The sequence below is a fragment of the Vreelandella sulfidaeris genome, from assembly GCF_042429665.1.
Lineage (GTDB): Bacteria > Pseudomonadota > Gammaproteobacteria > Pseudomonadales > Halomonadaceae > Vreelandella.
The window spans coordinates 1-56,312 of the sequence record NZ_JBHMAC010000010.1 but is presented as its reverse complement, the minus strand read 5'-3'; the positions used below and the strand labels follow the sequence as shown (position 1 = coordinate 56,312).

Annotated in this window: 55 protein-coding genes and 1 tRNA gene; 21 read left to right on the top strand and 35 right to left on the bottom strand. The window is 55.5% G+C overall.

Annotation, left to right across the window (positions count from 1 at the left end; all coding sequences use genetic code 11):
* Positions 1-21 precede the first annotated feature (21 nt).
* Genes ftsX through ftsY form a run of 3 tightly spaced genes read right to left on the bottom strand, consistent with a single transcriptional unit; the run spans position 22 to position 3,151 of the window.
* Entirely contained in the window at positions 22-1,074 is a 1,053-nt protein-coding gene (ftsX, locus tag ACFFLD_RS05195; RefSeq protein ID WP_386037579.1) for a permease-like cell division protein FtsX, read from the bottom strand.
* Positions 1,071-1,739: a cell division ATP-binding protein FtsE gene (gene ftsE / locus ACFFLD_RS05190; RefSeq protein ID WP_022520212.1), complete on the bottom strand. Its 669-nt coding sequence runs from the start codon at positions 1,737-1,739 to the stop codon at positions 1,071-1,073. The genes ftsX and ftsE overlap by 4 nt, the downstream gene beginning before the upstream one ends.
* On the bottom strand, positions 1,736-3,151 hold the full coding sequence (ftsY, locus tag ACFFLD_RS05185; RefSeq protein ID WP_386037575.1) for a signal recognition particle-docking protein FtsY: 1,416 nt from the start codon (positions 3,149-3,151) through the stop codon (positions 1,736-1,738). The genes ftsE and ftsY overlap by 4 nt, the downstream gene beginning before the upstream one ends.
* An 89-nt stretch (positions 3,152-3,240) precedes the next feature.
* Here ftsY and rsmD point away from each other — a divergent pair, with 89 nt between their 5' ends.
* Together rsmD and zapB are read left to right on the top strand one after the other, a co-directional pair.
* Positions 3,241-3,861, top strand: coding sequence for a 16S rRNA (guanine(966)-N(2))-methyltransferase RsmD (gene rsmD, locus ACFFLD_RS05180; protein WP_386037572.1), 621 nt, complete (start codon positions 3,241-3,243; stop codon positions 3,859-3,861).
* 120 nt (positions 3,862-3,981) lie between these two features.
* Complete coding sequence (zapB, locus tag ACFFLD_RS05175) at positions 3,982-4,176, top strand: cell division protein ZapB (protein WP_386037569.1); 195 nt, start codon at positions 3,982-3,984, stop codon at positions 4,174-4,176.
* 6 nt (positions 4,177-4,182) lie between these two features.
* On the opposite strand, the gene ACFFLD_RS05170 is transcribed toward zapB, so the two are convergent.
* The 8 genes from ACFFLD_RS05170 to ACFFLD_RS05135 form a co-directional block, all read right to left on the bottom strand.
* On the bottom strand, positions 4,183-4,686 hold the full coding sequence (locus ACFFLD_RS05170; RefSeq protein WP_386037566.1) for a GNAT family N-acetyltransferase: 504 nt from the start codon (positions 4,684-4,686) through the stop codon (positions 4,183-4,185).
* A complete protein-coding gene (locus ACFFLD_RS05165; protein WP_386037563.1) occupies positions 4,670-5,521 on the bottom strand; it encodes a hypothetical protein in 852 nt (283 codons plus the stop codon). Before ACFFLD_RS05165 ends, ACFFLD_RS05170 begins: the two co-directional genes overlap by 17 nt.
* Positions 5,518-5,826: a BolA family protein gene (locus ACFFLD_RS05160; protein ID WP_386037560.1), complete on the bottom strand. Its 309-nt coding sequence runs from the start codon at positions 5,824-5,826 to the stop codon at positions 5,518-5,520. The genes ACFFLD_RS05165 and ACFFLD_RS05160 overlap by 4 nt, the downstream gene beginning before the upstream one ends.
* Positions 5,827-5,867: 41 nt before the next feature.
* Complete coding sequence (locus ACFFLD_RS05155; RefSeq protein WP_386037557.1) at positions 5,868-7,271, bottom strand: MFS transporter; 1,404 nt, start codon at positions 7,269-7,271, stop codon at positions 5,868-5,870.
* Between the two features lie 154 nt (positions 7,272-7,425).
* A complete protein-coding gene (locus ACFFLD_RS05150) occupies positions 7,426-7,812 on the bottom strand; it encodes a hypothetical protein (RefSeq protein ID WP_386037554.1) in 387 nt (128 codons plus the stop codon).
* A gap of 93 nt (positions 7,813-7,905) precedes the next feature.
* Positions 7,906-9,429 (bottom strand): lysine--tRNA ligase, encoded by a 1,524-nt coding sequence (gene lysS / locus ACFFLD_RS05145; protein WP_386037551.1) that lies wholly within the window; start codon positions 9,427-9,429, stop codon positions 7,906-7,908.
* A gap of 33 nt (positions 9,430-9,462) precedes the next feature.
* A protein-coding gene (prfB, locus tag ACFFLD_RS05140) for a peptide chain release factor 2 (protein ID WP_386037548.1) occupies positions 9,463-10,561 on the bottom strand; the annotation gives its coding sequence in 2 pieces (ribosomal slippage) (positions 9,463-10,485 and positions 10,487-10,561; 1,098 coding nt in all).
* Positions 10,562-10,723: 162 nt separating this feature from the next.
* Positions 10,724-12,097 carry an OmpP1/FadL family transporter gene (locus ACFFLD_RS05135; RefSeq protein ID WP_386037545.1) on the bottom strand — a complete coding sequence of 458 codons (1,374 nt, stop codon included), beginning with the start codon at positions 12,095-12,097 and terminating at the stop codon, positions 10,724-10,726.
* A gap of 283 nt (positions 12,098-12,380) precedes the next feature.
* Between ACFFLD_RS05135 and ACFFLD_RS05130 the strand changes: the two genes are divergently transcribed.
* Entirely contained in the window at positions 12,381-12,809 is a 429-nt protein-coding gene (locus tag ACFFLD_RS05130) for a MerR family transcriptional regulator (protein ID WP_386037542.1), read from the top strand.
* An 86-nt stretch (positions 12,810-12,895) separates the two neighbouring features.
* Positions 12,896-15,370: a heavy metal translocating P-type ATPase gene (locus tag ACFFLD_RS05125; RefSeq protein ID WP_386040381.1), complete on the top strand. Its 2,475-nt coding sequence runs from the start codon at positions 12,896-12,898 to the stop codon at positions 15,368-15,370.
* Positions 15,371-15,582: 212 nt separating this feature from the next.
* Here the strand turns inward: ACFFLD_RS05125 and ACFFLD_RS05120 are convergent, their stop codons facing one another.
* The 11 genes from ACFFLD_RS05120 to ffh form a co-directional block, all read right to left on the bottom strand.
* Positions 15,583-16,200 (bottom strand): YitT family protein, encoded by a 618-nt coding sequence (locus ACFFLD_RS05120; RefSeq protein WP_386037539.1) that lies wholly within the window; start codon positions 16,198-16,200, stop codon positions 15,583-15,585.
* Between the two features lie 44 nt (positions 16,201-16,244).
* Positions 16,245-18,041, bottom strand: coding sequence for a single-stranded-DNA-specific exonuclease RecJ (locus tag ACFFLD_RS05115; protein WP_386037536.1), 1,797 nt, complete (start codon positions 18,039-18,041; stop codon positions 16,245-16,247).
* Positions 18,042-18,056: 15 nt separating this feature from the next.
* On the bottom strand, positions 18,057-19,451 hold the full coding sequence (gene thrC, locus ACFFLD_RS05110; RefSeq protein ID WP_386037532.1) for a threonine synthase: 1,395 nt from the start codon (positions 19,449-19,451) through the stop codon (positions 18,057-18,059).
* Between the two features lie 6 nt (positions 19,452-19,457).
* Positions 19,458-20,774: a homoserine dehydrogenase gene (locus tag ACFFLD_RS05105; RefSeq protein ID WP_386037529.1), complete on the bottom strand. Its 1,317-nt coding sequence runs from the start codon at positions 20,772-20,774 to the stop codon at positions 19,458-19,460.
* Between the two features lie 142 nt (positions 20,775-20,916).
* The gene (locus ACFFLD_RS05100; protein WP_386037526.1) at positions 20,917-21,669 is read right to left on the bottom strand and encodes a DsbC family protein; all 753 of its coding nucleotides are present in this window, start codon (positions 21,667-21,669) and stop codon (positions 20,917-20,919) included.
* 4 nt (positions 21,670-21,673) lie between these two features.
* Complete coding sequence (gene xerD, locus ACFFLD_RS05095) at positions 21,674-22,555, bottom strand: site-specific tyrosine recombinase XerD (protein WP_386037523.1); 882 nt, start codon at positions 22,553-22,555, stop codon at positions 21,674-21,676.
* Positions 22,556-22,739: 184 nt separating this feature from the next.
* Positions 22,740-23,096, bottom strand: coding sequence for a 50S ribosomal protein L19 (rplS, locus tag ACFFLD_RS05090; RefSeq protein ID WP_027957738.1), 357 nt, complete (start codon positions 23,094-23,096; stop codon positions 22,740-22,742).
* Positions 23,097-23,280: 184 nt separating this feature from the next.
* The gene (trmD, locus tag ACFFLD_RS05085) at positions 23,281-24,057 is read right to left on the bottom strand and encodes a tRNA (guanosine(37)-N1)-methyltransferase TrmD (RefSeq protein ID WP_386040379.1); all 777 of its coding nucleotides are present in this window, start codon (positions 24,055-24,057) and stop codon (positions 23,281-23,283) included.
* A gap of 80 nt (positions 24,058-24,137) precedes the next feature.
* Entirely contained in the window at positions 24,138-24,683 is a 546-nt protein-coding gene (gene rimM / locus ACFFLD_RS05080) for a ribosome maturation factor RimM (protein ID WP_386037519.1), read from the bottom strand.
* 45 nt (positions 24,684-24,728) lie between these two features.
* Positions 24,729-24,977 carry a 30S ribosomal protein S16 gene (gene rpsP / locus ACFFLD_RS05075; RefSeq protein ID WP_386037516.1) on the bottom strand — a complete coding sequence of 83 codons (249 nt, stop codon included), beginning with the start codon at positions 24,975-24,977 and terminating at the stop codon, positions 24,729-24,731.
* 239 nt (positions 24,978-25,216) lie between these two features.
* Entirely contained in the window at positions 25,217-26,650 is a 1,434-nt protein-coding gene (gene ffh / locus ACFFLD_RS05070) for a signal recognition particle protein (RefSeq protein WP_386037513.1), read from the bottom strand.
* Positions 26,651-26,926: 276 nt separating this feature from the next.
* Between ffh and ACFFLD_RS05065 the strand changes: the two genes are divergently transcribed.
* On the top strand, positions 26,927-27,724 hold the full coding sequence (locus tag ACFFLD_RS05065) for a cytochrome C assembly family protein (RefSeq protein WP_386037510.1): 798 nt from the start codon (positions 26,927-26,929) through the stop codon (positions 27,722-27,724).
* A gap of 124 nt (positions 27,725-27,848) precedes the next feature.
* A complete protein-coding gene (locus tag ACFFLD_RS05060; RefSeq protein ID WP_386037507.1) occupies positions 27,849-29,123 on the top strand; it encodes an HlyC/CorC family transporter in 1,275 nt (424 codons plus the stop codon).
* Positions 29,124-29,161: 38 nt separating this feature from the next.
* On the opposite strand, the gene ACFFLD_RS05055 is transcribed toward ACFFLD_RS05060, so the two are convergent.
* A complete protein-coding gene (locus ACFFLD_RS05055; protein ID WP_386040377.1) occupies positions 29,162-29,770 on the bottom strand; it encodes a 1-acyl-sn-glycerol-3-phosphate acyltransferase in 609 nt (202 codons plus the stop codon).
* 53 nt (positions 29,771-29,823) lie between these two features.
* On the bottom strand, positions 29,824-30,438 hold the full coding sequence (locus ACFFLD_RS05050; protein WP_386037504.1) for a TetR/AcrR family transcriptional regulator: 615 nt from the start codon (positions 30,436-30,438) through the stop codon (positions 29,824-29,826).
* 192 nt (positions 30,439-30,630) lie between these two features.
* Here ACFFLD_RS05050 and ACFFLD_RS05045 point away from each other — a divergent pair, with 192 nt between their 5' ends.
* Both ACFFLD_RS05045 and ACFFLD_RS05040 read left to right on the top strand, forming a co-directional pair.
* Positions 30,631-31,317: an SOS response-associated peptidase gene (locus tag ACFFLD_RS05045; protein ID WP_386037501.1), complete on the top strand. Its 687-nt coding sequence runs from the start codon at positions 30,631-30,633 to the stop codon at positions 31,315-31,317.
* Complete coding sequence (locus tag ACFFLD_RS05040) at positions 31,317-34,175, top strand: insulinase family protein (protein WP_386037499.1); 2,859 nt, start codon at positions 31,317-31,319, stop codon at positions 34,173-34,175. The genes ACFFLD_RS05045 and ACFFLD_RS05040 overlap by 1 nt, the downstream gene beginning before the upstream one ends.
* A gap of 30 nt (positions 34,176-34,205) precedes the next feature.
* Here the strand turns inward: ACFFLD_RS05040 and sbcB are convergent, their stop codons facing one another.
* From sbcB to minC, 4 genes are all read right to left on the bottom strand, one after another.
* Positions 34,206-35,699, bottom strand: coding sequence for an exodeoxyribonuclease I (gene sbcB, locus ACFFLD_RS05035; protein WP_386037496.1), 1,494 nt, complete (start codon positions 35,697-35,699; stop codon positions 34,206-34,208).
* Positions 35,700-35,792: 93 nt separating this feature from the next.
* Positions 35,793-36,044, bottom strand: coding sequence for a cell division topological specificity factor MinE (minE, locus tag ACFFLD_RS05030; protein WP_035564989.1), 252 nt, complete (start codon positions 36,042-36,044; stop codon positions 35,793-35,795).
* Entirely contained in the window at positions 36,041-36,859 is an 819-nt protein-coding gene (gene minD, locus ACFFLD_RS05025; RefSeq protein ID WP_386037492.1) for a septum site-determining protein MinD, read from the bottom strand. The genes minE and minD overlap by 4 nt, the downstream gene beginning before the upstream one ends.
* 155 nt (positions 36,860-37,014) lie before the next feature.
* Positions 37,015-37,764, bottom strand: a complete 750-nt coding sequence (gene minC, locus ACFFLD_RS05020) for a septum site-determining protein MinC (protein ID WP_386037489.1) — start codon at positions 37,762-37,764, stop codon at positions 37,015-37,017.
* A gap of 199 nt (positions 37,765-37,963) precedes the next feature.
* On the opposite strand from minC, the gene ACFFLD_RS05015 reads away from it, so the two are divergent.
* Positions 37,964-40,780: a DUF349 domain-containing protein gene (locus tag ACFFLD_RS05015; protein WP_386037487.1), complete on the top strand. Its 2,817-nt coding sequence runs from the start codon at positions 37,964-37,966 to the stop codon at positions 40,778-40,780.
* Positions 40,781-40,903: 123 nt separating this feature from the next.
* Here ACFFLD_RS05015 and phbB read toward each other — a convergent pair whose 3' ends face one another.
* Positions 40,904-41,650: an acetoacetyl-CoA reductase gene (gene phbB, locus ACFFLD_RS05010; protein WP_386037484.1), complete on the bottom strand. Its 747-nt coding sequence runs from the start codon at positions 41,648-41,650 to the stop codon at positions 40,904-40,906.
* 290 nt (positions 41,651-41,940) lie between these two features.
* On the opposite strand from phbB, the gene ACFFLD_RS05005 reads away from it, so the two are divergent.
* Positions 41,941-42,017, top strand: a tRNA-Met gene (locus ACFFLD_RS05005).
* An 863-nt stretch (positions 42,018-42,880) separates the two neighbouring features.
* Here ACFFLD_RS05005 and ACFFLD_RS05000 read toward each other — a convergent pair.
* The gene (locus ACFFLD_RS05000; protein WP_386037481.1) at positions 42,881-43,819 is read right to left on the bottom strand and encodes a LysR family transcriptional regulator; all 939 of its coding nucleotides are present in this window, start codon (positions 43,817-43,819) and stop codon (positions 42,881-42,883) included.
* A gap of 139 nt (positions 43,820-43,958) precedes the next feature.
* Between ACFFLD_RS05000 and ACFFLD_RS04995 the strand changes: the two genes are divergently transcribed.
* Both ACFFLD_RS04995 and ACFFLD_RS04990 read left to right on the top strand, forming a co-directional pair.
* The gene (locus tag ACFFLD_RS04995; RefSeq protein WP_386037479.1) at positions 43,959-45,017 is read left to right on the top strand and encodes an SDR family oxidoreductase; all 1,059 of its coding nucleotides are present in this window, start codon (positions 43,959-43,961) and stop codon (positions 45,015-45,017) included.
* 179 nt (positions 45,018-45,196) lie between these two features.
* Positions 45,197-46,141 (top strand): co-chaperone YbbN, encoded by a 945-nt coding sequence (locus ACFFLD_RS04990; RefSeq protein ID WP_386037476.1) that lies wholly within the window; start codon positions 45,197-45,199, stop codon positions 46,139-46,141.
* A gap of 19 nt (positions 46,142-46,160) precedes the next feature.
* Here the strand turns inward: ACFFLD_RS04990 and ACFFLD_RS04985 are convergent, their stop codons facing one another.
* Positions 46,161-47,327, bottom strand: a complete 1,167-nt coding sequence (locus ACFFLD_RS04985; RefSeq protein ID WP_386037473.1) for a MalY/PatB family protein — start codon at positions 47,325-47,327, stop codon at positions 46,161-46,163.
* A 39-nt stretch (positions 47,328-47,366) separates the two neighbouring features.
* Here ACFFLD_RS04985 and ACFFLD_RS04980 point away from each other — a divergent pair, with 39 nt between their 5' ends.
* The 7 genes from ACFFLD_RS04980 (at position 47,367) to ACFFLD_RS04950 (ending at position 51,746) form a co-directional block, all read left to right on the top strand.
* Positions 47,367-47,798, top strand: a complete 432-nt coding sequence (locus ACFFLD_RS04980; protein WP_386037470.1) for a hypothetical protein — start codon at positions 47,367-47,369, stop codon at positions 47,796-47,798.
* A 149-nt stretch (positions 47,799-47,947) separates the two neighbouring features.
* Positions 47,948-48,772: a hypothetical protein gene (locus ACFFLD_RS04975; protein WP_386037467.1), complete on the top strand. Its 825-nt coding sequence runs from the start codon at positions 47,948-47,950 to the stop codon at positions 48,770-48,772.
* Positions 48,773-48,870: 98 nt separating this feature from the next.
* Complete coding sequence (locus ACFFLD_RS04970) at positions 48,871-49,278, top strand: acyl-CoA thioesterase (protein WP_386037464.1); 408 nt, start codon at positions 48,871-48,873, stop codon at positions 49,276-49,278.
* A gap of 42 nt (positions 49,279-49,320) precedes the next feature.
* A complete protein-coding gene (locus ACFFLD_RS04965) occupies positions 49,321-49,647 on the top strand; it encodes a hypothetical protein (protein ID WP_386037461.1) in 327 nt (108 codons plus the stop codon).
* Entirely contained in the window at positions 49,619-50,140 is a 522-nt protein-coding gene (locus ACFFLD_RS04960) for a DUF501 domain-containing protein (RefSeq protein WP_386037458.1), read from the top strand. Before ACFFLD_RS04965 ends, ACFFLD_RS04960 begins: the two co-directional genes overlap by 29 nt.
* Positions 50,141-50,187: 47 nt before the next feature.
* The gene (locus ACFFLD_RS04955; RefSeq protein WP_386037455.1) at positions 50,188-50,733 is read left to right on the top strand and encodes an LOG family protein; all 546 of its coding nucleotides are present in this window, start codon (positions 50,188-50,190) and stop codon (positions 50,731-50,733) included.
* Positions 50,734-50,774: 41 nt separating this feature from the next.
* Complete coding sequence (locus ACFFLD_RS04950) at positions 50,775-51,746, top strand: NAD(P)H-quinone oxidoreductase (protein ID WP_386037453.1); 972 nt, start codon at positions 50,775-50,777, stop codon at positions 51,744-51,746.
* A 28-nt stretch (positions 51,747-51,774) separates the two neighbouring features.
* On the opposite strand, the gene ACFFLD_RS04945 is transcribed toward ACFFLD_RS04950, so the two are convergent.
* Positions 51,775-52,266, bottom strand: a complete 492-nt coding sequence (locus ACFFLD_RS04945; RefSeq protein ID WP_386037450.1) for a hypothetical protein — start codon at positions 52,264-52,266, stop codon at positions 51,775-51,777.
* Between the two features lie 34 nt (positions 52,267-52,300).
* Entirely contained in the window at positions 52,301-52,795 is a 495-nt protein-coding gene (locus ACFFLD_RS04940) for a tetratricopeptide repeat protein (protein ID WP_386037447.1), read from the bottom strand.
* Between the two features lie 245 nt (positions 52,796-53,040).
* Between ACFFLD_RS04940 and ACFFLD_RS04935 the strand changes: the two genes are divergently transcribed.
* Both ACFFLD_RS04935 and yaaA read left to right on the top strand, forming a co-directional pair.
* Positions 53,041-54,072, top strand: a complete 1,032-nt coding sequence (locus ACFFLD_RS04935) for an NADP(H)-dependent aldo-keto reductase (RefSeq protein WP_386037444.1) — start codon at positions 53,041-53,043, stop codon at positions 54,070-54,072.
* Between the two features lie 139 nt (positions 54,073-54,211).
* On the top strand, positions 54,212-54,991 hold the full coding sequence (gene yaaA / locus ACFFLD_RS04930) for a peroxide stress protein YaaA (RefSeq protein ID WP_386037441.1): 780 nt from the start codon (positions 54,212-54,214) through the stop codon (positions 54,989-54,991).
* A 10-nt stretch (positions 54,992-55,001) separates the two neighbouring features.
* Here the strand turns inward: yaaA and ACFFLD_RS04925 are convergent, their stop codons facing one another.
* Positions 55,002-55,577: an isochorismatase family protein gene (locus ACFFLD_RS04925; protein WP_386037438.1), complete on the bottom strand. Its 576-nt coding sequence runs from the start codon at positions 55,575-55,577 to the stop codon at positions 55,002-55,004.
* Between the two features lie 108 nt (positions 55,578-55,685).
* Positions 55,686-55,874 (bottom strand): hypothetical protein, encoded by a 189-nt coding sequence (locus ACFFLD_RS04920; protein ID WP_386037435.1) that lies wholly within the window; start codon positions 55,872-55,874, stop codon positions 55,686-55,688.
* Positions 55,875-56,312: the final 438 nt, after the last annotated feature.

Here is a 56,312-nt window from a genome sequence, read left to right as displayed (position 1 = left end):
ATGGCTAAACACCCGCTAACCTCATCGTGGGCGAATACTTGAAAGATGACGTGTTACTGCCAGCCAAGCGCCCAACCAGCCTAATAGTGTACTGCAAGATAGCAGAATTGTAGAGCCTGTCACGTCGAGTTGAGGTAATGAAAAGCTGGCACCGTAACTCGCTGCCAGCGCGGCCACCGGCATCGACAGCCACTGATTGCCCAGGCCAAGTAACCCAAGCGCCAGCAGACCGCCGCCCACCCCGTACCAAGCACCACTATACAGAAACGGCCGCCTGACAAAGGCATGGGTGGCGCCAATCAACATCACTACTTCAATCTCGCGACGGCGACTTTCAACTGCCAGGCGAATCGTATTGCCGACCACCAGCAATACCCCTAGTCCAAACAGCGCAGCCAGTGCCAGCGCCACTCGCCGCCCCAACTCCGCCAGGTTTCTGAGCCGCTCAACCCAGGCCAAGTCAAGGCGCACCTCATCAACACCTGACAACGCTTCCAGCGAGTCGGCCAGTTGCTGCATCGTCTCTGGAGCCACGCTTTCGGGGCGAACCACAATACTGATGGGCAGTGGATTGCTCTCCAGGCCCGCCAGTGCATCCTCAAGGCCAAGCGACTGCTGAAAGGTCGCCATTCCTTGGTCAGCGCTAATCAACTGCGTGTCCAGCACGCTCTGTTCAGCATTGATTGCCTCCTCGATACGCCGCGCCTGGGCATCATCGGTACTCAACGCCAGATAGACCGTTAGCGTGGCGCTTTCATCCAGCTCGGCATCCAATAGCCGCGCACTATCCAGGGTCAGCCACAGCGCAGCTGGTAGCACCAGCGCGATGGCAATCGCCAACATCGTCAGAAGATTGCCCAACGGATAACGCACTAACCGCTGAAAGCTATCCCATGCCATGCTGCGGTGGTGGCGCCCCCAGGCCCTCAGGCGGCTGGAAAATAGCGTTTGCTGCGACTTTGCTCCCCGGGGAGCGGCGTCGTCCGCGGCCCGTTTGAGACTTTTTTTGGGAGCCTTGTGGGGCGTCTTTAACGCGGCCCCTTGGCGACGTTTGGGCGTCACTGAGGTTCTCATACCGCCCCCTCGTCGGCCACCAGACGACCATCGCTTAAGCGCAGGATACGGTGGCGCAATCGGGCAATCAGTGCCAAATCGTGACTGGCAATCATCACCGTGGTACCAATGCGATTAAAATCTTCAAACAGCGCCATGATATCGGCAGAAAGCTGCGGGTCTAAGTTACCCGTTGGCTCATCCGCAAGCAGCAGAGCGGGTTTATTGACCACCGCTCTAGCGATGCCCACCCGTTGTTGTTCGCCGCCGGATAGCTCTATTGGCAATGCTTTCTCACGATGTAAAAGACCTACCTTGTCTAACGCCGCACGCACGCGGCGAGCGGCTTCACGCGGTTCCACCCCCTGAATTTCCAGCGGCAGTGAGACATTATGAAAAATGCTGCGATCAAAGAGCAGTTGATGATCCTGAAAGACAACGCCGATTTGGCGACGATAAAACGGCACCTGACTGGCATGTAGCTGGGCAATATCATGGCCGGCCACGACGACTCGACCGCGGCTGGGCTTTTCAAGGCGCATAATCAAGCGCAGGAGTGAGCTTTTCCCCGCCCCGGAATGGCCGGTAAGAAATACCATCTCGCCCCTGGCGACACGAAAATTGAGATGCGCTAGCGCCTCAAAGCGACCTCCGTAGCGCTTGCCTACATGCTCAAAAGCGATCATGCGCTCGGCTCATCCCCTTGGCGGTCAAATAGCGCGTGTACAAAATCATTGGCGTTGAAAGGACGTAGGTCGTCGATTCCCTCTCCCACCCCAATAAACCGGATGGGCGTTTCCAGCTGTTTGGCTAGCGCAAAAATAATACCGCCTTTGGCCGTGCCATCCAGCTTGGTTAAGGTAATACCGCTAACAGGCACCGCTTCATTGAAGGTACTGGCTTGAGAAATCGCGTTTTGCCCGGTACCTGCATCCAGCACCAGCATCACTTCGTGAGGGGCGGTATCGTCGAGCTTTTTCATCACACGATGGACTTTCTTAAGCTCTTCCATCAAGTGGCTTTTATTATGCAGCCGACCGGCGGTGTCGGCGATCAATATATCCACGCCCCGGGCTTTGGCAGCCGCGACCGCATCATAAATAACCGAGGCACTATCGGCGCCGGTATGCTGAGCAATCACCGGAACACGATTACGCTCGCCCCATACTTTGAGCTGCTCTACCGCGGCGGCACGAAAGGTATCCCCGGCCGCTAGCATGACGCTTTTGCCTTCGCGCTGAAAACGCTGGGCGAGCTTGCCAATAGTGGTGGTTTTGCCCACACCATTGACGCCCACGACTAAAATGACGAAGGGGCCATCGCTCTCTTTTTCGAGGCTGAGTGGCGTAGCAACTGGCGCTAGCATGCCCGTCAGCTCTTCCTGCAAACCACGATAGAGCGCGTCGGGGTTATTGAGCTCTTTACGCGACACACGGGCCTCCAGACGCCCGATAATCTCCGTGGTTGCATCGATCCCCACATCAGCCATTAGTAGCTGCGTTTCGAGATCTTCCAATAGCTCGTCATCAATCTGCTTTTTCCCCAAAAACAGATCGGCAATGCCATCGGTCAAGTTGGCACGGGTTTTTCCCAGGCCCGATTTAATACGCGCAAACCAGCCTTTCTGCTCACCCTTTTCGGCGACTGGCTTCTCTTGAGGTTTTACAGGCTCGGGCTCTACCTCAGGCTTAGCGGGTTCAGGCTCTACTTCGGGCTCAGTAGGCTCGGGCTCCACTTCAGGCTCAGTAGGCTCAGGCTCCACTTCAGGCTCAGTAGGCTCAGGCTCCACTTCAGGTTTAGCAGGCTCAGGCTCTACTTCTGGCTTAACGGGCTCGGGCTCCACTTCGGGCTTAGTAGGCTCGGGTTCTACTTCTGGCTTAGCAGGCTCGGGCTCTACTTCTGGCTTAGCGGGCTCAGGCTCCACTTCAGGTTTAGCAGGCTCGGGCTCTACTTCTGGCTTAACGGGCTCGGGCTGAACGGGCTCGGGCTCAGCGGTGGGCGCCTCTTCCGTGGGGCTAGATACATCACTAGGATCCCGCTGATCTTGTGGCTTTTGCTGAGAATCGTGCTTTTTTTTACGTTTCAAGAAACTAAACATGGGGGCATCCAACTAAAAAGGTGAACATTGTGACCATCCTACCACCGCCAACCAAGACTTTGGACAAACAGCCCGCTACAATCCTTAGCATGACAAGACAACGCTCCTCCCGATCATCCTCATCCCGGCGCACACCTGCTCAGCGGGTAGGCAAATCTATTAGTAACGTACGCATTATCGGAGGTGACTTCCGTCGTCGACAATTGCCTGTGCTAGACAGCCCCGGCCTACGTCCGACGCCCGACCGAGTGCGTGAAACGCTGTTTAACTGGCTGGGGCATCATCTATACGGCCAACAGGTGCTGGATCTGTTCGCAGGCACTGGCGCGCTTGGTATTGAAGCGATATCCCGTGGCGCCACCAACGTCGATTTTGTTGAGCGCGACCCGCGTGTGGCAGCGCAGTTATCGACGAATCTAGCGTCACTTAATATTACTTCAAGTGCGGTACATGTTAATGATGTTCACACTTACCTGACGCGACCCGCAACGCCTTACGGGCTGGTATTCCTCGATCCGCCCTTTCACCAGCAGCTGGCCGCGTCCTGCTGCTCGACACTGGAAAGCGATGGTTGGCTAGCTAACGAGGCAATGATCTACCTCGAAACCGAGGCATCGCTGACACCTGATGTGCCTTCAAACTGGCAATTACACCGCGAAACACAGGCGGGCGAAAGCACCGCTCGGCTTTATCAACGCCAATCGCCGTAAACAGCGCTTGCTGGTTCGCGATGGTGGCGTTACGCTCGCCTCAATCGTCACTAATAGCAGGCGATTTGCTTGTTTTGGCACTTATTTTGGTTATCGATTTTACTCTTAGGAGGCACATGCATGAGCCTGGAACTATTTAATCAGCTTGAACAGAAAGTCACCGATACCGTTGACGCGCTGGAAATGATGAAACTGGAAAATGAAGAGCTGCGTGGTGAAAACGCCAAGCTGAAAGAAGAAAGGGAAGAGTGGGAGCGTCGTCTTAATAGCCTACTGAGCAAATTCGAGTCGCTTGAGCCTTCCAGCACGTCGTAATGGGCGTTACGTTACTGATGTCTCGTCACTAACCTTAAAGCACCTCGACATTAGCAACGCATCTTCACGCTTGGCGGCACTGGGTGCCGTCGAGCAGCCTTGAGCCTGATAGAAGCCCTGAGCCGGGTAGTAGCCTTTACGATAGCCATCTTCGTTAAAGCCACTGCGACGATAGAGCTTAATGGCGGCGTGGTTACTGACGCGTACTTCCAGCAGCAAACGTTCGCTCTGCCAAGCCTGCGCTGTTTCCACTACGGCGTTTATCAGCGCCTGCCCAGCGCCACGGCGACGGCATTCGGGCAATACGCCTATCGCCTGTAGCTCGGCTTCAAACGGCAGTCGCGCAACGATGGCATACCCCAGCAGACATTCCGCCTGCCAATAACCCAAGACGCTGGCGTCTAGACTGCCCAATGCTTCAAGCAGTTGCGAGGCCGAGGTGCCACTGTGCGACTGTTGCTCAAGCGACGTTAACGGCGCCAAGTGTTCAACGTTAAGTTCTGTGATCATCAGTTACTTGCCCACCCGCCAACCACTGCTGGCCCAATGCCTGCAGCGCTGGCCAGAGATCGCGTTTGCTCTGTGTGCCGTCAAGCAACGACGCGAGCGAAGGTCCCTGCCAGACCGGTAACGATAGTGTTTGGCTGTGCCCATCGGCGATGTTGAGGATACGATCAAGCGGCGCTGGCTCAGCTCCGAACTCCCCCCACCAGAGGAGCCGCTCCAGCGTCCATCCTTGCCGACCGGCGCTGCCAGCCATAAACGCCGCTAGCCCTTCACGCGCTTCATCCAAGGGATCCTCACTAGCAACGCCGTTGTCCATTGGCGGCCACCTAAAGAGCGTCGGTTCCGGCAAAGCATCCTGCTGGATGCCTGCCGCCTGCAGCAGGTTGATTAGCAACTGCTGCTCAAGTGCGTTCATCTCTCCTGCCTGCATGACAAGCCAGCGGCCATTAAGGCATACACTAGAGAGAGAAAACTTAAGCGGCTTCGCGGGGGTGCCGGGTGCAGCCTCAGTGCTGCTAGTCGCTGTCTGTTGCTGTGGACTAGGTGCACGCTGCGGGCGTTTCTCTTCCTGCCCCAGCGTTTCCGTCAGCAACGCGCGCACCGCTGAGGGAGAGGCAATGGTGGCATCAGGTGACGAGGATTCAGAGGGCGCGCGCCTTGGCGGAGGGGCATCGTCCAACAATGCCTGTAGCTGCTCTCGGTGTGGCACCGGAGCAGCGACAGACTCTTCCCACTCACAAGCCTCTGTCGTCATTGCGTTAGGCAACTGATATCGAGAAGCCCAGGCGGTAATACCCATGGCTTCCAGATAGTGACGCCGAATAACTTCCTGGGTCACTGTCCGCCGCCGCGACAGTTGGGCGAGTTCGGACGCTCACCGCCACGTGCTTGCCACTCGGTAGGCGTATAGAGATGCATAGCCAAGGCATGTACCGGGCCTGACAGCTCATCGGCCAATAGTGCATATATCTTTTGATGGCGCTTGACCGGCATCAGGCCGTCAAAGCTATCGCTCACGAGCGTCACTTTAAAGTGCGTTTCAGAATTAGCCGGCACATTGTGCATATGGCTTTCGTTCTCAACCTGCAGCACGTCGGGCGCTAGCGCCGCTAACTTCTGCTCAATCTGTGTCTGCAGCGTCATGGGGTTCTCCTTGAGATCACAAACCATTTTATTGTACGCGTTTACTGCTCCGCCGACGATGCCCGCCGAGCGTTTAAGGCGCGCCTGGCCAACGGCATACGCGCCACACTGGCCAATAAAGCCAGCAGCGAGGTCAATGCACCTAGCCAGAGCGTCACCTGCACCGACCAACCCAGCGCTAGCGCGGCACCGACCAACGCCACCCCAAACGATTGTCCCACCGTGCGAGTAGTGCTCATTACCCCCGACACATTGGCACTTCGTTCTGGCGGCAAGCTGCCCATCATCTCGCGATTATTCGGTGGCTGGAAAAGCCCAAAACCGATACCACAGAGCGCCGTACGCCATAAGCTGCCTACTACTCCGGTCGTTTCATCAACCAGCGCCAGCGCCACCAGACCGATGATTAACAGCCCCAGCCCGGTACTCGAAAGCACGCTAGGGTTAATACGATCAGCTAACCGTCCAGCGATCGGACCAATAACCATAATTGCTAGTGGCCAGGGGGTGAAAAGCCAAGCGGTTTCCAGGGGTGTAAACCCCATCTGCTCCTGATAAAAAAATGACAACGCCACAAAGGTCAGCCCTTGGCCAATAAACGCTAACCCAGAGGCAGAGACGGCAAGCGTGAAGCGCCGCTCGGCAAACACACTCAGCGGTAGTAGCGGGTATGGCGCACGACGCTGACGATGTATAAATCCGCCACAGGCCAGCACTGATAACATTGTCCAGCCAGCGCTTTGCCAGATCGGCGCAGCGTGACTGACGGCGTCCATGGCGATAAAGAAACTGGCCAGCATTAGCATGGATAACACGGCACCAGCCACATCAAAACTGCCCTGGCGCGGCTGCTCCCGGGGCAAGGCGCGCCGGGCTAGCCACAGCGAGCAAAGACCAAGCGGCACGTTGAGCGCAAACAGCCAGGGCCAGTCAGCAAACGAGAGAATAACGCCACTGAGCGTTGGCCCCGCCGCGTAGCCACCGGCCACCACCAGCGCACTTAGGCCAAGCGCACTGCCTAATAGGCGTGAGGGAAATATAGCCCTATAAAGCGAAGGCCCGATCGAGAGCGTCGCGGCGGCGCCCAGCCCCTGGAAAGCGCGAAACACCAGCAACGTTTCCAAATTACGCGACAGCGCAGCACCTAACGCGGCGACAACAAAGGTGGTGAGTCCAAAAAGGTAAAGCCGGCGTCGAGTGATCAGCTCACTGAGGCCTGCAAAGACAAGTAAAAAGGCCGCACAAACCACCTGAAACAGATTGGTAATCCACACCGCTCGCGAGGCCGACACCCCTAAATCAGCTGCGATCGTGGGAAGCGCCAGATTAATCATGGTGGTGTCGACCACCGCCATTAACGTACCGGTTACCAACGCAAGCACAGCCAAGGCACGCTCGGCCCCCGGCAAACCATCGTCGCCAGGACGGGTTTCAAACAGACGCATGAGGAGATGTTCCTAAACGAAACGGCAAAAACAAATTTACTAAAACAGTGAAACCGGCCTAAGCCGGTTTCACGATACTTTTAACACAGCATGTTACCTAACATGCTTTGATGCACGAGCGAGGAGGATCATGGGGCGCTCCTATTATCGCTCGTTACTCCTGCTCATTATCTAACAGTAGCGCATCATCGACCTCTGAAATTTCCAGGGCGGTTTCATCGTCTAAATCGATAGCTAAATAGCTGTGTTCGACGCGCACAAACGTTTGAAACAGCGTCCAGTCGAGCTTATCGGGCCACTGCCGCTCATCCTCTTCCCAGGCACGCAGCTCCGTTTCAAGGATTTCCACGTAACGGTCGCGCACAAACGTTTCCAGCGCCTCTGGGGTATCCATCTCTGGAATCAGGTAAATGGTACTTTCACGTTCGACGTCGTCCAGTGTCAGGTCGTCGTCTCCCATGGTGGGTTCCAGCGCGTTGATCCAGTCCACAAAGGGCTGGGTCGGCCTGACGCTCAGTGCGGAGCGGTTAAGCAGTTTCATGGGATTCTCCTCGCCGTCGAAACGTTGACCATTATGGGCGCTATAACGCGCCCTTACCAACTTTTCAGTCGCTATCCGTTAGCTATCGTAAGATTAGTCCACTTCCGGACGCATCGCAGGAAACAGCAGTACATCGCGAATCGAGGGGCTATCGGTAAACAGCATTACCAGCCGATCAATACCAATCCCCTCACCGGCGGTGGGGGGCATGCCATACTCAAGAGCGCGCACGTAGTCGGCATCGTAATACATCGCCTCCAGGTCACCGGCGTCTTTTTCTGCCGACTGAGCGCGGAAACGCTCTGCTTGATCTTCGGCGTCGTTCAGCTCGGAGAAGCCGTTGGCGATTTCACGACCACCGACAAAGAACTCAAAGCGATCTGTGACAAAGGAGTTAGTGTCGTTACGTCGCGCTAGCGGACTGACCTCCGCCGGGTATTCGGTGATAAAGGTCGGTTGATCAAGCTTATGCTCGGCAACCTCTTCAAAGATCTCGGTTTGAACTTTGCCAAGTCCCCAGCTCTCTTTCACCTTGATACCCAGCTTTTCAGCCGTGATTCGCGCGGCATCGAGTGAGTCTAAGTCACTGTCAGTAATGCTGTCGCCGTGATCAAGAATCGCCTGACGCAGGGTCAGGCGTGCAAACGGCTGCCCGAAATCGTAGCTTGCCCCCTGATACTCAAGCACTGTGCTGCCCAGCACTTCTTCTGCCGCTGTTCGCAGCATGGCTTCGGTCATGTCGAGCAGATCGCGATAATCCGCATATGCCCAGTAGAACTCCACCATGGTGAACTCAGGGTTATGGCGCGTCGACAGCCCTTCGTTGCGGAAGTTACGGTTAATCTCGAAGACTTTTTCAAAGCCCCCCACCACCAGCCGCTTGAGGTAAAGTTCGGGCGCAATACGCAGGTACATATCAATATCCAGCGCATTGTGGTGGGTGATGAAAGGCCGCGCCGCCGCACCGCCAGGGATCGGCTGGAGCATCGGTGTTTCCACTTCCATAAAACCACGGGCTTCAAAGAAGCGACGCATGGAGCTGATCACCGCGGCACGTGTTTCAAACACCTTGCGCGACTGAGGATTCATGATCAGGTCAACATAACGCTGACGGTAGCGCGCCTCTTGGTCGGTCAGGCCGTGGAACTTATCCGGCAGTGGGCGAAGGCTCTTGGTCAGTAGTTGCGCCTCCACCATCATCACATACAGGTCGCCCTTACCCGACTTATGCACGAGGCCTCGAGCAGCAACGATATCGCCAATATCCCAGCTTTTTATGTCATCAAGAACGTCCGCAGGCAGACCTTTTTTGTCGACGTAGAGCTGAATTTGCCCCGCTACGTCCTGAATGACGATAAACGGACCGCGTTGGCGCATGATGCGACCAGCCACCGAGGCGTGGTGATCCAACGCCTCGAGCTCAGCTTTTTCTTTATCGCCCAACATATTGTGCAGCTCAACGGTTAAACTATCGCGGCGAAAATCGTTAGGAAACGCACTCTTACCTTGTGCAGCAGCACTCTCGCGGCGAGACGCCAGCTTGGCACGGCGCTCGGCGATCAGGTGGTTTTCCTGCTGTTCAGAACCGTTTTGTTCAGACGCGTCTTGGTTAGCCATGGGGCACCCTATTCATGTTCAAACGCTAAAAAATTACAAACCTTGCTTCAAGCTCGCGACAATAAACTGGTCAATATCACCATCGAGTACTTTGTCGCAATTGCTGGACTGCACGCTGGTGCGCAAATCTTTGATGCGCTGATCGTCAAGCACGTAAGAACGAATCTGGCTGCCCCAACCGATATCCGCCTTGGAGTCTTCGGCCTCCTGCTTGGCGGCATTTCGCTTTTGCATTTCGTGTTCCCACAACCGCGCCTTCAACTGCTTCATCGCAAAGTCGCGGTTCGCGTGCTGGCTACGCTGGCCTTGGCAGGCCACGACGATGCCGGTCGGTTCGTGGGTAATCCTCACCGCTGAATCGGTGGTGTTAACGTGCTGACCACCGGCACCACTAGAGCGGTAGGTATCGACGCGCAGATCCGAGGGATTAATTTCCACCTCGAAGCTGTCGTCAATTTCAGGCGATAAAAATACCGAGGCAAAGGAGGTATGCCGACGGCCGCCGGAATCAAACGGACTCTTGCGCACTAAACGGTGGACGCCGGTTTCAGTCCTCAACCAGCCAAAAGCGTAGTCACCCTGCACATGTACCGTGGCCGACTTGATGCCCGCCACTTCACCGGCGGAGATTTCGGTGATATCGGCTTTAAAGCCGTGGCTCTCTGCCCAGCGCAGGTACATGCGCAATAAAATATTGGCCCAATCCTGCGCTTCGGTGCCCCCGGAACCCGACTGAATATCCAGGTAGGCGTTATTCTGATCCATATCACCGGAAAACATGCGCCGAAACTCTAGCTTCTCGAGTGCGGCCTGCATGTTGTCCAGCTCTTTGCGCACTTCATCAACGGTGCCTTCATCCTCTTCCATTTCAGCCAGCTCCAGCAGATCACGGCTATCGCCGAGGCCCTGCTCAAGATCATCAATGGTCGCCACAATGGCTTCAAGGGAGGCGCGCTCTTTACCTAATTTCTGCGCGTAGTCTGGATCGTTCCAGACATTGGGATCTTCCAGTTCACGAGAGACTTCTTCTAGCCGATCTTTCTTCTCAGCATAGTCAAAGATACCCCCTAAGAACGTCTGTACGCTCAGACAGGTCCTTAATCTGGTTGTGAATCGGGTTGGTTTCCAACATTGGGTCGCCCTAGCCTTGTCTATATCGGACCGTACAAAGGTGTATCGGTCGGAAAAACGCATAGTGTAACGAAAGCGGACTCGCCCCGCATCCAATGGCCTGCCGCTAGGCAATAAAAAACCCGGCAGGTGCCGGGTTTCGTTTCGATAATTACGTTAAAGCTTAGAAGCGATAGGTTAGCTGTGCGCCAATACCGTGAGCTTCGTTCTTGTAGTCGGCTGAGTAGGTCGCCCCACCCACTGGCACCCCACCGGTTGCAGCACCCGCCAACAAATCTTGACGATCCTGCTCAACAGAGGTGCTGCGCTCGGTTAGATAGGAGTAAGCCACGTCAACCGTCAGGTCAGGCGTTGGGCTCCAGCCAGCCCCAAGAGAGAAGATACGCCGATCGTCGGAAGGGATACGTACGCTACGGTCTGCATCATTGGTGGGCGTAAAGTCCAAGGTTACCCCGGCGCGAAGGGCTAACGTTTTGGTTAGCTGATACTCGCCACCGGTGGCAAATGCCCAGGCGTTTGAATAGTTTTGCAGCTCGCGTGTAATGGGGCCACCTTGATCATTCACTACGCGAATTTCATTGAAGTGACTCCAACGTACCCAGGACGCCCCGAACATTAACTTCAGTCGATCCGTCATTTGCTGAGTAAGCGAGAAATTAACCGTCTCTGGCGTGGTTAAATCCAAATTAGCATTACTTTGTAGCGGAGTACCTGTAACAGGATTTAAAGCGGTTGAGCCATCTGGTGCAGTAACTCTGTAGTCGCCCTCAAGCTCATAGTCCACTTTCGAGCGATAGGTTAGTCCCAGGGTAGTCTCAGGTACCGGACGATAGATAACGCCTAAGTTGTATCCCCATGCTTCATCTTCGCCATCGACACGGGCATCCAGGTCAGTAGCGGGGTTAAAGCCAGCACCACTTGGAACCTGACGACGTAGCTCGCCTTCCACACGGTTGTAGCTAACACCCGCCCCTACTGACCACTGGTCGTTAAAGCGGTAAGACACCGTCGGCTGGGCAGTCATCACTTTGACTTCGGTGTAGTTTCCAAAATAGCGCCCCTGAAAATCATCCTCATACTCGGTTTTCGAGCCAAAGGGGGCATAGACCCCAAACCCGAACGCAAGCTGATCGTTCACTGGGTGCGCATAGAATGCAAAAGGAATGAGGGTACCCGGCACCATATCGCCGTCGTTACCGCCAGGGATACTTCCCACTGGGATTTGACTGCCGTTCGGAGCACCACCAAGCGCAACCCCTGAGTCAAGGGTGCGGTTAGCTTCAACGTTCGAAAGGTCAGTATTGACGCTGAGGAACGTTCCACCCGCCGTGATCTGGGCACGGTCTAAAAACGACATACCTGCCGGGTTGCCGTAGACGATCGTGGCATCATGGATGTTAGAGCTACGTCCGGCATGGCCATAACCCTGCCCACTAACGCTCTGCTCATTGATTTGGTACCCGCCCGCGTGGGCTTGGCTGGCGAAGGCGGCTGTGATGGCAGCAGCCAGAGTGAGCTTATTGAGTTTATTATTCATAGTGGGCCTCTCTTCCCGATGATCCGATGGATACCGACGATCCATCCTCTTTATTTTTTACATGACTGTTTTCTCGCAACCGCGCCAAAGGTTCAAGAGCAAACGAGCGTTTTATTTCGTTTTTACCTTATACATTAGTCGCACGTCCGTTTTAAATCAGTGTTTTATGTATTTTTGACTAGTGGCTTAATCATTCTGACTGAGACCTAAACCTCCTTGACCTATGGGTTACACACAGGTTCTAAACTAACATTATTACTTTAACCGCCCAGGAGAATAGGCAATGAAAGTGAACGAGCTTGCTAAGCGGGGTGGGGTTACCCCAGAAACCGTGCGTCATTACGCTCGTGAGCGACTCCTTGCCCCGCAGCGCCACCCAGATAATGGCTATCAACTTTTTTCAGAGACGGACTTAGAGCGACTGCGCTTTATTCAGCGAGCACGCAAGCTAGGGTTTAGCGTCGCCGAAATTCGCGACATCCTGACCCACGCCGACCAAGGCGACTCCCCTTGCCCGTTGGTGCGCGACCTACTGGCTAGCCGCCTACCTCAAATCCGTGCCCGCATTGCCGAGCTGGAAGCACTGGCCGAGCGTATGGAGCTTGCTATGGACAGCTGGCAACACATGCCCGACGGCTCTCCCAACGGCCACAGCGTGTGCCGTCTGATTGAAAGTTTTCCTGACGCAACATCGACCAAGGAGACCCCATGAGCGACTCCTCTACTAAAGCCACGTCACACGTAAGCCTCGACGCTGACACCACGACAAGAGGTGCTATCACACGCACCATCCCCGGCATGAGCTGCCAAGGGTGCGTAACGCGTATGCGAAAGGCGGTACAAAGTATTGACCCAAGTGCCGATGTCATCGGGACGCCAGACGAAAAACGCCTTGAGGTTGTGTCGACACTCACCGGCACCGAGCTTGATCAACGTTTGACTGAGGCGGGCTATCCACCCACTGACGTAGCAGACAAGCAGCCAGATACCACCTCACCCGCGATTGCTGAAGCTGAAAAGTCCGCTGGTTCAAGTGCTCAAGGCACGAAAAAGCGCTTGGCAATTAGTGGGATGACCTGCGCCAGCTGCGTCAAAAGCGTTCAAAAAGCGCTTGAACGCACCGAGGGCGTCGATACCGCCAGCGTCAATTTCGGCGCCCACTCTGCTCAGGTAGTCGGCAGTGCTGTTACTCAGGCGTTGGTCGCGGCGGTAGAGGCGGTTGGCTATGGAGCCGAACCGATCGTGGATATGCGTGAAGCCGAACGCACCCGGGCCGAGCAAGACGCCAAGACCTACCGGCGCCGCCTGCAGGGGAGCGCGATCTCGCTGGCACTGGCGATACCGCTCATGCTCAGCATGTTCTTTTTCCATCCCCACCCGATGGGCATGGGGCGCCTCTATTGGCTGGTGATTGGCCTGCTGACGCTCGGTATTATGGCGTTCCCTGGCCGCCATTTTTTTGTTAACGCCTGGAAAAACCTCAAACACCATCAGGCCAATATGGATACCTTAGTGGCCATGGGAACCGGTACCGCCTGGCTATACTCCATGGCGGTGGTACTGCTGGCCCCCTGGTTACCGGAGATGGCCCAGGGTATCTATTTTGAAGCCTCTGCCATGGTAATCGGTCTGATTCTACTCGGTAATGCCATGGAACTACGTGCACGGGGGCGCACCAGCGACGCGTTAAAGCGCCTGCTTGACCTACAGAGCCGCACGGCACGGGTTATCCGTGATGGCCATGAACAGGAGGTAGACATTGATGCCGTGCGTACCGGTGACCATGTGCGGGTACGTCCCGGCGAGCGTTTACCGGTGGATGGCGACGTCATCGAAGGGCAAAGCCATATCGATGAATCAATGCTGACCGGCGAGCCGTTACCGGTCGCTAAGCGCTCGAAGGATGAGGTCAGTGCAGGCACTGTCAATGGTAATGGTAGCTTGGTCTACCAAGCCACACGCGTAGGCGCTGACACACGCTTAGGCCAGATCACCGAACAGGTAGCAAGTGCCCAAAACTCCCGGCCACCGATTGGTGAACTCGCCGACCAGGTTTCTAGCGTGTTCGTACCCACGGTAATGATCATTGCCGTGCTCACGGCGTTGGTGTGGTTCAATCTTGGCCCTGAGCCACACATTATTCATATGCTGGTGACGGCAACTACAGTATTGATTATTGCCTGCCCGTGCGCGTTGGGCCTGGCCACGCCGATTTCCACCATGATTGGGGTCGGCAAAGCCGCCGAGCAAGGGGTACTGGTGCGAAATGGCGAGTCGCTGCAAACCGCCAGCAAGCTCACCACGCTGGTGGTCGATAAGACCGGCACCCTGACGCAAGGTAAGCCCAGCGTCACCGAGGCGCAGATGTTTGACATCGAGTCATCCACCGCACTGGGGTGGGTATATGCACTAGAGCGTGGCTCAGAGCACCCCTTGGCGGCAGCGCTTATGGCCTATGCAGAGGAGCATAACGCCGAGTCTAAGGAAATTCGTGACTTTGACAGCGTGACCGGCGGCGGCGTCAAAGCCAAGACCCGCGACGGCAGTGCGCTTTTATTAGGCAATGCGCGCCTGCTTGAGGAGGCAGGCATAGATATTAAGGGGGGTAAAGAAAAAGCCCGCCTTCTTGAACAACAGGCACGTACCCTGGTTTATCTGGCGGTGGACGGCAAACTGGCCGCCCTGTTTGGGATTAGCGACCCGCTACGTCACGATACCGTCGCCGCGATCAAACGCCTGCAACAAGATGGCTTAACCATTGTCATGCTGACCGGTGACAATGAGCACACCGCCAAGGCGATTGCCCAGGAAGTCGGCATTGATGAGTACCGTGCAGGCTTACTGCCCGAGGACAAACACGCCGAAATTGAGCGCCGTCAGCAGGCGGGAGAAATTGTCGGCATGGTAGGCGATGGCATCAACGATGCGCCAGCGCTGGCCCGGGCTAACGTCGGCTTTGCGATTGGCCAAGGCACCGATGTCGCCATTGAGAGCGCGGGCATAACGCTCATGCGCGGCTCGCTTCATGGCGTCGCATCGGCCATCGAGATTAGCCGCGCCACGCTGCGTAACATCAAGCAGAACCTGGTGGGCGCCTTTGGCTATAACGTGTTGTGTATTCCTATTGCCGCAGGCGCGCTTTACCCGCTCACCGGCACGCTACTCTCGCCGATCATTGCAGGGGCGGCAATGTCGCTCTCCTCCATTACCGTGGTGAGTAACGCCAACCGCCTGCGCTTATGGAAACCTACCCAGCAGGAGGACGCGTCATGAGCCTACTGATCAACCTGGCTGGCCTGGGGCTCATCGCACTGATCATCTGGTGGTTCTGGCTTAACTGAGCCTGTATTTAAAACGCCAGCGAGCGAAGGCCAGGCAAGGCAAGGCAAGGCAAGGCAAAAATCGGTAAAAAGACGGAGTTTACGGGTTGTAAATGAGTACTTTGAGCTGATTTTTAACACTGCATGGCCGAGCGCAGCCCGTTTTTAACTGACGCCGATATAGCGCCCTGGCTTATGGTTAAGGGCAATTATCAGGTTAAGGGTCAGCGCACCCAGCACCGAGTAACCTACTCGATCCAGCGGTAGCTGGGTTAGCGCTGTCAGCAGAATGACGCCATCAATCGCCAGTTGCACATAGCCTGCGCGCAGGCCGTGTTTATCCTGAAGATAGAGCGCGAGAATATTGATACCGCCCAGACTGGTGCGATGCCGAAACAGCATCAGCATGCCAATCCCCATCAGCGCCCCGCCCATTAAGGCGGCATAAAGCGAAGGTACGTTTTCAAACTGGACCCACCCCTGGGTGAGTTCAGAAAACAGCGACACCAGCCCAATGGCCGTAAAGGTGCGCAAGGTAAAACTCCAGCCCATCCGCTTAATGGCCAAGTAGTAAAACGGCAGATTGATGGCAAAAAACCATAGCCCAAACCCCCACTGCGTCACGTAAGTAAGCAGTAGCGCTAACCCCGCCGTGCTGCCGGTCAGCAGCATCGCATGAGTGTAAAAGGTTACTCCCAGCGCGACAAAGAAGGTGCCCAACAGCATTGCCATGACATCTTCATAGGGGCGATGTTGGTCCTTGGGTAAATCTTCCACACGCATGGGAATGTCCTTAGTTGTTTTTTTAAAGCTATGAACAAGATGATTTAGATGGGGCTAGCATGCTCGACCATCAGCTGCAGTGATTCGCGGCCGCGCCAGCGGTTACGATTAAGCTTGTAGGCGCAGTGGAGCGTATCGCCTACGCTAAATCCCGGTAGCTCACCCGGCGTCAAGGCGCGAAACCAGATCGCCTTGCAGGTGACGGGGCCAGTAGAAAGCTCCAACATCAGGTGCGAGCCTTCGGCCCCCACCGGACGCAGCGCTTCAACAATAAAGCGCCCCTCAAACAACGGTGGATCAAACTCCCGACCATAGGGGCCCAGCGCGTCAATCTCCGTCAAAGTGGTGAGCGACAGTTGCGCCGTGGAAAGCTCCCCGTCGGTCCAGAGCCGGGGGTAAAGCACTCGCCCTTCCAACTGCTCACCCACCGCCTGTAAGAAGGCTGCTTTAAAGGCATCCAACTGATCGCGGGGCACGCCCACACCCGCCGCACCACTATGGCCACCAAAGCGCGGTAGCGCTTGGGGCGCTAGTTCAAACGTGCGCTGTAGGGCATCGCGCAGATGCAGCCCGTCGATTGAGCGCCCCGACCCCGTCAGCATGCCCGGCGCGGCGGCTTGGGTAAGCACGAGCGACGGGCGACCATAGGCTTGCACCAGGCGGGAGGCCACAATTCCCTGCACACCGGGGTGCCCGTCTTCCAGCAGCACGACCACGGCGGGTTCGTCGGCACTCAAGGCACTCGCTGCCAGAGTTCTTGCCTCAGCGGCCATATCGGCCTCGATGGCTTTGCGGGACTGATTGTCCTGATCGAGTACATCAAGCTGACGATTAGCGATGCCATCGGTCTCAGCGAGCATGAAGTGCAGCGCCGCGTAGGGGTCGTCTAGCCGTGATCGGGCGTTAATCCGCGGCCCCATCTGAAAGGCCAGCGTTTCGGCATTAAACGGGACGCTGTCTGCACCCAAGCGCGTCGCCATCGCCCGCCAGCACGCCGCATCCATGCGATTAATCAGCGTCAAGCCGTGATTGACGACGGCGCGGTTGGCAGGACTACCGCCGAGGGAAACACAGTCGGCCACGGTGCCTAACGCAACATAGGAGAGCCACGGCGACAGCTTGGGCGTCGATGCGGGCAGCGCGCCCCACTCAATCAGCACACCCCGGGCAAGCGACATCATAAGCCATGCCACCATACAGCCCGCGATCGTTTTATCCGGGTAAGCACAGTCCGAACGCGTAGGGTTGACACACGCATAGGCAGAGGGCGGCGGCCCCTCGATAGGCAGCGCGTGATGGTCGCTGACCACCACATCAATACCTGCCGCTTTCAAGCGTGCAATACGCGGCTCATCGGAGCTGCCGCAATCGGCGGTAATCACCAGGGTAGGAAACGGCTTTAGAGACAAGGTGCGCTCGACCAGCGGCAGGCTAATGCCGTAGCCGTCGTGAATACGGTGGCCAATCAAGCTATGCAGCTTATCTTCCGACACCCCGAACAACTCCACCAACGTGCGCCGAATTACGACGTGCGAGGTAATGCCATCCACGTCGTAGTCGGTGAGGATGCCAATCGCTTCGCCTTCGGCTACCGCCTGGGCGATACGCTCGGCGGCACGCTGCCCATCGGTGAGCTTTTCCGGATGGGCCAAGTAGCGCAGGCTAGGGTTAATTAACGGCAGTAGCTCTCCGCTGTAGCCGGGCAAGCGAGAGGCCAGCAGCCGCGCCTGCAGCTCGCTTAGACCTTCAGCCTGGGCGCGCGCATAAAGCGCCTCGTCCACAGGACGAGGCTCTAAGCGCGGCTGCGTGGCGCTGTGCGACATGGGACTCTCTGACGTCATCAATGACTCATATTTCTAAGGCTCACGCCGGTGTTGCGCAACATACTGCTGCACAGCGGCAAGCTCAGCGGGAAGCACGGTGTAGCGTTCTTCGCGCTCTATCAAGTCTTCCATATGCGGGGGCAGCGGCACCCCGGGGAAGCCCGCTTTAACAACAGCTTCAGCGAACTTGGCCGGATGCGCCGTCGCCAGGGTAATCATCGGCGTTGAATGATCTGCGCGAGCGCGCTCGGCGGCACGGTAGCCAGTGGCCGTATGTGGGTCGAGCATTTCACCGGTGCGCTTATGCGCCTCGCGGATCACTTCCAGAATGGTCGTGTCGTCCACGCTGTAGCTTGTGAACTTCTCGCGCAGCTTGGCAAGCGGTGCATCGGCAAGGGCAGTAGGCTCTTGCTGAAAGCGTTCAAGTAGCGCGGCTACAGCAGCACCGTCACGGTCATAAGCATCAAACAACAGCCGCTCGAAATTAGACGACACCACGATATCCATGGAGGGCGCCAGCGTCGCCGATAGCTCCTTTTTAGAGAAGTCGTTGTCAGCCAGCGTGCGGTGAAGAATATCGTTGGCATTGGTGGCGATGATGAACTGCTTCACCGGTAGGCCCATCTTAAACGCCATATAGCCTGCAAAGACGTTACCAAAGTTGGCCGACGGCACGCAGAAGCTTACTTCGCGGTGCGGCGCGCCCAGCGCGACGCCAGAAGCGATGTAGTAAACAATCTGCGCCATAATGCGCGCCCAGTTGATAGAGTTCACTGCTACCAGGCGGGTGCCGTTAAGGAACGACTGGTCGGCAAAACTGGCTTTGACCATTGCCTGGGCGTCATCAAAATTACCCTCGATGGCAATATTAAACACGTTATTGGCCAGCACCGAGGTCATTTGCCGACGCTGCACTTCCGAGACCCGCTGGTGCGGATGAAGAATAAAAATATCCAGGTTGTCGCAGTGACGACAACCCTCAATAGCAGCGGATCCGGTATCGCCTGAAGTCGCACCCATGATCACCGCGCGCTCGCCGCGCTTTTTCAGGAAGTGATCCAGCAGCCGCCCCAACAGCTGAAGCGCTACGTCTTTAAACGCCAGCGTCGGGCCATGAAACTGTTCAAGCAGGAAATGATTGGCATCCAGCTGCTTGAGCGGCACCACGGCATCGTGATTAAAGGTCGCATAGGCCTCGGTGACGATGTTTTGGAACGTCGCGTCATCAATCTCGCCATTTACAAACGGCTTCATGACCCGAAAGGCGATCTCTGCGTAGGAGAGTCCTGCCATCTCAGCCAGTTCTTCGCGGGTGAACTCAGGCAGCGTCTCGGGCACATAGAGCCCGCCGTCGCTGGCCATACCGGTGAGCACCACTTCTTCAAAGGAAAGCGCGGGCGCCTGCCCACGCGTGCTGATATAGCGCATATTGGGTTACTCCCCTTCGCTCAGGCTTTCCACACGAATACGCGTGACGGGCCCGGCGATATCGGCCATGGCTTCAATTTCACGGATCGCTTCGTTCATCTGCTTCTCTTTGGTGCGGTGAGTCAGCAGAATGATCGGCACCAGCTCGCCTTCAGTGGCCTCTTTTTGAATCAGTGCCTCGATAGAGATGCCCTGCTCGGCCAGGATGGTCGCCACCCGTGCCAGCACACCGGGACGGTCCACAGCCAGCAGGCGCAGGTAGTAGGCCGTGGTGATATCTTCCATCGGCATGATAGGCAACTGGCTGACGTCATCATCGATACCGCTAAAGGCCAGATAGGGAACCCGGTAGTGGTGATCGGTGGAGATATCGCGCGCCACGTCGAGCAAGTCGGCCACCACCGCGGAGGCAGTTGGCTCGGCACCAGCACCGGCACCGTAGTAAAGCGTGGGTCCAACGGCGTCACCCATCACAGCGATCGCGTTTTTGACGCCGTGCACATTCGCCAGCAGACGCTCTTTGGGAATCAGCGTGGGGTGAACGCGCAGTTCCAGGCCATGATCGGTCCGCTTGGAAATACCCAGGTGCTTGATCACATAACCAAGGTTGTCAGCCTGCTCGACATCTTCGGCGGTAATCCGTGAAATACCTTCGGTGAAGGCTTTTTCAAACTGAAGCGGCACACCGTAGGCGATCGACGCCAGGATGGTCAGTTTGTGGGCAGCATCAATCCCTTCCACATCGAAGGTGGGATCTGATTCGGCATAGCCCAGCGCCTGGGCTTCTGCGAGCACATCTTCAAACGCGCGACCTTCGTCACGCATATGGGTAAGAATATAGTTGCCGGTGCCGTTGATAATGCCCGCTACCCACTCAATGCGGTTGGCTCCCAAGCCTTCGCGCAGTGACTTGATAACCGGGATACCGCCAGCCACAGCGGCTTCAAACGCTACGATAACGCCCTTTTCATGGGCAGCCTTGAAGATTTCGTTACCGTGGACAGCGATCAGCGCTTTGTTGGCGGTAACGACGTGCTTGCCATTGGCAATGGCAGTCAGCACCAGTTCACGCGCGACATCGTACCCACCCACCAGCTCCACGAGCACATCGACATTAGGGTTAGTGGCGACCTCAAAGACATCTGAGGTGGCATTGATACCGGTAATATCGCAGTCAGGATGAATACTGCGGTGAGCCACCTGCTCAATCACAATAGGACGGCCAGCGCGACGGGCAATATCGTCGGCGTTGCGGGTCAATACGTTGAAAGTGCCGCCACCAACAGTGCCTAAACCACAAATACCTACTCTTACCGGTTTCAAAATACGTCCCCTTTCATGTCATGCACCTGGTGGTGCTCAGCTCAAATTCAATCGTCAAGGCGGTATTAAGCACTCTTTCAAATGCGCTTAATACAGTATCTCAGCGTTGTGTGCCGCCTAACTCACGCGGCGATTGCTTATTTCAGTCGTCGTTCAAGCCTAACATGGCGGAGAGCCGCTCTGGAGGCACAAATCCTGGTACTAGCTGCCCATTAGGCAAAATAATTGCTGGCGTACCCTGCACGCCCAAGGCTTGCCCCAAAGCATACTGCCCTGCCACCGGGTTGTCGCAGTCTGCTGCGCTCGAAATAGGCTTGCCTTCTTTGGCTAGGGTCATCGCTTCGCTACGGTTATCCGAGCACCACACCTGTTGTAGTGTATCGGCAGCGCCGCTGCCCATGCCGGCACGCGGAAAGGCCAAATAGTGAACGGCGATGCCACGCTCATTTAGCTCGGGGATCGTGTCATGTAGACGCGCGCAGTAGGGGCAGGTGGGGTCAGTGAACACCACAACCGTTGCGTTGGGCTCCGCTGCTCCGCGGAATATGACCCGCTCGTTTTCCGGCACTGCCGCCAACGCATCGGCACGCTCCTGGTTCTGGGCCTGTTCGGTGAGGTTAACCAGCCCACCCGGGGCATTTTCATACAGGTCGCCCACCAGGAAGTGGCTGCCCTCAGCATTCGAATAAAACGACTCACCACTTTCTAACCGTACGTGGTAGACACCCTGCATAGGCGTTTCAGTAATTTCGTCCACCGGCATCGACTGGCCATTGACGCTTAATGTTTCAGCCAGACGTTCAGTCACTGCATCAGCTTGAGCAACGGCAGGCAGCAGGCTGGTCGCTAACAGCAACGTTACTAGAGAAAAAGGAGCTAGGCGTTGTCGCATCATTCATTCAACCTCGTGGGTGATGTTCAGCATGCAGGCGTTCCAAGCGCGCTTGGGCCACATGGGTATAAATTTGGGTCGTCGATAAATCACTATGACCCAACAGCAGTTGTACGACTCTTAAATTGGCCCCATGATTCAATAAATGGGTAGCAAATGCATGACGAAGCGTGTGCGGTGACAGCGGACGGGTAATCCCTGCCGTGATGGCATGGACTTTAATACGGTGCCAAAACGTTTGCCGAGTCATGGCTTTATCGCCCCGCCCCGGAAACAACGCCGGGCGCGTTGGATCACTCATAAGCGCTGGTCGAGCCGTCTGCATGTAGTGGGCTAACCAATCGGCCGCCTCCTCGCCCATCGGCACCAGCCGGTCTTTATCGCCTTTACCACGCACCCGCACCACATTTTGACTCAGGTTTACCGCATCTCCCGTCAGCCCGACCAGTTCAGACACCCGCAGGCCGCAGGCGTAAAGCAGCTCCAGCATGGCACGGTCGCGGACACCCAGCGCGGTCTGAGTATCGGGCGCTAACAGCAGTCGCTCGACCTCGTCCTCATCCAGCGTATTAGGCAAGCCGGGGATGACGCGCGGCAGTTTAATATCGGTAAGAGGATCGCTGGCGACCTGCTGGTTCAAACGCCCCCAGCGGTAAAAACTCCGCAGAGACGACAGCAACCGAGCGTTACTGCGCAGTTGATAGCCCTGCTCGCGGCGGCTGTCCAGCCACTCGCTTAACCGCTCCGGCGAGGGGGCCAACAGGGTTTCAGCATGGCTTTCTAAATGATGTTGCCAAGCCGACAAATCACGCCGATAGGCAGCTAACGTATGATCGCTGGCGCCCTGTTCAAGCCATAGGGCATCCAAGAAAGCATCAATAACGCTCATACGTTAGCCGTCTCCTGAGGACCTTGATAACGCGATTGCGCTTATCACGTGTCGATTGATCGACAGGCATTTAAACACTCTGTGCCTGGACAAACAAAACCCCGTCCCGCAAAGCGGTGACGGGGTCTTGGTATCCAGGCGCGACGCCTATCAAAAAACGCGCGCGCCTGCGAAAAAGAGGCGCTTAGGCCAGCTTTTCCTTGATACGTGCAGAACGACCGCTGCGCTCGCGCAGGTAGTAAAGCTTGGCTTGACGCACATCACCGCGACGCTTGACTTCAATAGAGTCAACCAGCGGGCTGTAGGTCTGGAAGGTACGCTCAACGCCAACACCGTGAGAAATTTTACGTACGGTGAACGCGGAGTTCAGGCCACGGTTACGCTTACCGATGACCACACCTTCAAACGCCTGCAGACGCTCGCGGGTGCCTTCTTTTACTTTTACCTGCACGACAATGGTGTCGCCGGGGGCAAACGGAGGAATTTCTTTGCCCATTTGCTCAGATTCGATCGCCTGGATCACTTTGCTTTTGCTGCTCATCATCATACTCCTGAATAACGTGTTGGCTTAACCGCTCAATCATGGGTGGCGGAAGCCGTGATCCCGGCGCTCGAAACGAGCTACGCGGGAGTCGTTATGGGTGACACAGGTACGTAGTAAGCTAAGGTCTACAACTACCCGCTTTATCCGCCCTGCACCGCCGCCCTGGCCTACTTTGTTTTGGCTACGTCGTTTGAGTAGCCAACGTGGACAGAGCGTGTTCCTCGATAAACTCGTTTAACAGCTTGCGCTGTTCGGCATCTAATGTTCGTCCTTCCAGCAAATCAGGACGACGTTGCCATGTACGGCCCAGTGACTGCTTTAACCGCCAGCGCTTGATGGCGGCATGATTACCGCTTAACAGCACTTCAGGCACCTGGCGCCCATCGATCACTTCTGGACGGGTATAGTGCGGGCAGTCTAACAGGCCGTCATTAAACGAGTCTTCGACAGCGGAATCCTGATGGCCCAATACACCGGGGATCAGCCTTGCCGCTGCATCAATCAGCACCATTGCTGGCAGCTCACCACCACTCAGCACATAGTCGCCAATTGACCACTCTTCATCGATATCACTTTCCACCACGCGCTCATCAATGCCTTCATAGCGCCCAGCCACAACCACTAATGGTCCGGCGCTGGCCAATGCTTGAACGCCCTGCTGATCCAGCTTGCGCCCTTGAGGCGACAGGTAGATCACCGTCGGCACCAGGCCAGTGGCCTGTTGTGCCCGTTCACGGGCGGCAAAGATCGCTGCACGCAGTGTGTCGACTTTCATCAACATGCCGGGACCGCCTCCATAGGGGCGATCATCGACGCTGCGGTGGCGGTCAGTGGCGTAATCACGCGGATTCCAGAATTCCAGGGTAATACGCTGTTTCTCAACGGCTCGCCCGACCACGCCCTGTTGCGTTAGCGCATCGAACATATCAGGAAACAACGACACTACACCGATCCACATTGCTGGACCAATCTCCATCGCTGGCGCCCTTGTGCCGTTGCCCACTTCCGGCTCTGATGAGTCGGTAGAGACCTCATTACTCAAAATTCAGAATCCCAATTGACGACCATGCGGCCCTCTTCAGGACGAATTTCGATAATGACGTCATCTGGCAAAAACGGCAGCAGCCGCTCACGCGTATCGATTGAATCGGCATCGCCGCGCACCACCATGACATCGTTGGCGCCGGTTTCAAACAGGTAGCTTACCTGTCCTAGCCGCTCGCCAGCCTGAGTGAAGACCGTCATGCCTTCAAGCTCATGCCAATAATACTCATCGTCAGCAAGCTCAGGTAGCGCTTCTTTGGGCATCAGAATGTCCGTTTGGGCTAATGCTTCCGCCGCACTCCGGTCATCGACCCCTTTCAGTTGCACCACAATCCCTTTGCCCTGACGACGTCCCTGAACAATGCTGATACGTCTCAGGCTCTCGCCTTGACGTATCCACCACTCCGGGTACTCGAGAATGCTTTCCATGGGGCTAGTGTAGGAATACACCTTGAGCCAACCTTTCACCCCATAAGGGCTAGTCAGTTTGCCTAGCACCACATGCGTGTCGTCAGTTGGGCTTATTTCAAAACGCGTCATTGACGACCTCAACGTACCGCAATCCAGAGTCTACCGTTAACAGGCTTACGCCTGTTTACGTGCTTCTTTAACCAGCTCAGCAACACGACCAGACAGCTGGGCGCCTTGGCTCTGCCAGTGAGTAACACGCTCAAGATCAACGCGCAGACGCTCTTCCTGACCACGGGCAACCGGGTTGAAGAAGCCTAGACGCTCGATGAAACGACCATCACGGGCATTGCGCGAGTCAGTGACGGTCAGGTGATAAAAGGGACGCTTCTTGGCGCCACCACGGGCCAAACGAATGGTAACCATACGATAACTATCCTTCGGTTGAGGTTACGAGAGTGTATTAACAGCGCTAACCGCTATCAGAGTACTCTTCGTGCTATATAAAGGCCTTCATTGAGAGGCGCTACCATCGTATTTTACGAGTATCGACGCAACGCCCACGCATGAAGAGGCCGCATTCTACGCAAATGCGCCCTGCTTGGAAAGCCTGACAGCCAGAAAACTCATAAGCCGTCAACCTCACCCAGCAAGCGACTGCTCAGTTAGCGGCGCGGAAGCCCACCGGGGCCGCCCATACCGCCCATGCCTCCAGGGCCGCCCATTCCACCGGGACCGCCTGGGCCACCGCCGCCGCCGCCCATCATGCCTGACATGCCGCGCATCATTTTCTGCATACCGCCTTTCTGACCCGCTTTCTTCATCATCTTCTGCATCTGCTTATGCTGTTTGAGCAGACGGTTCAGATCAGGTACCTGCAGACCAGCACCCGCCGCGATACGCCGCTTGCGTGAGCCGTTGATAAGATCGGGCTTGCGGCGCTCTTTGGGCGTCATGGAATTAATCAACGCTTCCAGCTTGCCCAGCTCCTTCTCAGGGCCGGGGCCTTGAGCCATTTCCGCCATTTGCCCCATGCCGGGCAATTTACCTAGCAGACCGCCCATACCGCCCATTTTCTTGAGCTGCTGAAGCTGATCGCGAAAGTCTTCCAGATCAAAGCCGTCGCCCTTCTTGACCTTTTTGGCCAACTGCTCGGCTTTGGACTTGTCAACGGTGCGCTCGGCTTCCTCGATCAGCGACAACATGTCGCCCATACCCAAGATACGCGACGCTACCCGGTCGGGATGGAAAGGCTCAAGCGCGTCGACTTTCTCACCAACCCCCATAAACTTGATGGGTTTGCCGGTAATATGACGCACCGAAAGCGCCGCACCACCACGGGCGTCACCATCGGCCTTGGTCAGGATCACCCCGGTCAGCGGCAAGGCTTCGCTAAACGCCTTAGCCGTGTTCGCGGCATCTTGGCCCGTCATCGCATCGACGACGAAGAGGGTTTCCTGTGGTGAGACCGCTTTATGCAGCGCCTGAATTTCCGCCATCATGGTGTCATCGATCGCTAAACGACCCGCGGTATCGATAAGCACAACGTCATGAAACTGGATTTTGGCGTGTTTAATAGCCGCTTCAGCAATGGCCACCGGCTGCTGGTCAGAGCGCGAGGGGAAGAAATCCACCTCGACCTCTTTGGCCAGGGTTTCAAGCTGGTCAATGGCCGCCGGGCGATAAACGTCGGCAGACACCACCAGTACTTTCTTCTTCTCGCGCTCGCGCAGGTAGCGCGCCAGCTTGGCTACCGAGGTGGTTTTACCCGCCCCCTGGAGACCGGCCATCAATACAACAGCGGGGGAGCCTTTGAGGACAAAGCCATCGTTGGCTTCGCCCATGATCGCCTCAAGCTCCTGCTGAACGATCTTGACGAACTGCTGGCCTGGCGACAGGCTTTTAGAGACTTCCTGCCCGACTGCGCGCTCACGCACGCGCTCGATAAACGCCTTGATAACCGGCAGGGCAACGTCGGCCTCCAGCAGTGCACGGCGCACTTCACGCAAGGTGTCTTTAATATTGTCATCGGTCAGGCGGGCCTGACCCTTAATCGACTTTAGCGTCTGAGAAAGACGCTCGCTAAGATTCTGAAACATGGGGCCTCTCTGCCTCCGTCACTGCCGTCGGCGCGTACGCCCTGGACTGATGTGACGTGATTATACGCGCTCACGCCCTGAGTCTCCATGGGTCGCATCAGCGACACCTGACACACGGCCACTCGCCTCAATGCGAATAGCCCATACGGTTAGCTCTCCGTGGCTGTGCGACGCGGTCTGGATTGGTTATAGTAGCGACATTAGTTATCTTTGTAATAACGTATAACGTGATCAATTTCTTTACAGCAACGCGCTGCAAGGCGCACGGATAGCATCATGCAGGCGCTCCCTTTCGCCACGATTGCTTTTGTTCTTTATGTTGCCGCTGCCATTTGGCAGGGCATGACTCTGTTCCGTCGGGTACCGCCCCGCCAAGGCATGGTACGTCTGCTCGCCTCGCTAGGACTACTGCTGCAGATTCCTGTGGTAGTCGAACTCATTGGGCAATCTCCTGGCTTGCTGCCAGGTTTTACCACCAGCGCCACGCTATTCATGGCGGTCGCAGTGAACGTAGTGCTGGTCGCCAGCCTGTTCAAACCGGTGTTAAACGCGGGTATTGCGCTGTTTCCGCTGGCCGGCATTACGCTGATCTCCGCGACCTGGTTACCTAACCAGGGTAGCCATACTGGCTTGACGCTCGGCATTTTACTGCATGCGATCAGCTCCGCGCTGGCGTTTGCCGTCCTGGCAATCGCCGCGGCTCAAGCCGTGCTGGTCGGCCTGCAGAACCAAGCCCTGCGGCATCACCATATTCGCGGCATAGTGCAGTCATTACCACCACTAACCACCATGGAGCGGGTGCTTTTTGAGCTGGTCTGGGCAGGCATTATTTTACTAACGCTCTCAATCGTGAGCGGACTTATTTTTCTCGACAACTTCTTTGCTCAACACTTAGCGCACAAAACGGTGTTATCACTGCTGGCCTGGGTGATTTTTACCACACTTCTCATTGGGCGCTATCGCTTTGGCTGGCGCGGCATGCGTGCAGTGCGCTGGACACTGGGAGGTTGCGGCCTTCTTGTGCTGGCCTATTTCGGCAGCAAGTTCGTACTTGAAATATTACTTAACAGATAAATAAACAGACAGATAACGAGTGGCCTAGCCGCTAACGGGACAGCACCGCGCCTTTGGTTGTCTTGACACAACACCCGCGACCTTTTACAAATCGAGCCTAATACGCCACAAAGGACTTTTCGACTTGAGCGACGACTTCCCCCTGGGGTTACTGTTCGGCCTGCTAGCCTTACTGATACTACTTTCCGCGTTTTTCTCCAGCTCCGAAACCGGCATGATGTCGATCAATCGCTACCGTTTGAGCCATCAAGCGAACAGTGGTGATCGTCGCGCCAAGCGAGTTATGCGCCTGCTTACTCGCCCAGACCGATTGATTGGCGTCATCCTGATCGGCAATAACTTCGTTAACAACCTGGCGGCATCCATTGCCACTATCATTGCCATTCACTTTTTTGGCGACGTATCGGGGCCGGCGATATCCACCGCCCTGCTAACCATCACCATTCTTATTTTTGCCGAAGTCACGCCTAAAACCTACGCTGCCATCAAGCCCGAACGCATTGCCTATCCCACGTCCTATGCGCTAGAGCCGCTGTTAAAACTTCTTTATCCGCTGGTATGGCTAGTGAACGTAATGTCCAACGGCTTGCTTCGATTGGTGGGCGTTAAAAGTGTCGACAGCGGTGGCGACAGCCTGACCCGCGATGAGCTGCGCACGGTCGTACACGAAGCTGGCACACTGATCCCTTATCGTCACCGCGCCATGCTACTGTCGATCCTCGATCTTGAGAATGTCACGGTGAACGATATTATGGTGCCGCGTCATGAGGTATTGGGGATTGATCTGGACGACTCACTAGAAGATATTTTGACCCAGATTCGTACCAGCCAGCACACCCGTCTGCCCGTTTATAAAGGCGACATCAACAATATTATCGGCATGCTGCACTTACGCAACGCGGCCCGGTTTCTCTCCCGCGATGAGGTGACCAAAGCCTCGATTGTTCAAGAAGCCCGTGAGCCCTACTTTATTCCTGAATCAACTCCGCTACACACGCAACTGCTCAACTTTCAAAAGCAGAAGCGGCGTATCGGCATCGTGGTGGATGAGTACGGTGATGTAGATGGGCTGGTAACGCTTGAGGATATTCTGGAAGAGATCGTGGGTGAGTTCACTACCGACGTTTCAGAAGATGAAGAGATTCATCGCCAGGACGACGGCAGCCATGTGATTGAAGGTACTGCCAATATTCGTGAGATTAACAAGATGCTTGGCTGGCAGCTGCCTACCGATGGCCCTAAAACCCTCAACGGACTCATTCTTGAGCACCTTGAGGCATTCCCAGAAGGCCCTGCGTGTTTGCAGATTGGCAATATGCGCATGGAGATATTAGAGATCCGCGACAACCTCATCACCTCAGCCCGCTGCTGGCAAAAAGTGCGCGCACCACGCCGCTAGGCATCTAACTATCCAATTAATGTGGCATTAAGCGTTAACTAGTGGCGGCTGGCGAGATCCTGTTCAGCCGCTGCCTTTAGCGCCCTCACCCGTGCTTCCAGAAACCGACGTAGCGCCATATCATCAGCATCAAGGCGACTTAACGGCGGACCGAAGTGCAAGCTCACCGGCGCCCGAAAGCGGCGTGGCCACTTCTTCAACGCCTTTCCCCCGTAGTGGGACGTCCACGAGCCCCATAAACCGGCTAACCCAGCGGGGATAATAGGTACATCGTCGCGCGCCAGAATAGTCTCCAGCCCGCGCCGGAAAGCGTGTATATCACCATCGGGAGTTAACCTTCCCTCGGGGAATACCATCACTACCTGACCTTCGCGCAACGCAGCACTCACGTCATCCAACGTACGCCTCAACGCGCCAGGGCTGCGCCGCTCTGACTCAATAGGGATGGCGCCAACCAATTGAAACCACCATTTTAGCCACGGTGAATCAAAAATGGGTTGATCCATCACAAAGCGAAGGGGCCGGTGACTGGCACCGCCAAGCACGAGGGCATCCATAAAGCTTACGTGGTTACACACCACCAGCGCCGCGCCATGTCTGGGAATATGCTGACCACCATGCACCTTCAGCCGATAGCAAAGATGCATGGAGACAAAAATAAGCCAGCGCAGCACTTGGCGAACCGCTTGAACCCCGCCTTTCACGTCACTGACCCGCGATGGCGCAAGCCTGCCAAAATGGTACTCATCAATTGATCCAGCAGCTCCTCTACTTTTAATTGCTGCCCTTGCCAGTAGCCTAAACGCTCATTAAGCCCAAGCTGTACCAGCCCATGCACACTGCCCCATAGGGTGCGACCCAAACGGCGGGCTTCGAGATCATCCAGCGCAGGCTGATAGGATTTCAGTGAGGCCTCGACTTGCGTGAAAAGCGCTTCAATCAAATCGCTTTGGCGCTGATCAAGTTCGCCTTCCTGGGCCAAGGGGTAATCGAAAAGCAGTTGCCAGCGGTAACAATCCTGCTCAGCGAATAGCCAGTAGGCCCTAGCCAAGGCACGCAGCCACGGCTCAGGATCATCATCCTCCAAGCTAGTAATGGTGTGCTGTAAGCGCGCCAACGTTTCCACATTGACGTGCTGTAATAAATTATTGAAGCTGCCATATAACTTAAGCAGCGTACTGGGGGCACAACCGACCTCCCTGGCCAGCGCACGCAGTGAAAGACCATGGACTGGCTGCTTAGCCAACCATTCATCACAAGCGTGCATGACCTGCGAATGGAGGGCATCGGGCGCATGCTGTCTAGGACGGGCCATGGCGGTCTCTTAAGGTCAACGGCAAACAAGCAAGAATGCCTTACTGCACTTTAGCGGGAGCAAGGGGTAATATAGGATACCTTACATCGAACACTGTTTTCGACACTAAAACGCTACATTTCGTGCTTTATTGTACGAAATCACCCGCCGTTCAGGGTCGATTGCGCGATGATTTTACTTTAGGAGATAAGCATGACGGGGCGACTGCATGTGCAAAACTTACCGTTGACCCGCTTAGTGCCGACGCTTAAGACACTGGAACCGCTAGTAGAGTCGCCTAACTTGGCACCGCGACAACCGGTGTCGGCGATTCGACTTGAGCAAGGAGAATATCGGCTCTCCTCGCTTTTTTGGGGCCTCACGCCCCCCTGGCTAGAGGTACTGGATCATGCGCCCCACTGCGCACGCGCTGAAACCCTTGAGTCACGGGCGATGTTTCGCGATGCCTTCAATGCACGCCGCTGTGTTATTCCGGTTAGCGGGTTTTATGTTTGGAAAACCCAACCGCGCAGTAAACAGCCCTATTTAGTGACGCACGTATCAAGAGCACCACTGTTACTGGGTGCGTTATGGTGTCGCTACCACACCACATTAACGACCTTCAACGATTCCGCGGCCCTTATCACGGTGCCCGCGAATGTATTGTTATCCTCATTAACCGACCGTTTACCGGTTATCATCCCACCCCATGCGCTAGCCGCCTGGCTCAATCCAGACACCGATTCCGACACGCTTAATTCGCTATTAACCCCAGCGCCTTTGGAACTGTTGGGCGCTTTTCCGGTATCAAGACAGGTCAACCATCCCGCCTACCAGTCATCGTCTTGTGCCCACCCCACAGGGTCGATGCTGCGCTGGGCCGTGTCACAGGAGCTCTAATGTTGCTATCCCTTTGCTCAACACGCTGGCGTCGCTTGCCCCACTACGCGCTGATTGGGGGGCTCACCGCTACGCTGGCGCCGCTCGCGCTAGCCGCTGACGATAATGCCGTAGCCGATGCTGTCACCCCGATCACCAGCCCATTTGATAGCCGCGACTATCGCGTTTTGACGCTTGAAAACGGCCTTGATGTGTTGCTTGTTAGCGACGCCGAAGCTGACAAGGCAGCGGCGTCCATGAACGTGCGCGTAGGTAGCGCCCAGGATCCGGACGACCTTCAGGGGCTCGCGCACTTTCTTGAACACATGCTGTTTTTAGGCACTGAGCCTTACCCTGAGTCCGATGCTTACCAGCGCTATATTTCCAACAATGCCGGCTCCCACAACGCGTTTACTGCCCAGCAAGATACCAACTACTTTTTTGATATTGAGCCAGAGGCGCTGCCTGGCGCGCTGGATCGCTTCAGCGAGTTTTTCCTTTCTCCCCTGTTCAATGCGGACCATCTGGAGAGTGAACGCAATATCGTTCACTCCGAGTATATGGCGCGTATTCGGGACGAATCACGACGCGAAAACGACGTTATCAATCAAATACTCAATCCCGACAATCCCACCACCGGTTTTGCGGTAGGCAGCCGTGAAACGCTAGCCAGCCCGCCCGAGGGCGAGGCAACGCTACGCGAACGGGTCATTGAGTTTTATCATCAGCATTACGACGCTAACGTCATGAACCTGGTGGTGGTCGCCCCGCAGCCGCTTGATCAATTGGAGACGTGGGTAGCGGAACGCTTTGCCGACATTCCTGATCGTGGCCTAAGCATACCGAGCATTGACACCCCCTTGGTGGAGCCCGATACGCTTCCCCGTTATATCGCGCGTCAATCACTGCAGGATCGCCGTCAGCTAACGTTCTACTTCCCGGTGCCCGACCCCACCGATGACTACCGCACCAAGCCGGCGCAGCTGATCGCTCACCTACTGGGCAATGAAAGCGAAGGCAGCCTGCTCGCCGTACTGCGCGATGCGGGCCTGGCTGACGGGCTTTCCGCAGGGGTGGGGCGTGGCGATGGCAATGATGCGTTATTCACTATCAACATCAGCCTGACACCGGATGGCGCCGAGCGCCTGGACGCTATTGAAGCCACGCTATTTGCCGCCATTGAGCAGTTGCGCAACGATGGGCTAGCCGATTGGCGCTACCAGGAGCAGGCGAAACTCAGCGAACAAAGTTTCCGCTTCCAGCAGCATGGCGCTCCTCAGCAGGAAGCGACACGTCTAGCCATGAACCTGTCGCGCTACCCTGTGGAAGATGTGCAGTATGCGCCTTACCGTATGCAGGGCCCCGACACGGAGCGCCAGCAGACCTACCTGAACGCGCTAACGCCAGACAATTTACTGCGCGTCTACTCGGGACCAGAAGTAGAAAGCGACACCGTATCTCCGTGGTTCAACACCCAATGGCAAGAACAAGCGCCCACATCGCCTGGCCAAGCGTTAGCCGGTTTGGAGCTCCCCGGCCCCAATCCCTTTATCGCTAGCGACTTGACGCTGCTGGAAGGCCAGGATGAGCAGCCTTCGCTTATTCTCGACACGCCAACGTTTACCGCGTGGCACATGCAGGAATCGCGTTTTGACACCCCAAGCGTTGAGTGGCGCGTCAGCCTGCAAAACCCAACCGCCAGCTACTCCGCAGAAGAGGCGGTGCTCACCCGAATGCTTGCCAGTTGGCTTAACGATAGCCTTAGCGAATCGCTTTATCCCGCACGACTGGCCGGCCAAGGCTTGAGTGCTTATCCCCACGCTCGCGGGATCACGCTGGCGTTCTCGGGCTGGCGTGATGGCCAAACCCCGCTTATTGAACAAACACTGGAACAGCTTAACACCGCCCCGATTACCGATAGCGCCTTTGAGCGCGTGCGTTATCAGCTGCAGCGCGAGTGGCGTAATGCCCCTCAAGGGTCGCTCTATGGCCAAGCCAGTCGCACCTTGGGTGAAGCCTTACTCACCCCCCAGTGGTCGAGTGCTGAACTGTTGGCTGCCAGTGACCGATTCAATCGCGGTCATTTGGAAGATTTTCGCGAGCGTTTTCTAGAGGCGCTGTATGTAGATGCCATGGCGATCGGCAATCTCGATAATGAACAGGCGCACGAACAGGCACAGTTGATACGCGCCAAGCTGCATCCGCGCCTGACCCGCGACGCGCTAACCAATTTAACCACGCTGACCGTTAGTGAAGAGCATCAAGTGCTGCACCCTCATAGCTTTCGGGATGAGTCGCTGGTGTTGCGCTACCTTCAAGGTCGCGACCAGACAGCCGAAGAGCAAGCCACCACCGCTGTCATCGCCCGCTGGCTGGAGACACCGTTCTATCAACAGCTACGCACCGAGCAGCAGTTAGGCTATATCGTCAACGCGGGCTACTCGCCACTACTTGAGGCGCCGGGCATTGCCCTTATGGTGCAGTCACCCGACGTTGACAGTGAGACCATTGCGGAGCGGATGGATGCATTTCTTGAAGAGAGCAGTCAGCGACTGGAGCAGCTAGACGAGGAGGCATTAGCCCCCTATCGTCAGGCGGTACACGATCAACTGCGCCAGCGCGATACTAGCCTGACGGGCGTGATTAATCGCTACTGGCAGGCAACCGCATTGGAAGAGGTGAACTTTGAGCGTCGCGAGCAACTGGCCAAGCTGGCGCTCGACGTCAGCCTGGAAGATATTAATGCCCTATGGCCAGCGCTGCGCGAGCACACGTTAGACATACACTTTGATCCAGGCGTTGAGCCAAGCGATGTCAGCGATTACCGTGAAGCACGCTCGCCGCTGCCTCACGCGCGAGATGAGCAAGCCACTCGTTAACACCGCCACATAGTACCCAGTGATATCGGCTCAGGCGTCAAACGCCTGGGCCGGCATCATGGCTTCCACAAACATCACCAACTCTTCCAGAATCTGCCGGTCGCGATCACTCAGGGTTTGTTGGTTGTACTGTTCAATTTCCCGCGCAAATCCCTTTAACGTAAAGCCCGCCAGAGCGGGGTCATTGATGCGCATCCAGCGATAGGCTTCCCATTGCTCACGCTCTTCGCCTTCCAACGTGTCAGGATAGCTACGCGCCCGAAAGCGAAACAGCATCTCTTCTAAGCGTGAATCTTGAAATGCAAACCGCTCGCCCACCAGATCCCATGGTTCCATCGCCCGCACACGCTCCATTTGCTGGCGGTCTGCCGCGGAGAAGAAGCTGCCAGAGTAGAGCATTAAATCGGGGTCTTGAGGCTCATCCTGATAGCCTGCACTAAATACCGTGGCCACCTTGTCGGCAATGCCACTGGCATCACGGAGTTTTTTCCAGTGCTGGCGGCAGGCCTGAACATCCAACCCTAACCGCTCAACAATCGTGCCGTACTCACCCTGACGAGGCCCCTCCACGTCTTTTACAGCACTCGCGGGGAAGACCACCGGACAACGGTTGATATGAATGACCTTCAGCGGAATACGTGCCTCGCCTTCCGCTAAATCCTGCTGACTGACGAAGACACGCTCACGGATCTGCTCTGCTGACATGCTCAGCAAATCGCTGGGATCAACGCTTAAATCGTAAACGATCACGCCATTGGGATTGGTCGGATGCTCAGCCAACGGCATAACCAAGGCACTACAGCCACGGCTGGCGGGGTAACGCCGGGAAATGTGCAGCAGCGGTTTGGCCCCCGGCAGGTCAAGCTGCTTGGCCACCTCGCGCTTACCGCGCAGACCAAGCAAATAATTAAACAGCTTGGCGTTACGTGCTTTGAGTAAACGCGCCAACGCGATGGTAGCGCGCACATCGGCTACCGCATCATGCGCGCCCTCATGAGCAATGCCGTTCGCAGCGGTTAAGTGCTCAAGTTTAAAACTGGGGGTGCCATCGTCACGCAGCGGCCACTCAATACCCGTGGGCCGCAGCGCATAAAAAGCGCGTACGATATCGATTAAATCCCAGCGGGAGTTGCCGTTTTGCCACTCGCGGGCATAAGGGTCAAGCAGGTTACGGTAAAACAGATGGCGCGTGACTTCGTCATCAAACCGCAGACTGTTATAGCCCACCACGCAGGTGCCTGGCTCGCTCATATGGCGCTGAATCTCACCGGCGAACTGCGCTTCGGGGAGACCATGGCGCTGGGCTTTTTGAGGGGTAATGCCGGTAATCAAGCAGGCGGCAGGATGAGGCAGATAATCATCGGCCGGCTTGCAGTAGAGCTCAATAGGCTCGCCAATCTCATTTAAATCAGCATCGGTTCGCAGCGCTGCAAACTGAGCGGGCCGATCTCGACGCGGATCAGCCCCGAAGGTTTCATAGTCATGCCAGAGAAAACTGACAGGGGCAGCATTGGGTGGCGCCATCAATAAGCACTCCGCTGAGCAATGAAAAGCCCAAGCCTAGCACACCCGCCACCCCTTTCGTCCCGTCTTCAGCTTTTGAACTTAGGCAAAAGCTCAACTCTTTGGAAGGGTAACGTTCAATTCCAGTACAGAGCAGTTGTCTTCACTATCCAATGAAATCTGGATGGCATCATCGTCTACATGCACGTAGCGGCGAATGACCTCAAGCAGTTCGCGCTCAAGCAGTGGCATATAGTCAGGCTGGCCACGCTGGCTGCGCTGATGCGCCACAATAATTTGCAAACGTTCTTTGGCTACCGAGGCGGATTTCCTGCGCTCACGCTTCAAGAACTCCAGCAGTTTCATCGACGACCTCCCCCGAACATGCGGCTCAACAAACCTTTGCGCTGCATTTCGTGAAAACGTAGCGGCATGTCTTCACCCAACAGGCGGGCGACGGTGTCGCTATAGGCTTGGCCCGCGTCGCTAGAGATATCGTGGGTCACGGGGACACCTTGGTTGGACGCACGCAGCACGGCTTCCGATTCAGGGATCAAGCCCAGCAGATTGATCGCCAAGATTTCGCGAATATCATCCAGCGTTAGCATATCGCCCGAGGTGACCCGCTCAGGGTTATACCGTGTTACCAGCAGGTGTTCTTTAATCGGGTCTTCGCCCTGCTCAGCGCGCCGGGTTTTAGAGGCAAGCAGCCCTAAAATACGGTCAGAGTCACGCACTGACGATACTTCAGGGTTGGTGACCACAATCGCTTCATCGGCAAAATACATGGCCAACTGTGCACCACGCTCAATACCCGCGGGTGAGTCGCAGAGAATGAAATCAAAATCTTCTTTTAGCTTCTCCAGCACTTCCGCAACGCCTTCCTGGGTCAGCGCGTCTTTGTCGCGGGTCTGGGAGGCCGGCAGGATAAACAGGTTTTCAACCCGCTTATCACGAATCAGCGCTTGATTGAGTCCAGCTTCACCCTGAATGACGTTGACTAAGTCATACACCACGCGCCGCTCACAGCCCATGATGAGATCCAGATTTCGCAGCCCTACATCAAAATCAATAACCACGGTCTTTTTACCGCGCAGTGCAAGTCCTGTGGAAATAGCGGCTGCACTAGTGGTTTTGCCGACCCCTCCTTTACCAGAGGTCACTACAATTATCTTGGCCAAGAGTCACTTCCTTATTGAAGTCGTTCGTCGCGAGCGCTAATCAGCAGCGCTCTGTGAATAACGAGAACGTCACTGTCATCAGCTTGCTGTACTGTAACGGATCGCGTCTTCAACGTCGCTAGGCTTGAAGCATCGACGTACGTTAATAACAGACTTTATCCCAGCGGCTTAATTTCAAGCTGCTCTTTTGTAAAATGAACTTCTGCGGGGTGTCCCAGAAGTTGTGAATCAATATCTTCAAGGCGCTTGTAATTACCTGCCACTGAAAGCAGCTCGGCTGCCAGTTCACGGCAATAAATTCCCGCCTGGGTATTGCCATGAATACCGGCCAGTGCGCGGCCTCGGAGGGCACCATAAACATGGATACTACCCGCTGCTAACACCTCTGCCCCAGCATTCACCGCGCCAATCACGACCAAGTCGCCATCAGAGGCGCTTACCTGCTGACCTGAACGAACGGTGCCACGATAAAGACGCGTGCCAGCCGCCGCGCTCTTTACTTCGAGGACGGGTTCTTCAGTGGGGACATCTTCTTTTACTGGCGAGGCGCTGACACTTTCGAGCCGCCGTGCCCGCCCCTCTTCAACAGGTGGAAACCAGCCTAGGCCGAGCGCCCATGCGGATTGGCGCACCGGCTCAGCGCCACCGCGTACCGCCACCGGCAATAATTTATGATCGCGACAGACCGCACAGATTCGCTCAAGCGCTAAGTGGGGTTCATCTAGCTTTTCCACGCTGAGCACAACCGGTGTATGCTGAAAGAAAGCAGGCGACTGGGAAAGCTTACCAGCCAGCTGCTGCCGGATACGTTCCGGGTCAGCATTACTTAGCTCCATGACGGTCATCGGTAACATGCCGCCTTTGAAGGTAAAGGCCGCGGCGGCACTATCCACATTAAGGCTCATGGCCGAACTCCCCGTCATGTTCAGATAAGATAAAGGTAGCGTACTATCTTACATTGTGGTCTAGAAAATAGTCGCTTACCACACCATGCTTATTACAAAATAGTAAGGCCAAGCTAAGCGACAGCGCCGGTGACTGCAACCATCGCGTTGCTTATTACCCATTTTTTTATGCTACGCATTTTATACAGCAGGATGATCCATGCACGGACTGTTAAGACGCCTGTTCGCACCTCGGTGGCAGCACCCTGACCCTGAAGTGCGCCGTCAGGCTCTCCAGCGACTGGACCCTCACCACACTGAACAGCGCCAGGCGCTGCAGTCGTTGACTCACGATAACGATAGCCACATTCGTCTTGCGGCGCTGTTGGCACTTGATGACTGTGCTGGCTTGGTCGAGGCCTACCCCGGTCATCAGCAGGATGAGACCTGGTTCAATGCCGTCTGCCAACGCCTCAGTGGCCGTGAAGGGCACACCGACCTGCATCAGCGCCAAACGCTCATTGAGCATATCGACGCGCCGAGAGTGCTAAGCGCGGTGGCCCTGCAAGGCGACAACCTCACGTTACGCTTAATCGCCCTGGGCAGACTGACCGACGAAGAGGATCTGATTCATCAGGCCTGCCATAACGGCGTGGCCGCTGTTCGTCATCAGGCTGCCGAACGCATAGAGAGTGAGGAAGGGCTAAAACGGTTATTAAAAGAGGCTCGCCGTGACCGGCAGGTGGTTCGTTTGGCACGCGAACGCCTCAACCGTTTGCGCAGTGATGCACAGTGGATCGAAGCTGAAGAGCAGCAACGCGAAACACTCCTCAAGCAGTTAGAGCAGCACGCCAGTGCGCCTTGGGAGCCACTTTACGGGGGGCGCTTTCGTCACATTGAGCGCCAATGGGAGCAATTGACGCAGCCGCCGAGTGTTGAACAGGAGCAGCGCTTTCATCACGCTCTGCTTGGTTGCCGTAAAACCCTACGCGATCACGAAACTCAGGAGCAGGCGCGTCAACAGAGCAACGAGCGTCGCGAAGAAGCCGAGAACACACGTGAACAGTTACTCGAAGGGATCGAAGAGACCCTTGATGGCTTGTGTCACACCCAGGGCATGACCGTTCAGGATATCGACAGTTTGCGCGCTCAGCGCCAACTGCTAGGCCAGCGCTGGCAAACACTTTCTGATATGCACCCGCCCAGTGATGCCATGCGCCAACGCTATACGTTGGCCATTCAGCGTTATGACCATTGTCTAGACGCGTGGCGTCGTTGGAGTACCCTCAGCACATCGATTGAAGCATCGCTGGCCGCTGGCGATTACACCACCCTGGCAGCGCAGATCAACGAATGCCAATGGCCCGACGAATTGACCTCGCCCGCGCTATTGGCTCGCGCTCAGGAGGCCATTAAGGCCGACAACGCTCCCTTATCGCCTCCCACGGAAGATGCCGAGACGCTTGAGGCAAATTCAGGCGAGCTCGATAGCTTTGAGCACTTGCTGGAACGTGGCTCCTTTAAGAGCGCCAGCCACCTGCATCAGCGTCTAAAGCCCCGCATAGAAGCACTGGAAAGCCCTGCTGCTCAGCCGCTAAAAGCACGTTTGAAGCAGCTTGCCGCCCGGCTTGCCGAGCTACGCGACTGGCGCGGATTTGTCGCCGGCCCCAAGCGAGAGCAGCTATGCACCAGTATGGAAGCGCTGGCTAACGATTCTCACATGGTCGAAGATGCGCTTGATCGCCATCACCGCCAATTAGTCAAAGAGTGGAAATCGTTGGGCGATGCAGCGGCCAATCGCGAGCAATCCGCACGTTTTCGCAGCGCCTCAGACCGTATTCATGAGCGGCTTTCCCCTTGGCGTGACCGCTTGAGCGAAGAGCGTGAAAGCAATCTTCGCGCCCGCGAGGCCCTCTGCGAACAACTTGAAAGCTTGTTGGCACAACCCGCTGAAGACGCTGACCCCGATGTACTTAGGCAAATACGCGACAAAGCACGCCATCAATGGCGGCACTACAGCCCGGTGCCACGTGAGCGTGCCGAAGCCGTTGGGCGTCGCTTTGGCACGATCCGCCATCAATTACAGACACTCATCGATCAGCGTGCCGAATATATTGCGTCTCAAAAGCGTGAATTGATCAGCCAAGTGACGGCGTTGCGCAGCGATGAAAGCCAGCCATTGGCACAGCGAATCCAGCAAACCAAACAGCACCAGCAGCAGTGGCGTTCGCTAGGCCGGGCACCTAAAGGTGAAGAACAGACCTTGTGGAAAACTTTCCGTCATGAGTGTGACCAACTCTTTGCTCAGCGCGAAGCGCATAAGCATGAGCAAGCAGCCCGTCAGCAACAGCAACTTGACGAGATGCAAACACTCATTGATGAAATGGATAGCTGGCAACCTCATGAAGCCAGCGACACGACCACATTAGACCGCTATATCGAGCAGGCCAATCAACTTGAGCCATTGCCCCGTAATAGACGCAGCGAAGGCATGCAGCGTCGCATGAGCGGTATTGTGCGCGCACGAAGAGAGCGCTTACATCGCCTGGCAGTCGCCGATACGGTTCAGCAATGGCAAGCCCTAAGGCCGCTCACCAATGCTCACTTGGCCGCCGATCAGCAATACCTGAGCGAGGGAACTGCTCACGACATAGACGCATCCTCCGTACTCGACATCGCGCTACCCGCCGTTTTTAACGAGGCGCATCTGACTCGCAACCATCAGCGCCATCGCGTGGCGTCACCTCTGCCCGACGCTGATCGCGCCACCATGGCAGAATCTCTTGCCCGGCTAAGAGTTCGCCTTTCCATGCTGGCAGTCGGGAGTGTGCGGCAAAAAGATGAGCCCCTGCGTTTGGCTATACAGGTCGAGCGTCTAAACGAAGGCTTTAATCAGCAGCGTAGCCGCGATCAGGATGTCACCGACATTTTAGTCGCGCTGCTGGCCTTAGGACCAATGCCGGAAAGCCTATGGGCGGCGGAATTGGAAGAGATCGACAACCTGCTTAGTCGGCTAGCACGGGCCCCACTGCCGTAGGGACATATGACCAGCCAAGGCGATAATAAGCCTGCAACAGACTAGCAAAACGGGAGGCTTAATCGCCTCCCGTTTCGTTTTTCCTGAGTAAAAAGTATCAGTGTAGCCATCAGTGACACACTGTCAGCCCATAAACTGTCCACCGTTAATATCGATGTTAGCCCCGGTAATAAACCCTGACTCTTTATCGGCTAAGAAGGTGACCAGTCGGCCAATTTCTTCTGGCGTGCCATAGCGCTTCACGGGAATTGTCTCCCTGATTGCTTCGCGCACTTTCTCTGGGATATTCATGATCATATCGGTGGCAATATAGCCCGGCGACACGGTATTGACGGTAATGCCTTTGGTCGCCGTTTCCTGCGCCAGCGACATGGTCAGGCCATGCATCCCTGCTTTGGCAGCAGCATAGTTAACCTGACCAAACTGCCCTTTACGGCCATTGATGGATGAAATGTTGATGATCCGTCCGTAGCCATGTTCCAGCATCATTTCAATGACACTTCGGCAGGTGTTAAACACGCTGTTGAGGTTAGTGTCGAGCACTTCATACCACTGCTCATAGGACATCTTCTTCAGGGTGCCGTCACGGGTAATACCCGCACAGTTCACCAACACACTGATGGGACCATACTTTTCATGGATCTGGCGGGCACCGTCCAGGCAGGCTTGGTGGTCAGAAAGGTCTACACCCGACAATTCAATATTGTTATAGCCATCGGCATGCTGCGTTTCCAGCCAGGTTTTGGCCTTATCGGGGTTTCGATAACCCGCGACGACCAGATAACCCGCCTCTGCCAACGAACGACAAATTGCCGTACCGATACCACCAGTTCCACCAGTTACCCAGGCGACGGGGGCTTGATTGGCCATTGACTACCTCCCTGATATAGCAAATGGTTTGGGTCTTAACGTACGCATATTGCACCACAAACCATCATGAATAAGCGCGGTTGCGCCTGTATTACCCTAGTGCATAATTTTATTTAGTCATGCACCAACGTAAGCTTTTTGTTATTACTACTTACCAGCGTAGCTGCAGTTTGCAGAATAGCTGTACTCTCTTCATGGTGCAGAAGGTTGCATGCATCCGCTATAAGCCGAACGTGTTAAACCCCCTATTGACTTAACGTAAAAACGCTGTAGAATACGCCACACGTTGATGCGGGGTGGAGCAGTCTGGTAGCTCGTCGGGCTCATAACCCGAAGGTCATCGGTTCAAATCCGGTCCCCGCTACCAATTTTTATCGAAAAAGCCGTTACCGAAAGGTAACGGCTTTTTTGTGTCTGCACCATTGAAAGATGGGCAAGTCTAGCGTCGCCGTTAGTCTTCATCCGAAGGTCATCGGTTCGCTTTGGTTTTAAAACCGGCGGTCCCCGCTACCCATATTTATCGAGAAAGCCGTTACCGAAAGGTAACGGCTTTTTTGTGTCTGCACCATTGAAAGATGGGCAAGTCTAGTGTCGCCGTCACTTCACCCGAAGGTCATCGGTTCGCTTTGGTTTTAAAACCAGCGGTCCCCGCTACCAATATTTATCAAAAAAGCCGTTACCGAAAGGTAACGGCTTTTTTGTGTCTGCACCATTGAAAGATGGGCAAGTCTAGCGTCGCCGTTAGCCTTCACCCGAAGGTCATCGGTTCGCTTTGGCTTTAAAACCGGCGGTCCCCGCTACCCATATTTATCAAACAAGCTGTTACCGAAAGGTAACGGCTTTTTTGTGTCTGCACCATTGAAAGATGGGTAAGTCTAGCGTCGCCCTTCACCCGAAGGTCATCGGTTCGCTTTGGTTTTAAAACCAGCGGTCCCCGCTACCCATATTTATCAAATAAGCTGTTACCGAAAGGTAACGGCTTGTTTGTGCCTGCACCATTGATAGATGAGAAAGCTTAGCGTCGCCGTCGCCCTTCACCCGAAAGTCATCGGTTCGCTTTGGTTTTGAAACCGGCGGTCCCCGCTACCCATATTTATCGAAAAAGCCGTTACCGAAAGGTAACGGCTTTTTTGTGTCTGCACCATTGTTAGATGGGCAAGTCTAGTGTCGCCGTCGCCCTTCACCCGAAGGTCATCGGTTTGCTTTGGTTTTAAAACCGGCGGTCAACGCTTATTCGCACATCTCTTCACGCCAACGATCCCAATGCGGCGTAGGCCCTATCGCCTCAAACAGATAATCCAGGAAAGCACTTACCTTACGGGTGTGCAGCCGTCGCTGGGCATAAAGCACATGAATATCACGCCTGCCCGGCATGACTTCACAACGCCACGCGTCAAGCAGGGGCAACAGTGCGCCCGACGCTAACTCATTAGCGATCAGCCAAGTGGGAAATAGCACGACGCCCTGGCCCATTAACGCGGCTCGCACCAAACTTTCCGCATCGTTGCTATACAGGCTGCCGTCGACTTTGTAGGCAAAGGCTTGCGGCTGCTCGGCATGATGAAAGTACCAGCGCTGACGTCCCATCTCGCCCTGATAGAGCAAGCAGTCGTGGTGTTCAAGATCATCTGGGGTGTTGGGCCGACCGTAACGCTGCAAATAGGCGGGGGCAGCAGCCACCACGTAGTTCATCGACGCAAGCCGACGGGCAACCAGTGTGGAATCAGCCAGTTCACCGACCCGAAAGGTGATATCAATGCCCTCGCGTACCGGGTCGATCAGTTGATCGGTCAGCATCAGCTCGGCTTTGATCGCCGGATAGTGACGCTGGAAGTGATGCAGAATCGGTACGATTTGCCGCTGGCCGAACGCCACGGGAGCATTGAGGCGTAGCACACCACTAGGCTCTTTATTAGGGGCGCTTAGTGCTTCCGTTGCCAGGTCGAGTCGCTCAAGTATCTCGCGAACCTCCTGATAGTAGCGCAAGCCCGCCTCCGTTAACGTCACGGCGCGGGTGTGGCGATAGAACAATTGCTGACCAAGCGCCTCCTCTAAAGAGGCAATCTGACGTGAGACCGACGACACCGCCCGATGAAAATGACGCGCGGTGGCGGTAAAGCTTCCAGTCGCGGCGACACGCTCAAAAATACGTAGCGCATTGAGATCCATCAAGTTGCTCCATACGCAATAAAGATTTGCCATTTTTCTCATTGTAGCAATTATCAACGGCGACCAGACTGCTTTGCATCGGACACAAAGAGCGTTTTCGTTGTCCGTTACGTCAATTTTGTCTGCAAAGGAATTAACGATGCGCAAAGGCACCGCATTAGTCGTCGGCGCTACAGGTATTACCGGCGGTAACCTCGCAAGCTACCTCATCGCTAGCGGATGGAGTGTTTATGGCTTATCACGTCGCCCTTCAGATCAAGCGGGAGTCATTCCCGTCGCTGCCGACCTGTTAGATCGCGAGGCCACGGCTGAAGCCCTAGCGGGACTTCCCATCACACATGTTTTCTATTGCACCTGGGTACGCCGTGACAATGAGAAAGCGAACGTCGAGGCCAACGGTGCGATGATGCACAACCTGCTCGACGCCCTGCAGGACGCAAGCGTGGCGCATGTCTCATTGGTGACCGGCACCAAGCAGTATCTGGGAGCTTTCGAGAACTACGGTAGCGGCAAGACCGAGACACCGTTTCGTGAATCAGCCCCCCGCGTATCTGGCGAGAACTTTTATTACACTCTCGAAGACATCATGTTCGCAACAGCTAAGCGAGACGGCTTTAGCTGGAACGTGCACCGTCCGCACACCGTCATTGGTTATGCCCGCGGTAACGCGATGAACATGGGGATGACGCTTGCGGTGTTCGCCTCTATCTGCAAGGCAACGGGTAAACCGTTTACGTTCCCTGGCTCGCAGGTGCAGTGGAACGCCTTGACCGATCTCACTGACTCGCTAGTGCTGGCGCGGCAAATGGAGTGGGCAGCCACCACGCCCGGCGCCCACAATGAGGCCTTTAACACGGTCAATGGCGACATTTTCCGTTGGCGTCGCCTGTGGCATGAAATTGGTGAATTCTTCGACCTTGAAGTGCCAGACTGCCCGGAAACGCCACAACCGTTAGACATCCAGATGGCAGACATTGCCCCGACCTGGGCCGAGATAGCAAAACAACACCAGTTAATTGAACACGATGTCACCAAACTGGCTTCCTGGTGGCACACTGATGCCGACCTTGGGCGCGAGCTAGAGTGCGTTAACGATGTGACCAAGGCACGTGAGTTCGGTTTTAACCACTTTCGCGAAACACGTGCAGCGTTTTTCGACCTGTTCACTCGCCTGCGCGCTGAGCGCCTCATTCCTTAAGCAATCCCAGAGACAATAACGCTGCCAGGGTGTACCCGCACCCTGGCCTTCTTTATGAGTTTCATGGCCCTTTAAGCTCATAACGTTGTTTTTTATTTCCCGGCTTTTCCTTGAATCCTCCGGTGTATGCCTGCATATCATGGGAAACTATTGTTCATTTTTTAATGCCGAGTCTACCCATGCAGATTATTGATCCCCGCTCAGGTAAGCCGCTCACGGCGGAAACCGGAAGTGCTGACGCTACCGCGCCTAACGATGAACAAGCGACGGTGCGTCCTGAAGATGTCATTATCGAGCTTAATGGTGGCAACATTCAGCAGGTACTGGAAGCCTCGATGAAGGTGCCAGTATTGATGGGGTGTTACTCACCCAACGACGCAAGCAGCAGTACACTCATTACGGTGCTGGAAAAGCTGGTGGTTGAGTACGCGGGCGCTTTCCTGCTCGGCAAGCTAGATAGTGATGCGAATGCCGATATTGCCGGTCAATTAGGCGTGCGTTCCGTGCCGGATGTGAAACTGATTAGCCAGGGTGGCTTAGTGGATGGTTTCCAGGGTGCGCTGCCTGAAAAAGATGTCCGCGAGTGGCTAAATCGCTACTTCCCTGCCCCTGGCGAGGCGCCCCCCACCCCCGAAGAGCAGGCGGAAGAGGCGCTCGCAGCAGGCGATACCGCTGGCGCGCGCGACATCTACCAAACATTGATGGGTCAGTACCCGGAACATTATGCCTATCAGGTAGCGTTTGCCCGTGTGCTGGTAGCCGAGGGGCGTGGTGGCGAAGCGCGTGATGTATTGGATAACCTGCCGCCGGAAGAGCGCGATGCAGCGCCCGCTCGTGGTGTACGTGCCAGCATCGAGTTTAGCGAGCAGGCCCTTTCAGCCGAAGAGATCGAGGCGCTGGGTGATCGCAACGATAGCGAAGCGCAGTATCAGCGAGCCCTGCGCCAAGTGGCCGATGGCCACTACGATGCGGGGCTTGAGGCCTTGCTGGCGCTAATGAAGCAAGATCGCGCCTATAACGATGACGTTGCGCGCAAAACGCTGCTTCAGGTGTTCGACGCGCTAGGCGCCGACCACCCGCTCACCGTTGCCTACCGTCGTAAGCTCTTTGCGATGCTGTACTAAGATTTTCGACTGACGCCTCTCAATCCCGCTTCAGCAGTGAATCCATCCGCGACAGTGCCGCTTCCAACTGGGAAGCGGTAGTGCCGAAGTTAAGCCGCACAAAGCCTGGGCAGCCAAAGGCTGCGCCATCAGAGAGCGCCACACCGGCCTCATCCAACAGCGTCTTGTACGGCACATCGCCTAATCCTGCCTCACGCATATCCAGCCACGCGAGATACGTCGACTCCGGCACGCTTAACTGCACGCCCGGCCAGGTAGCCACGCGTGCCTTGAGCTTCGCACGATGCTCGCGAAGTACGCTCAATAATGTCTGACGCCACGGCTCGCCATCGCGATAAGCCGCTTCTGCTGCTACCAGCCCCAGCACATTACCATCGGGTAAGAAGCCTTTGGTGGCCGCAGCAAAGCGCTTGCGTAGAACAGGGTCAGCAATCACGGCGCAGGCGCTAGTGAGCCCCGCTAAATTGAAGGTTTTTGAGGGTGCCCACAAGGTAATCGTTCGCTTAGCCAGCTCAGGAAACATGGCGGCTAACGGCCGATGACGTGCGCCTTCGTCGAGTAATAGATCGCAATGCAACTCATCCGAGACCAGCCATAAATCGTGGCGCTCGACCAACTCAGCCAATGCAGCAAGCTCATCATGCCGCCAGACGCGGCCGGTGGGATTGTGAGGATGACACCAGAGCAGTAAACGGGTTTGCGGGGTCACGGCGGCTTCAAGCGCATCAATATCTAGCTGCCAAGGCTCGCCAGGGGCCTTTGGCTCGTCTAACATCGCTTTTTGCGCCAGTCGCCCGGTGCGCTCGGCAACCGCTAAAAACGGTGGGTAAATGGGTGCGATGGTCAGCACGCCGTCACCTGGCTCGGTCAATGCCATGGCTGCAAAATGCAGCGCGGGTACAACGCCTGGTAGCCATTGCTGCCACTCTGGCTCAATGGACCAGTCATAGTGTTTGGCGCTCCACTGGCAGAGGGTATCTGTTAAGGTAGCGGGCACTTCGCCATACCCATAAATGCCGTGTGCCACTCTGGCTTGCAGCGCGTCGATCACCGCTGGCGGCGAGCGAAAGTCCATATCCGCAACCCATAGTGGCAGTACCGTTGCATCATAACGATGCCATTTTTGCGATGCATAGCCCCCCTCGGGACAACGTCGCTCAACGGGCGTGGCAAAATCAAACGCCATAATGAATCTCACTTATGATCACGGGAGTAGAGACAGAGCATGCCGCAAGATGACTTTTATACCAAGATGCGGGTGGGACTATCGGCCCTGTTGCGGCAATGGCGCGCCCTTGGCCAAGCCGATATCGACCAACTCGCCTTGATTTTGGCCGAAACCGCACGGGTCGCAAAACTAGGCACTCCCGAGGCCACGCCAAGCGGCGCCACCCTCGAACAGTGGAGCCAGGATGAGCAGGGTGAGATGCCGCTATGGGCGCCGCGCACGGCGGTATTTCTTCTTAACCAAATGCCCGCCCGCCCTCTCCCCGTTAGCGAAGAGGAAGCTTGTGCCTGGGCATACTGCTGGCTACGCAACCGCTCGTTTGATTCGCTGCAGGCGGCGCATGAGGCGCTCCCAGTGCACTTAAAATCACCTCTGCAAGAAGCCCTCGAAGCCGCTTGGCGCGACCAGCAAGGCCTGCGTCTGGTTTAACTAGCATGCTTGCACCGTTCGCAGAGCTCAGGCCAGTAGCAAACACTTAGCGCCAATCGGCAAACAGTGTGCAGGCACTTAGCTCTGCTTGGCTTGCGGTATTACCAACGAATAAAACCGTACGTTATCTAATAAAAGGATAGTCATTTATGCTGGACGTTCCGCTTAGCTGGCAGCTCATTAAAGTCGTGGTTTCAGTCAGCATGGTGCTTGGCCTGGGTAGCATTGCGGTTCGGGTAAGCCCCAGGGTGGCAGGACTGTTGGCAGGCTATCCTCTAGGCACGGCGTTGGCGCTTTTCTTTATCGGGCTGGAAATCTCGCCACTGTTTGCCGCCCAAAGCGCTGTGCATACGTTGGCAGGGTTTACCGCCACCATGGCGCTCGGCGCTGGCTATTGGCTGTGTGGGCGCCGCCCCGGTTTTGTGGGTGCTTTAATGGGCACCACAGGCGCGCTGATCGCCTGGTTTGCTGTCAGCCTGATGCTTGCCCAGTTCGATTTCACACGCGTGACCGGCACGCTGTTTACGCTCTGCGCTATTGTAGTATTTAGCTGGGTTTTCCGCCGCATCCCGGACAGCGTGGCGACCACCCGCCAAGCATTTTCTTGGCGAGCGCTCTGTATACGCGCGCTGTTAGCCACGCTAATTATCTTTGCCATCACTAGCCTGGCCCACTGGGTGCCACCTGCCTGGGCAGGAACGCTGGCGGCGTTTCCAATCACTATGCTGCCTTTTCTGCTCATTCTGCACGTAAGCCAGGGACCTGCACCTACCGCCACGGTTATCAAGCACTATCCAATGGGGCTGGGCTCACTGCTATGCTACGCCTTGTGTGTCTCTTATACCTATGAGCACTGGGGGCTGGCATTGGGTACGCTAGCGGGATTTGGCTTGGCCACCCTATGGCTGGCAGGCTGGATGCAAGGGCAGCGCTGGTTGGCACGGCGACACTTAACCGGCAGCCAAGCTACTTGACCAAGCGCTTGCTTGGGTTAATGCTAAATAAGCTCTGTTACCAAGCCCTTTGGCTATGATCAACGATTTATCATCATTACCCATAACAAGGATACGTCATGTTTACCCGTACCATTGAGCCAGCGTTTTACGACACCGATGCCCTCGGGCACATCAACAATACACGTCTTCCGGCATGGTTTGAGCTTGCCCGTAATGATCTATTCAAGCTCTTTACGCCCGATTTGGACCCTAAGCAGTGGCGGTTGATCATGGCGCGCATGGAGGTCGATTACCGAGCTGAACTGTTTTATGGTCATGATATCGAAATACGTACCTATTTAACTCGCTTAGGCACCAGTTCATTTACGGTAACTCAAGAGGCTCGCCAACACGGCAAGCTTACCAATCTAGGTCACACGGTGATGGTGCAGTATGACCATCAAGCTAAAAGCGCTGTGCCGATTGTGGGTGATTTACGCGAGGCGTTAACGTCGCACCTGCAGGAGACGAGCGAGTCAACCTGACCGCCCCCGCCTTGAACCATCAGGGCAACAGGAGCCGACCCAATGGCCATCCGCTATAATCTATGGATAGACCCTGACAACGTTGCACAGCACCGTGCCGTCGAGGCTGATATGGAGCGTTATTTTATTGAGCGCTTCGCTGACTATCCGCATATCCGCTTGTTTGGTGCCGACCCCTACGATTATGATGCCCCCTTCAACCGACTTTATGATGTGCTAATGGCACGAGCCGCTGAATACTGTGAGCGGACGTGGTGCTATGTTGCATCGCCTGAACAGCTCAATCGCTGCTTTTTCCGTGCCGTTGGCCGCTCCAACAAATTTGTGAGAGACCAACCCGATGGTGATACGCACCAATCAGGCGCCTGACGAACGTCAGCTCGCTATTATCGCCCAGCAGCTTGGCCGCGCACCGCGTGGTATCGAGGCAGTGGCCGCGACCGATGGCGAAGGCACCCCGCTAGTGTTACGAATGGCGCCGATTGTCGACGGCAAACCCTTCCCTACGTTGTATTGGCTCTGCTCCGACGTGCTCAAAGTAGAGATTTCCCGTATTGAAGCCGTGGGCGTCATTAAGTCACTAGAACAGCAGCTTCAAGAGGAACCAGCCTTTTTGGAGCGTTATCAGCAAAGCCATCGCGACTACATTGCTGCCCGCTGGGACTATATGAGCGCAGCTCAGCGCGAGGAAGTCGCCAATCTGGGCTACATCGACGTACTCACCGAACGTGGCATTGGCGGCATTAGCAATTGGCATCAGATACGCTGTCTGCATACTCAGTACGCTCATCATCTATGCGGTGATAATGTCATTGGGCAATGGATGGATCAGCACTATCAGGTTGAACGCTTTTTGCCCTAACACAACCGCGCTAAACCGCTTCTTTTTTGCAATAGGACATTAAATCAATGGCTCGAATTTGCGTTTACCTGGGCTCCCGTGAAGGCAACACTCCTGCGTTTCGTCACGCCGCCCATACGCTGGGAAGCGAGATGGCGGCCCGCGGGCATACGCTCGTTTATGGTGGTGCGCGTTTAGGCTTGATGGGCGAACTGGCTAACGCAGCTCTTGAGGCGGGAGGCGAAGTGATTGGCGTCATGCCGGATCACTTGGTAGAGCGCGAGCAGGCCCATTTCGGGCTCAGCCAACTGATCCGTGTGGCGAACATGCACGAGCGTAAAGCCACCATGGCTGCCAACGCAGATGCCTTTATCGCCCTGCCCGGCGGTATCGGCACGTTTGAGGAACTGTTCGAGATATGGACCTGGGGCTATTTGGGTCTCCATGACAAGCCCATGGGCTTACTCGATACGGAAGGCTTTTACTCGCCGCTACTGGCATTCCTCGACAGCACGGTGACCCATGGCTTTTTGGGCCAAACAACGCGTGACATGCTGTTGGATGCAGGCACACCGTCAGCACTTCTGGAGATGCTTGAGAGCCAGTTGGCATAAGTTTTTCACCTGAATGTCATCAATAACGCAAGGAGCGCTTTATGCATGCAATCAGTTATGAAGCAGGTGTCGCTCACTGGCAGACCGTCAGTGAGCTACCTTCCCTGAAAGATAATGAGGTGAGCATACGCGTGGCGTGGGCGGGCATTAACCGCGCCGACCTGGTTCAAAAAGCCGGTCATTACCCACCCCCGCCCGGGGTTACCGATATACCGGGCCTTGAAGTTAGCGGCACGATCATTGCGTGTGGCGCCAAGGTTGAGCAGTTTCGCCAGGGAGACCGGGTATGCGCGCTACTGGCAGGGGGTGGCTACGCTGAAGAAGTAAGGGTTGATGCTCGGCAGGTGCTGCCGCTACCCGAGGGTATTGGGTTACGCGAAGGGGCAGCGCTTCCAGAAGTATTTTCAACCGCGTGGCTTAACCTGTTCATGAAAGGCCAACTGCGCAAGGGTGAACGCGTATTGCTCCACGCGGGCGCAAGTGGCGTAGGCACCGCCGCTATGCAGCTTTGTAATGCGTTTGAAAATCCTTGTTTTGTCACCTTGGGAAGCGAGCAAAAACTGGCACGCTGTCTTGAGCTTGGCGCTGATGCAGGATGGAATCGCCACAACGGTAGCTTTGTCGAGGCGGTTAATGAGTGGGGCGGAGCAGACGTTATTCTTGACCCGGTGGGCGGCAACTATCTAGCTGACAACCTGCAGGTACTTAACGCCGATGGACGCCTGGTACTTATCGGGGTAATGGGCGGTGGCAGCGCCGAGCTTGATATGACACAAATGCTGATGAAGCGTCAGCGGGTGATCGGCTCTACCTTGCGATCGAAATCACCAGCCGCCAAGGGCACTATCCTTGAGGCGCTTTATACCCATGTCTGGCCGCTGTTGAGTAATGGGAAGGTATCCCCTCTGATAGACCGTACATGGCCGATCAGCGAGGTGGAAGAGGCCCACGCACACATGCAGTCTGACGCCAGTATCGGCAAAGTATTACTCGCGATCAGCGACGAGGAGTAAGCCGCCAACGCTAGGCACGCCAGCGTACCTAGGGGCGGGTACGCTGGTAAGTAAGTTGCAGCAGACGGGCATCGTCACCGGCACGATGGCGATGGATACCTCGCTCGGCAATGACTAATTCTTTTGTCTCGCTCCAGACGGCCTGCTGCTCTTCGCTTAATAATATACGCAACGCTTCCAGGCGAAAGCGCGGCAGCATTCCCGCATGATGAAAAAGCAGCGATAGCCACGTGTTGTCGTAGCCCCAGCTATCGCTATAAGCCTTTCCCAGCTCACGCAGTTCGTCGTTCAGCCAGTGGGCGACTTGTCGCACCGGGTGGCCTTCCTGAATGAGACGCTCACGGGTAATACCGTGCAGCAATTCCGCCTTGGGGTCCCAATGCGTCCATTCGTCCAGTGGCTGAATAAGAAAGGCACAGCAGCTCCCATCGGCACGTGCGATACCTATTTCAATGGGGTAGCTGCCACGCCCAAATCCGGACGCTTCAACATCAAGCACGGTGGGTAGCGTCTCGGACACAGACTTCCTCATACAATTAACGCGCGGCAGCGCTTCATGCGACGGCCACTTCATCTAATGGCTGCTGTTCTGCCTGCTGCTGCCAATAGGCCGCTCGCTGATTATCCACTGCCAGACCTAACTCACCTAGCCGGTAGGCACGAGCAAGGCGCTCGGCGGCTAAAAAATGGCCAGATTGGGCTGCACGTGCGTACCATGTCACCGCATAATCATCGCGGCGAGGATATTGAACACAGCCGTGTTCGTGGATTTGCGCCACCTGGTATTGAGACTTTACATCCCCTGCATGGGCGGCTTCCAGCACGTAACGAGCACCACGTGCTTTGTCTTGGGGCGTTTGGCTACGATGAAACAACATATGACCATAAACGGACAACGCATCGGGGTGACCCGCTTCCGCACAGCGCTTGAACAAGCGCATTGTCAAACGCTGGGTACGCTTCGAGCGCGGTAATAACCAGCGATTATGGAACAGCCGTTCGGCTAGCCGAAACTCTAGCCGGGTAAACAACGTCGATGCCTGCAGCATGGCAAACCACCCTGCCTATCTGTTAGAACTTTGGGCCAGCTAACACCAATAGTAGTAGCCAACCACACGAGAAACCGGCCTTTAGCCGGTCGATGGGTTGGCAAGCATACGCCTGCCTTCGTGATGACTCAACCCCATTAATTTGCTGCTTTGAAAGAGCCTCGCTAACATGCCATTCGTACGCTGTTTACCTCCCTGGTAATAGGGGACTTTTTGGGCAATTCCGCCTTCGTAAGGAGATAAAAATGCAAACGCGCCCACTTGGCAGAACCGGCATGGAGGTAAGTCGTCTCTGCTTAGGCACCATGACGTTTGGTGAGCAAAATAGTGAAGCCGAAGCACACGAACAGCTAGACCGAGCCGTTGCCTTTGGCATCAACTTTATTGATACCGCTGAAATGTATCCCGTTCCCCCCATGGCCAAGACGCAAGGCCTTACCGAACGTTATATTGGTAGTTGGCTAAAACAGCGTGGCGCTAGAGATGATCTGATCATCGCCACTAAAGCTGCCGGCCCGGGGATGGAGCATATTCGCGGTGGGCCGCGGCTAACTCGAGAGCATCTTCATCAGGCCATTGATACTAGCCTTGAGCGTTTAAACACCGATTACGTTGACCTCTACCAGTTGCACTGGCCGGACCGCCAAACCAACTTCTTTGGTAAGCTTGGCTACGTGCATAGCGAAGATGAAGACGCAACGTCATTGGAAGAGACGCTGTCGGCGCTCAAAGAGCTGGTAGACGCAGGCAAAGTCCGCGCCATTGGGCTTTCCAATGAAACCCCCTGGGGCGTCATGCGCTCACTGCAGCTAGCCGACCAACTTGATTTACCCCGTGTAGCCTCTATTCAAAATCCCTATAACCTGCTTAACCGTTCATTTGAAGTTGGCTTGGCGGAAATTGCCCATCGCGAAGATGTCGGCTTACTCGCCTATTCACCGCTAGCGTTTGGCGTGCTGTCGGGCAAGTATCTCAATGGCGCACAGCCGCCTAAAGGTCGCTTAACGTTGTATGAGCGCTTCAAGCGTTATACCTCGCCAGAAGCCGAAGCGGCGACGCGTGACTATGTCGCCCTCGCGCAACAGCATGATCTGGATCCTGCCCAAATGGCGCTGGCCTTTATCAACTCTCGCAGTTTTTTAACCAGTAATATCATCGGCGCGACCACCATGGAGCAATTGGAAAGCAACCTGGATAGTGAGAGCCTCAAACTCGATGACGACGTACTTGAGGCAATCGATGATATCCACCGCCGCATGCCGAATCCGTGCCCTTAACGTCAGCTCCTAAACAGTATCATTAAGCCGAAACACGCTATTGATCTTATAGCCTCGGCCTTCGCCGGGGCTTGTTATACTGGTCATCCTGTTGGCAAGGTTTGCTTACTACCCCCCGTAATGATCCCAGGAGCACGCGATGCTGAGTGTTATCTCGCCAGCTAAAACGCTGGATTTTGAAACCCCATCCACCACTAACGACGTTACGCAACCTGATTTTCTAGCGCAAAGCCAAGCGCTTATCGACATACTGCGCGACTATTCGCCACAGCAAATAAGCGAATTGATGGGGATTAGCGATAAATTGGCAGGCCTCAACGCGGCGCGCTTTGAGGAGTGGCAGCCGCCCTTTACGCTGGATAATGCCAAGCCTGCCGCTCAGGCTTTTCAGGGCGATGTCTACACTGGCCTACAGGCTGAATCATTTAGTGCTAAAGAAAACCACTATGCACAGTCTCACCTGCGCATACTCTCCGGTTTATATGGCCTACTACGCCCGTTAGATTTGATTCAGCCGTATCGGCTGGAAATGGGCACCAAACTACCCAACCATGCGGGCAAGGATTTATATGCCTATTGGAAGCCACTCTTGGCGCCTGCACTAAAGGAGGCCATTGCGGCTAGTGGCTCTAACGTTCTGGTCAATCTGGCTTCTAACGAGTACTTTAAAGCGGTCGATACGAAGCAACTTAATGCGCGCATCATTACGCCGGTATTTAAAGATGAAAAAAATGGCTCGTTTAAAATTATTAGTTTTTATGCCAAAAAAGCCCGCGGTTTAATGAGCGCCTGGCTTATTCAGCAGCAGATTAGCGATCCAGATAGTCTTAAGGAATTTGATGTAGCGGGCTACCAATTCGATGCAGCGGCCTCCCAGGGTGATAGCTTCGTATTCACTCGCAGAGAAACGGAACGCTAGACAGCGATCGTTAGAAAAAGCGCACAGTGCTTAATGATCTCGGTTTCAAGAACCGCTGATGAGCCTCTTTAAACAGTGCTGTATCGCAACGATGCAGCCACTCATAAGCCACCATATCGGCCGATACTGCCACGCCTCCGCTATGGCAGGCTCGCTCTCGGGCAAGTATTGCTTCTTGAGGGCGACGGCTAGCCGCTGCATCAGTTAGCCAATATAGCTCGTATCCAGCCGCTAATAGCCCTAACCCTGTTTGTAACACACAGATATGCGCCTCTGTCCCCCCTAGCACAATCTGTGTTTTTCCTGTTGAGCTGAGCGCTTCACGAAATTGCGTATTCGCCATGGCACTAAAATGCTGTTTATGCCAAAGCTGGTAGTCGTTGAGACAGTCGAGCAGAGGTACTGCGGTTCCCCCCAGTTTTTCGGGTGATTGCTCCGTTAGCCAGACAGGTACATCCATTAAACCTGCCATTTCAGCCAGCCAAGTGGCTTCACGAACCGCGTCTTCACCACCATCAATGACGGGCAGTAGCCGTTCTTGAAAGTCGACCAATAGCAGTAGGCTTTTGTCACGTTGTAGCTGCACGTTGTCCCCGCGTTGTTATCGTTATCGCTTCAAAGTAGACACGTTATAAACAACAAAGCAGCCGCTTTTTAGCGACTGCTTTGACTGCGGCATTAATTCAATAATAACTTAATTCTCGGCAGACTCTTCGATGTTCTCGCCGAGCTCTTCCATGCTTTCTCCGGCTTCTTCTGCACTTTCATCAATGCTTTCACCCGCTTCTTCAGCAGGACCTTGATCGTCACAAGCGATCAAACCGCCTGCCATCAAGGCCATCAATAGGGCGATAGCTAACTTCTTGGCTAATTGCGTCGTCATATCGTTTCTCCTCCTGAGATTTGATTTTACGCCTTAACTCATACGTCACTATACTAGATGCTACCGACCTACAATACCATGTTAATTCACAACCTGTTGTTATAACATCGCTTAAAACGTATGTTTTATTTTAAAAACTTACTACTTTGGCGCTCATAGCCCTGCGAGCGAAGAACGCAACTAGGCGCGCACCACCACCCGAGATGGCCACGTCGCTGCGCTCCTCGCCATGACATGGCTTTGTTATCGGGTGGCTCTGACAAGTGACTTTGACCTGTCATCGCGAGCGTAGCGCGGCAATCTGGGGTATGGGTACTTTTCTTCCAGACAACAAAAAAACCAGCCTATTGGCTGGGTTTTCTGTTCAATAAGTGCCTGCGATGTTCGGGCCGGCCATCCGGGACTCTCCATGGGGAGACCCCTTGTTTTCTTGCGTAC

Excerpts from the sequence above, each read along its gene's own strand:
- minE (WP_035564989.1), bottom strand. The coding sequence starts at position 36,044 with ATGAAACTGCTGGAGTTCTTGAAGCGTGAGCGCAGGAAATCCGCCTCG.
- lysS (WP_386037551.1), bottom strand. The coding sequence starts at position 9,429 with ATGGCTAACCAAGACGCGTCTGAACAAAACGGTTCTGAACAGCAGGAA.
- phbB (WP_386037484.1), bottom strand. The coding sequence starts at position 41,650 with ATGGCCAATCAAGCCCCCGTCGCCTGGGTAACTGGTGGAACTGGTGGT.
- ACFFLD_RS04980 (WP_386037470.1), top strand. The coding sequence starts at position 47,367 with ATGCCGCAAGATGACTTTTATACCAAGATGCGGGTGGGACTATCGGCC.
- thrC (WP_386037532.1), bottom strand. The coding sequence starts at position 19,451 with ATGCGCTATATCAGCACGCGTGGGCAGGCGCCCGCGCTTTCCTTTGAA.
- ACFFLD_RS04920 (WP_386037435.1), bottom strand. The coding sequence starts at position 55,874 with ATGACGACGCAATTAGCCAAGAAGTTAGCTATCGCCCTATTGATGGCC.
- ACFFLD_RS05065 (WP_386037510.1), top strand. The coding sequence starts at position 26,927 with ATGCAGGCGCTCCCTTTCGCCACGATTGCTTTTGTTCTTTATGTTGCC.
- ACFFLD_RS04940 (WP_386037447.1), bottom strand. The coding sequence starts at position 52,795 with ATGCTGCAGGCATCGACGTTGTTTACCCGGCTAGAGTTTCGGCTAGCC.
- sbcB (WP_386037496.1), bottom strand. The coding sequence starts at position 35,699 with ATGGCGCCACCCAATGCTGCCCCTGTCAGTTTTCTCTGGCATGACTAT.
- ACFFLD_RS05130 (WP_386037542.1), top strand. The coding sequence starts at position 12,381 with ATGAAAGTGAACGAGCTTGCTAAGCGGGGTGGGGTTACCCCAGAAACC.
- ACFFLD_RS05160 (WP_386037560.1), bottom strand. The coding sequence starts at position 5,826 with ATGACGCTGCAGACACAGATTGAGCAGAAGTTAGCGGCGCTAGCGCCC.
- ACFFLD_RS05150 (WP_386037554.1), bottom strand. The coding sequence starts at position 7,812 with ATGAAACTGCTTAACCGCTCCGCACTGAGCGTCAGGCCGACCCAGCCC.
- ACFFLD_RS05050 (WP_386037504.1), bottom strand. The coding sequence starts at position 30,438 with ATGGCCCGTCCTAGACAGCATGCGCCCGATGCCCTCCATTCGCAGGTC.
- ACFFLD_RS04995 (WP_386037479.1), top strand. The coding sequence starts at position 43,959 with ATGCGCAAAGGCACCGCATTAGTCGTCGGCGCTACAGGTATTACCGGC.
- ACFFLD_RS04970 (WP_386037464.1), top strand. The coding sequence starts at position 48,871 with ATGTTTACCCGTACCATTGAGCCAGCGTTTTACGACACCGATGCCCTC.
- yaaA (WP_386037441.1), top strand. The coding sequence starts at position 54,212 with ATGCTGAGTGTTATCTCGCCAGCTAAAACGCTGGATTTTGAAACCCCA.
- ACFFLD_RS05015 (WP_386037487.1), top strand. The coding sequence starts at position 37,964 with ATGCACGGACTGTTAAGACGCCTGTTCGCACCTCGGTGGCAGCACCCT.
- ACFFLD_RS04965 (WP_386037461.1), top strand. The coding sequence starts at position 49,321 with ATGGCCATCCGCTATAATCTATGGATAGACCCTGACAACGTTGCACAG.
- rsmD (WP_386037572.1), top strand. The coding sequence starts at position 3,241 with ATGACAAGACAACGCTCCTCCCGATCATCCTCATCCCGGCGCACACCT.
- ACFFLD_RS04955 (WP_386037455.1), top strand. The coding sequence starts at position 50,188 with ATGGCTCGAATTTGCGTTTACCTGGGCTCCCGTGAAGGCAACACTCCT.
- ACFFLD_RS04950 (WP_386037453.1), top strand. The coding sequence starts at position 50,775 with ATGCATGCAATCAGTTATGAAGCAGGTGTCGCTCACTGGCAGACCGTC.
- ffh (WP_386037513.1), bottom strand. The coding sequence starts at position 26,650 with ATGTTTCAGAATCTTAGCGAGCGTCTTTCTCAGACGCTAAAGTCGATT.
- ACFFLD_RS05000 (WP_386037481.1), bottom strand. The coding sequence starts at position 43,819 with ATGGATCTCAATGCGCTACGTATTTTTGAGCGTGTCGCCGCGACTGGA.
- ACFFLD_RS04990 (WP_386037476.1), top strand. The coding sequence starts at position 45,197 with ATGCAGATTATTGATCCCCGCTCAGGTAAGCCGCTCACGGCGGAAACC.
- ftsY (WP_386037575.1), bottom strand. The coding sequence starts at position 3,151 with ATGTTTAGTTTCTTGAAACGTAAAAAAAAGCACGATTCTCAGCAAAAG.
- ACFFLD_RS05100 (WP_386037526.1), bottom strand. The coding sequence starts at position 21,669 with ATGATGCGACAACGCCTAGCTCCTTTTTCTCTAGTAACGTTGCTGTTA.
- ACFFLD_RS04985 (WP_386037473.1), bottom strand. The coding sequence starts at position 47,327 with ATGGCGTTTGATTTTGCCACGCCCGTTGAGCGACGTTGTCCCGAGGGG.
- ftsE (WP_022520212.1), bottom strand. The coding sequence starts at position 1,739 with ATGATCGCTTTTGAGCATGTAGGCAAGCGCTACGGAGGTCGCTTTGAG.
- ACFFLD_RS05125 (WP_386040381.1), top strand. The coding sequence starts at position 12,896 with ATGAGCTGCCAAGGGTGCGTAACGCGTATGCGAAAGGCGGTACAAAGT.
- ACFFLD_RS04935 (WP_386037444.1), top strand. The coding sequence starts at position 53,041 with ATGCAAACGCGCCCACTTGGCAGAACCGGCATGGAGGTAAGTCGTCTC.
- ACFFLD_RS05170 (WP_386037566.1), bottom strand. The coding sequence starts at position 4,686 with ATGATCACAGAACTTAACGTTGAACACTTGGCGCCGTTAACGTCGCTT.
- trmD (WP_386040379.1), bottom strand. The coding sequence starts at position 24,057 with ATGTGGATCGGTGTAGTGTCGTTGTTTCCTGATATGTTCGATGCGCTA.
- ACFFLD_RS05055 (WP_386040377.1), bottom strand. The coding sequence starts at position 29,770 with ATGCATCTTTGCTATCGGCTGAAGGTGCATGGTGGTCAGCATATTCCC.
- ftsX (WP_386037579.1), bottom strand. The coding sequence starts at position 1,074 with ATGAGAACCTCAGTGACGCCCAAACGTCGCCAAGGGGCCGCGTTAAAG.
- rplS (WP_027957738.1), bottom strand. The coding sequence starts at position 23,096 with ATGAGCAGCAAAAGCAAAGTGATCCAGGCGATCGAATCTGAGCAAATG.
- zapB (WP_386037569.1), top strand. The coding sequence starts at position 3,982 with ATGAGCCTGGAACTATTTAATCAGCTTGAACAGAAAGTCACCGATACC.
- ACFFLD_RS05155 (WP_386037557.1), bottom strand. The coding sequence starts at position 7,271 with ATGCGTCTGTTTGAAACCCGTCCTGGCGACGATGGTTTGCCGGGGGCC.
- minC (WP_386037489.1), bottom strand. The coding sequence starts at position 37,764 with ATGAGCCTTAATGTGGATAGTGCCGCCGCGGCCTTTACCTTCAAAGGC.
- ACFFLD_RS05135 (WP_386037545.1), bottom strand. The coding sequence starts at position 12,097 with ATGAATAATAAACTCAATAAGCTCACTCTGGCTGCTGCCATCACAGCC.
- ACFFLD_RS05115 (WP_386037536.1), bottom strand. The coding sequence starts at position 18,041 with ATGACGTCAGAGAGTCCCATGTCGCACAGCGCCACGCAGCCGCGCTTA.
- ACFFLD_RS04960 (WP_386037458.1), top strand. The coding sequence starts at position 49,619 with ATGGTGATACGCACCAATCAGGCGCCTGACGAACGTCAGCTCGCTATT.
- ACFFLD_RS05120 (WP_386037539.1), bottom strand. The coding sequence starts at position 16,200 with ATGCGTGTGGAAGATTTACCCAAGGACCAACATCGCCCCTATGAAGAT.
- ACFFLD_RS05045 (WP_386037501.1), top strand. The coding sequence starts at position 30,631 with ATGACGGGGCGACTGCATGTGCAAAACTTACCGTTGACCCGCTTAGTG.
- rimM (WP_386037519.1), bottom strand. The coding sequence starts at position 24,683 with ATGACGCGTTTTGAAATAAGCCCAACTGACGACACGCATGTGGTGCTA.
- ACFFLD_RS04975 (WP_386037467.1), top strand. The coding sequence starts at position 47,948 with ATGCTGGACGTTCCGCTTAGCTGGCAGCTCATTAAAGTCGTGGTTTCA.
- xerD (WP_386037523.1), bottom strand. The coding sequence starts at position 22,555 with ATGAGCGTTATTGATGCTTTCTTGGATGCCCTATGGCTTGAACAGGGC.
- rpsP (WP_386037516.1), bottom strand. The coding sequence starts at position 24,977 with ATGGTTACCATTCGTTTGGCCCGTGGTGGCGCCAAGAAGCGTCCCTTT.
- ACFFLD_RS05040 (WP_386037499.1), top strand. The coding sequence starts at position 31,317 with ATGTTGCTATCCCTTTGCTCAACACGCTGGCGTCGCTTGCCCCACTAC.